Here is a 56,899-nt window from a genome sequence, read left to right as displayed (position 1 = left end):
CAGGATCTCCGGGGCGGCGAGCGCGACGCTGCCGCCGAGCACGATCACCGACGGGTTCAGCAGGCTCACGCAGGTGGCGAGGACCTCGCCGATCTGCAGGCCGGCGAGGCGCGCCGCCTCGATCGCCTCCGGGTCGCGGTCGCGCAGGAGCGCCAGCAGATCGCGGACCGAGTGCACGTCGCGGCCCGCCTCGGCCAGCGCGCGCACCAGGGCCCCGCCGCTCGCGAGCGCCTCGAGGTCGCCGTCGCGGCCGTCCGCCGCCTCCGGAGCGGTGCGCGGCACCTGGACGTGACCGAGATCGCCGGCCGCGCCGAGCGCACCGCGCTGCAGGACGCCGCCGGAGACGATGCCCGAGCCGATGCCGGTGCTGATCTTCACGAAGATCAGGTCCTGCGCGTGCGGGAAGCGCGAGGCGCGCTCGCCGAGGGCCAGAAGGTTCACATCGTTGTCGACGAGCACGGTGGTGTCGACGCGGCGGCGGATGTAGCCCGGGATGTCGAAGCCGTCCCAGCCGGGCATGATCGGCGGGCGCACCGGGCGGCCGCTCGCGTGCTCGACCGGGCCGGGCACGCCGAGGCCGAAGCCGGCCAGCGCCTCGGGCGCCAGGTGCGCATCGGCGAGGATCTCGTCGCAGACGTCGAGCGCGTGGTCGAGCACCCGGATCGGGCCCTGCGCGATGTCGAGCTCCTCGCGCCGCTCGACGACGATGCGGCCGTCGAAGTCGGTCAGCGCGATCGTCGAGTGCGTCGCGCCGAGGTCGATGGCCAGGAACGCGCGGACCGACGGATCGAACACCAGCCGGGCCGATGGGCGGCCGCCGGTCGACGGCGCCCGGTCGAGGTGCGTGATCAGTCCGAGCTCGAAGAACAGGTCGAGCCGCGTCATCACCGCCGTGCGGGCGAGTCCCGTCTCCTCGACCAGCTCCGCGCGGGTACGCGGACGGCCGTCGGCGAAGAGCCGCAGCAGGTCGCCGGTCTGCGAGCCGGCCCGCACGCCCACGCTCAGCGCCCGCCGGTCGTGCACACGTCGTCCGGGCGACGGCAGGCGACTGCTCGGGAGGTCGGGTGGCGGCTCGGCACACCTGAGGAAAGCAGTCGCCGCGAGGTGACGCAATCTCGACGCGCAGTGAGACCCCGAATGACGTCCCCCTCATGAAGTCCACAGACAGGAGAGAACGATGACCTCGTCCACCACCACCGGCACTGCCCCCACCACTGACCGCGCCCCGCAGCAGGAGCGCATCGGCCTCTGGCTGATCGGAGCCCGAGGCAGCGTCGCCACCACGGCCGCCGTCGGCCTGCACGCCATCGCCTCGGGCGCGGCGCCCAGCAACGGCTGCGCCACCGCGACGCCCGCCTTCGAGGACGTGCCGCTCGCCGGCTTCGACGCGATCGTGATCGGCGGGCACGACGTCTCGTCGACCCCGCTGCTCGAGAAGGCGATGGGCCTGGCGGCCGGCGGGATGTTCCCGACCTCGGTCGTCGCCGAGGTCGCCGACCGGCTCGACGCGACCGACGGCGAGATCCGGCGCTCCTTCGGCGTGGAGGGCGGCTCGCAGCAGGACGAGATCGACCGTCAGGCGGCCGACATCGTCGAGTTCCGCGAGCGGCACGCGCTCGCCCGGGTCGTCGTGATCGACGTCGCCTCGACCGAGGTGCTGCCGCAGGACCGCCCCGAGTTCCACGACCTCGCCGCCCTGCGCGCCGCGCTCGCCCGGCCCGGTGAGACCGTGCTGCCGCCGAGCTCGATCAGCGCGCTCGCCGCGGTGACCGCCGGCTCGCCCTACGTCTGCTTCACCCCCTCCACGGCGCTCGCGCTGCCCGCGCTCGAGGAGTGGGCCGCGGAGGCGGGCATCCCGATCGCGGGACAGGACGGCAAGACCGGCGAGACCCTGCTCCGGAGCGTGCTCGCGCCGATGTTCACGGCGCGCGGGATGCGCGTGCTGTCCTGGGCGGGCGCGAACCTGCTCGGCGGCGGCGACGGCCAGACCCTCGCCGACCCGGAGGCGGTGCGCTCGAAGCTGGTCTCGAAGAACCGCGGGCTCCGCAGCCTGCTCGGCGACGAGGTCGTCACTCCGCTGCACATCGACAACGTGCCGGACCTCGGCGACGTGAAGACCGCGTGGGACCACGTGCACGCCGAGGGGTTCCTCGGCTCGCGGATCACGGTGCAGACCATCTGGTCGGCCTATGATTCCGCGCTCGCCGCACCGCTGATCCTGGACCTGGCGCGCCTGATGTCGCTCGCCGACGCGGCCGGCGTCAAGGGCCCGGTCGCGGAGCTGGGCTTCTTCTTCAAGGACCCGTGGGGGAGCGACGTGCACGGCTTCGCGGAGCAGACCGCCGAGCTGGTCGCCTGGTCGGCGCGCACCGGGGCGGCCGTCGTCCAGCGCTCGCTCGTGGCGGGCGGCGCGATCCGCCATGGCTGAGCTGCGCGACTGGCTCGAGCTCGTGCGCGCCAAGGCGGCGCTCTCGGTGCTCGGCGACACGGTAGCCGGAGCGGCGTGGGCCGGCCGGGCGCCCGGTGCGCGCACCGTCGCGCTGCCGCTCGCGTCCGCGCTCCTCTACTCCGCGGGCATGGCGCTGAACGACTACGCGGACGCGGAGCTGGACGCGGAGGAGCGGCCGGAGCGGCCGATCCCGTCGGGGCGGATCCGGCGCGGCGCCGCGCTCGGGCTGGCGGCCGGGCTCACCGGGGCGGGGATCGCGGTCGCGGCGCTGGTCGACGGGCGGCGCTCGCTCCTGCTGAGCGTGCCGCTCGCGGCGAGCATCTGGTCGTACGACCTGCTGGCGAAGCCCACTCCGCTCGGGCCGGTCGTGATGGCGGCCTGCCGCGGGCTCGACGTGCTGCTCGGTGCGGGGGCGGGCGGTGCGCGCGCAGCGGCTCCCGCTTCCGCCGCCGTCGCGGCGCACACGCTCGGAGTGACCGTGCTCTCGCGCGGCGAGGTGCACGGCACCCGCCCGGCGGTCGCGGGAGCGGCGGCGACCGGCACGGCCGCGCTCGCCCTCGCGCTGGGCGTCGGGGCGGTCCGCGCGAAGGGCGGCCCGGCTCTCGGCGCGGTCGTCGCCGTCGCGATCGCGCGCTGGATCGCGCTCGTGCTGGTCCCGCAGCTGCGCGCCGTGCGGACGCCCGACGCGGCCTCGGCCCGGACGGCCACCCGCTCGGGCATCGCGGGGATGGTCCCGCTGCAGGCGGCGCTCGCCGGGCTGCGGCGGCCGGAGCTCGGCGCGGCCCTGCTGGGGCTCGACGCGCTCGGCGCCGTCGTGCTGCGGCGCCCGAGGGTCTCGGCGGACATCACATGAGCGGGCAGGAGCAGAGCATGCGGGACAGCGCCGGCCCCGTCCTCAGCGCCGGCCCCGTCCTGGGCTACGGCACGAACGGCTTCGCCGACCACACCCTCGACGACGCCCTGACCGTGCTGCACGCCGCCGGCTACCGGGCGGTGGCGCTGACCCTCGGGACCCCGCACCTCGACCCGTTCGCCGACGACGTCCGCGAGCGCACCCTCGCCCTGCGTCGACGACTCGACGAGCTGGGCTTCCGCGTGGTGATCGAGACCGGGGCGCGCTACCTCCTCGACCCGTTCGCCAAGCACCGGCCGACCCTGGTCGACGAGGAGGCCGGACCGCGCCTGGCCTTCCTGCACCGCGCGATCGAGATCGCCGCGCTGCTCGGCGCCGACGCGGTCTCGCTCTGGTCGGGCGTGCTGCCCGAGGGGATGGAGCGCGCCCGCGGCTGGCGGCTCCTGGTCGAGCGGATGCGCGGCGTCGTCACCGAGGCGGAGCGCTACGGCGTGCGGCTGGGCTTCGAGCCGGAGCCGGGCATGCTCGTCGAGACCGTCGCGGACGCGCTGCTGCTGCGGCGCGAGCTCGGCGATCCGGAGGCGTTCGGCCTCACCGTCGACCTCGGCCACTGCGTGGTCGTCGAGCCGGACGGCGTCGTCGGCGCCCTCCGCAGCGCGGCCGGCCTGCTGGTGAACGTGCAGGTCGACGACATGCTGCCCGAGCGGCACGAGCACCTCGAGCTCGGCACCGGCGTGCTCGACCTCGCGGCCGCCTTCGCGACGCTCGAGGAGATCGGCTACCGCGGGATCGCCGCCGTGGAGCTGCCGCGGCACTCGCACGACGCGCCGCGCCTCGCGGTCGCGAGTCTCGCGGCGATGCGGGCGGCGATTGGGACCCGGGGGACCGGGGCGGAGTCGCCGCAGCACCCCTGGACCGCGACAGCCTGCGCCGTGCTCCGCGAGCAGCCGCGGCGGATCGACCGCTATTTCCCGGCCGCCGGTCGGGAGGCCGGCCGCGCGCCGCTCCGCCCGGACACGGATCCGCAGGGCCTCGTGCACGGCACCGAGGACGACGCGGCGCGCTCGGCGCTGATCGCGGCCGCCGCCTCGGCCCTCGACGACGAGGACCTGGCCGCCCTGCTCCTCCGGCTCTACCGGGGCGGCGACGACGCCGAGCGCCGCGGCGTGCTGGTCGGCCTGCACGCGCTGACCGCCGGCCGCGCGGGCGAGCCGCTCGCCGCGGCCGGCCGCGAGCTGATCGCGGACGCCCTGCGTGCCAACGACACCCGGCTGGTCGCCGCGGCGATGGGCCGCTTCGCCGAGGAGCACCTCGACGCGCACGCCTGGCGGCACGGCGTGCTCAAGCTCGTCTTCTGCGGCGTCCCGCTCGCAGCCGTCTCCGGTCTCGAGCGGCGGAGCGACCCCGAGCTCGCCGCGATGGCCGGCCGCTTCGCCGACGAGCGCCGCGCCGCCGGCCGCACGGTGCCGGACGACCTGGCGGTGCTCCTGCCGAGCTGAGGGACCCCGGCGCGTCCCTCGACACGACCGCCGGCCCCGCACACCATCACGACCCCTCACGAGAAAGGCGCGACGATGCGCATCTTCGACCCGCACATCCACATGACCTCCCGCACCACCGACGACTATCAGGCGATGCACGACGCGGGGGTCCGCGCCCTGGTCGAGCCGTCGTTCTGGCTCGGCCAGCCGCGCACCAGCGTCGGCTCCTTCACCGACTACTTCGACGCCCTGATCGGCTGGGAGCGCTTCCGCGCCGCGCAGTACGGCATCCGGCACCACTGCACGATCGGCCTGAACCCCAAGGAGGCGAACGATCCGCGCTGCCGCGAGGTGCTGCCCGAGCTCGACCGCTACCTCGCCAAGGACGGCGTCGTCGCGGTCGGCGAGACCGGCTACGACTCGCTGACCGCGGAGGAGGACGCGGTGTTCCGCCACCAGCTCGAGCTGGCGAAGGACCACGGCCTGCCCGTGCTCGTGCACACCCCGCACCGCGACAAGGCGGCGGGCACGCAGCAGACGCTCGACGTCGTCGCCGAGTCGGGGATCGACGCCGGCCTCGTCGTCGTCGACCACCTCAACGAGACGACCGTCGACCTCGTCCTGGGCTCCGGCTGCTGGCTGGGCTTCTCGATCTACCCGGACACCAAGATGGACGAGACCCGCCTGGTGACGCTCGTCGAGCGGATCGGCCTGGACCGCGTGCTGGTCAACTCCGCCGCCGACTGGGGCCGCTCAGATCCGCTGACCACCGCGAAGACCGGGCACCTGCTGCTCGTCGCCGGCTTCAGCGCCGCCGAGGTCGACCGGCTGCTCTGGCAGAACCCGATCGACTTCTACGGGCAGAGCGGACGGCTGAACCTCGACCCGATCCCGGGCTTCGACGCGGTCGACGCCATGGGGCGCAGCTTCGAGGGCAACTCGATCCTCCGGGGCGCGCCGCGCGTGGCGGAGGTCGTCTGATGCACCTCTCCTACTGCACCAACGTCCACCCGGCCGAGGACCTCGAGGGCGTCGTGCGCCAGCTCGACGTCTACGCCGGGCCCGCCCGCGTCGCCGCGGGGCTCGACACCGTCGGCGTGGGGCTGTGGATCCCGCGCGACCTCGCCGCCCGGCTGGTCGCCAGCCGCGAGGACCGCGCCGTGCTGCGCGCCGCGCTCGAGCGCAACGGCCTCGAGGTGCGGACGCTGAACGCCTTCCCCTACGCCGCCTTCCACGCCGAGGTGGTGAAGCTCGACGTCTACCGGCCCGACTGGACCACGCCCGAGCGCCTCGCCTACACGATCGACTGCGCGCGGATCCTCGCGGATCTGCTGCCCGCCGGCGCCGACGGCAGCATCTCGACGCTGCCGCTGGGCTGGCGCGAGGGCTGGGGCGCGGAGCAGGATGCGGCGGCGGTCCGGCAGCTCGCGCGGCTGGTCGACGAGCTGCGCGAGCTGCGGCGCTCGACCGGGCACGCGATCCGCCTGGCGATCGAGCCCGAGCCGGGCTGCATCCTCGACACGGTCGAGGACGTCGTCGCCTGGCTGCACCCGCGGATCGGCCTGGTCGACCCGGCCTACGTCGGCGTCTGCCTCGACACCTGCCACCTCGCGGTGTCGTTCGCCGACCCCACGGCGGCGGTCCGGCGGATCCGGGACGCGGGCCTGCGCGTGGTGAAGGTGCAGGCTTCGGCCGCGCTGCACGTCGCCGACCCGGCGGACCCGGCCGCCCGCGCCGCCGTCGGGGCCTTCGTGGAGAAGCGCTACCTGCACCAGACCCGCGAGAACGGCGCGGGCGGGGTGCTCCGCGTCGACGATCTGCCCGAGGCGCTCGACACGCTCCCCGGCGCCGGGCCGTGGCGCGTGCACTTCCACGTGCCGCTGCACCACCGGCCGGCCGCGCCGCTGTCGGCGACCACCGCGGTGCTCGCGGAGGCGGTCTCCGCGGTCGACGCCGCCTGGCCGTACGACGAGATCCACCTCGACGTCGAGACCTACACCTGGGCGGTGCTCGCGGACGCGCCGAGCGATCTGTCGGTCGGCATCGGCGCCGAGCTGGCCTGGGCGGCGGAGCACCTGCTGACCGCCCCGGCCCGCGCCGCGGTGCTGGCGGCGGGTGCCGCAGTCCCGGTCGCGGTCCTCGTCGCGGAGGAGGTCGCGCTGTGAGGCCCGTGCTGCTGATCGACGTGGTCGGCCTGACCGCGACGGCGCTCGCCGACATGCCGCGGCTGTCCCGGCTCGCCCGGGCCGGCGGGCAGCTGCCGCTCGACACGATCCTCCCAGCCGTCACCTGCAGCGTGCAGTCGTCGATGCTCACCGGCACGATGCCCGCGCAGCACGGGATCGTCGGCAACGGCTGGTACTTCCGCGACCTCGGCGAGGTGCACCTCTGGCGGCAGCACAACCGCCTGGTGACGGGGGAGAAGGTCTGGGAGACGGCCCGCCGGTTGTCCGACGGCGAGCCCTACCGCGCCGCCAACATCGGCTGGTGGTACGCGATGGGAGCGACGACCGACGTCACGGTCACCCCGCGGCCGATCTACCACGCCGACGGCCGCAAGTCGCCGGACGCCTACGTCCGCCCGCCGGCGCTGCACGACGAGCTGGTCGGGAAGCTGGGCGCCTTCCCGTTGTTCCAGTACTGGGGGCCGACCGCGTCGCTGCGCTCCACGCAGTGGATGGTGGACGCGACCCGGCACGTGCTCGCCGGCGACGGCTCCGGCCCGCCGCAGCTGACCACGGCGTACCTGCCGCACCTCGACTACGACCTGCAGCGCTTCGGGCCGGACTCGCCCGAGGCGCGGCGGGCGGCGTCCGAGCTGGACGTGGTGCTCGCCCCGCTGCTCGACGACGCGGAGGCGCTCGGTGCGTCGGTCGTGGTGGTGGCGGAGTACGGGATCGCGGCGGCGGACACCCCCGTGGACGTCAACCGGGCGCTGCGGCGCGAGGGCCTGCTCGAGGTGTACGTGCAGGACGGCCGCGAGCAGCTGGACCCGTGGACCTCGCGCGCCTTCGCGGTCGCGGACCACCAGATCGCGCACGTCTACGTGCCGGACGCGGCGGACCTGCCGCGGGTGCGCTCGCTGCTCGAGGCGCTGGACGGGGTGGACGAGGTGCTCGACCGCGAGGCGCAGGCGCGGTACGGCCTCGACCACGAGCGCTCCGGCGAGCTGGTGCTGGTGGCGCGGCCGGGCGCGTGGTTCACCTACTACTACTGGCTCGACGACGACCGCGCACCCGACTTCGCGCGCGGCGTCGACATCCACCGCAAGCCCGGCTACGACCCGGCGGAGCTGTTCTTCGACCCCGCCGACAAGCTGGTGAAGGCGAAGGCGGCCGGCAACCTCGCGAAGAAGGCCCTGGGCCTGCGCTACGCGATGAATCTCGTGCCGCTGGACGCGTCGCTGGTGCGCGGCACACACGGCCGACTGCCGGTGTCGGCGGCGGATACCCCGCTGGTTCTGACCTCGGACGCGGACCTGCTGCCGGCCGGCGCCGCATCGCTGCCGGTGACGGCGGTGCGCGACCTGGTGCTGGCGGCGCACGGCCCGGCACTGGCGCGCGCGGCGGCGTCGGCGCGGGCCTGACGCGGGGCCGGGCTCGAGGCGTTCCGAGTGGACGCGCAAAGGGCCTTCTCAGAACCGGGTGGGCCGCTGGCCCGCGACGGTGTCGGCGCGCGCGGCGACGATGTCGGGCAGCCGGGAGTGGCTCCGGATCCAGGCGGCGAGGTCGTCGTCGATGCACTGCGCCAGCTCGCACAGGTATCGGTGGTCGACCATCAGGTCCCGAGCATGTACCGGCTCGTGGTGTGCGGCTCGATTGCGGAGCAGTCGCAGCCGCTCCAGGCGCGCGTGCAGGTCGCCTCGGCGGCCGGTGAAGAAGGGGAACGCGCGCGCGAGTGCGGGCTCCCAGAGCGCGCGGTGGTAGCGGTTCACCAGGAGCCCCTCCCAGAACGACGCTCTCAGCTCAGCGACAACATGGCCGGCCGACCACTGTCCCGCGCCGCGACGCCGGTCGAGGAAGCGGATCGCGTCGTGGACCTGATCGCCTTCGTTCGCCCGGAGCGGCGCGACGTCCCACCACGACTCCCGTCCCCAGTGCGCCATAAGTGCTCGGTGCATCGCATTGCGCACACCGACGTCGAGGGCGGAGCTCGCTCCGAGGATCGCGGCGCTCGCCTCGATGTTCCAACTGTAGAGCCGGAGCGCGGCGGCCAGGTCGCCGGTGGAGGCGAGGTACGGGCCCAGGCGATCGCTCCCGATGACCGTTGGAAGGTTCGGCAGAGTCGCCGGGTCGACGGGCGTCATCCGGCGTCCGGGGCCGGAGTGGATCTCCGGATCCTGGTACCGTTCTTCACGTATGCCCCGGACGGGACGCGAGAGCGTCGGCGCGCCGGGGCGATCAACGTTAACGGGGTGCGGACGCTGTGCGTTCGATGACCGAGGAACATCCGTCGATCCTCGAGGGCTGGGTTCCCCGCCTCAAGAAGATGGCGCTCCGGCGGTCTTCCGGCGGGCGGCAGTCAATCTGCTGGGGCGGGATCGGCGCCGTCGAGGTCCGCGAGGTCGAGGACGAAGCGGTAGCGGACGTCGTTCGCCGCGAGACGCTCCAGTGCGGCGCCCACCTGCGCGGAGGGCAGCACCTCGACGTCCGCCGTGATGCCGTGCTCGCCGCAGAAGGCGAGCAGCTCGCGGGTGCTGCGGGTGCCGCCGCTGCCGCCGGAGGTGAGGCTCTTGCGGCCGATCAGCAGGTCGGTGACCTCCACGGGGACCGGCGCGAGCATCCCGAGGACGCTCAGCGTGCCGTCGAGAGCGAGGACGTGCAGGTACGGAGCGAGGTCGTGCGGGGCCGAGACGGTGTCGAGGACGAGATCGAGGCGTCCGCGCTGCGCCGCCATCGCCTCCTCGTCCTGTGAGACGACGACCCGGGTGGCGCCGAGCGCGAGGGCGTCGGCGGTCTTCGCGGCGGAGGTCGTGAAGACCGTCACCTCGGCGCCGAGCGCCCGGGCGAGCTTCACGGCGAGGTGGCCGAGGCCGCCCAGCCCGACCACGCCGACCCGTGAGCCGGGGCCGACGGAGTGCGCGCGCAGCGGCTCCCAGACGGTGACCCCCGCGCAGAGCAGGGGAGCGACGGCCGCCGTGTCGAGGCCGGCCGGCAGCGGGTAGGCGAAGCGGTCGCGGACCACGTACTCGCGCGAGAACGCGCCGAGCGTGGTGCTGCCGTCGTGCCGGTCGGTGCCGCCGTAGGTCAGGGTCGGGAACTCTCGGCAGAAGTTCTCCTGCTCGGCCGTGCACATGTCGCACGCGCCGCAGGAGTCGACGATGTTGCCGACCGCGACGCGGTCGCCCGGGGAGAACGCCGTGACGGCCGCGCCGACGCCGAGCACTGCGCCGACGAACTCGTGACCCGGGACGAGCGGGCCGGGGTCGGCGGCGGGGTCGGCGGAGTGCGCGGAGTGTGCGGCGTGGGTCCGGAGGGCGTGCAGATCGCTGCGGCAGACGCCGCAGTAGTCGACGCGAACGGCGAGGTCGTCGGGGCGGAGGGCGCGCCGCTCGATGACGGCGGGCGCGAGGCCGCCCCCGGCGGTGGCCGCGTAGGCGGTGGTGCTGGTCATCATGTGCTCGTCTCTACTAACCGGTTTGTTTTGTTTGACGCTAGCACTCGCGGGCGCCGGAGAACAGACCGGTCGGTAGTCTCGAGGGATGGGAGCGACACCGGCCACCAACAAGGGCGAGGCGACGCGTGCGCGGATCATGGCGGCGGCCACCGCCGAGTTCGCCCGCTACGGCATCGCCGGCGCGCGGGTGGACCGGATCGCGGCCGACGCCCGCAGCAACAAGGCGCAGCTGTACTCCTACTTCACCAGCAAGGAGCTGCTCTTCGACGCGGTCTTCGAGGCGTCGCTCGACCGGATCGTCGACGTCGTGCCGATCGACCCGACCGACCTCGGCGACTGGGCCGTCCGCCTCTACGACGAGTACCTGCGCCGCCCCGATCTGATTCGGCTCGCCACCTGGGCGCGCCTCGAGCGCCGCCCGGCCGGCCACCTCGTCGCCGACGACGAGGCGCGCGTGCGCGAGGAGGGCAAGCTCGAGGCGATCCGCGCCGCTCAGGCCGACGGCACGGTGGGCGTCGCGGCCGACCCGTTCGACGTGATGGCGCTGGTCATCGCGATGTCGATGGCCTGGTCGCCGGTGAGCAACGTCTACGCCGCCACGGCGGAGGAGGCCGCGTCGGAGCACGAGCGCCGGCGGACGCTGCTGCGCCAGGCGGTCGGCCGCGCGTTCCCGCCCGCCTGAGCGGGGGCGTCAGGCCGCGGCGACGCGCGCGGTGCCGGTACGGCGGGCGGCGGTGACACGGAGCAGGAGCGTCGCCACGAGCACGACGGCCGCAGCGATCAGCGCGGCGATGCCGGCGGGGATCGACACGAGCTCGCCGGAGAAGCGGCCGACCGCGACCCAGGCCAGGCCCCAGCAGAGCGACAGCATCGGAGCGATCCGGCCGCGTCCGGTGATGGCGATCAGCACGCCGATCAGTGCGGCGACGATCAGGACGACGATCGCCCAGGGTGCGGCGCCGGGCCCGTTGGCGCTGCCGATGCCCGCGCCGACGAGGCCGGCCGTGACGTTGGCGACCGTCGCGACGCAGACCCAGCCGAGGTAGAGGCCGAACGTGCCGTCGGTGAGGACCGCGTCGACGACGCCGCCGGTGCGGGTGCTGCGCAGGAGCATGAAGATCCGCGCGAGCACGGCGAGGAGCAGTGCGATCACCACGACGCTGAGCGCGAGCAGTCCGGCCTGCACGACCAGGATCCACGCCGCGTTCAGCAGGAGGCTCGCGGCGGCCCAGTAGCCGAGCCGGCGGTGGCGGGTGCGCGTGGTCTGCGACGGCAGGAACTGCCAAATCGCGTAGCCGAGGAGGCCGGCGTAGATGACGCTCCAGATCGCGAAGGCGGGTCCGTCGGGCGCGACCGGCGTCGAGGACGCGGACAGCGCACCGCCGGCGGCGTCCTGGATCTGCGTGCCGCCTGCTGCTCCCGAGCCGATGAACGAGCCGATCACCGCGAGCACGGCGCTGACGGCGACGGTCGACTGCCGGATCCGGTCCGCGCGGGTGGGGGATGTCGTGGCGGTCATGGCACTCCTCGATTAGTCAGCTGGCTGAGTAATGAGCGTAGCGTGCCGGGCGGTTCCGGCGCACGCGGCTTCCGGGCGCCGTCCGAGCCGCTCGGGGAGCGGGGCGTCGAGTTCCACCGTCTGGCGGGCCGGGTCTCGATACGCGCTGCGCGCTACTCGACCAGCATGTGCGGGCGCGTGCTGACCCGCGCTGCACGGGCTGCACGCGCTGCACGCGCTGCATGCGCTGCGCGCGTCAGCATGCGCTGCACGGGCTGCACGCTGATGCTCCGTGTAAGCGCTGCATGCTGATCGAGTAGCCCGCGGAGCGGGCGTATCGAGATCCCCCACCGTCAGAACGGTGCTGGCACAGTGTCGAAGCGCGGCCCCGGCGGCGGGTCGGGCGGCCGTCCGGGGAGCGGCGGCGGCCGGTTGCTGATCCGCCGGCCGGTCGGGCTCGTCCAGACGATCGTTCCGTCGTCGTGTCTGACGTACGTCCACTGGTCCCCGTGCCGGATGTGGTGGTGGGACGTGCAGAGCGAGACGAGGTTCTCCAGCGACGTCTCGCCGCCGTTGCGCCATTCGAGGGTGTGGTCGGCCTCGCTGGTGGCGGCGGGGCGGGTGCAGCCGGCGAAGCGGCAGGTCTGGTCCCGCAGCTGCAGGTGCAGGCGCATCTGCGGCGGCGGGACCCGGTAGGTGCGGCCGACGGAGACGACGGCGCCGGTCTCCGGATCGGTGAGGACCCGGGTGAAGGAGGCGGCTGTGCGGATCAGCTCTCGGGCGATCGGTGCGGGCACGGGGCCGTAGCCGTCGAGGTCCGCGGGAGCGTCGTCCAGGCCGACGGCCGTCGACGCGGCGAGGGTCAGCCGGACCTCGGCCCGCACTCCGGGGACGAAGGTCGGGTCCGGGCGGTGCTCGGGGTCCGGTGTCGTGCCGGCGATGTCGCCGTCGCAGAGGAGATCGACGGCCGCGTCGGCGCTGAGCTGCTGGAGGGTGCGGGGGTCGCCGTCGTCGCGGAGGGTGTGGGCGATGCGGCGCAGCCGGTCGTACGCGCCCGTCACCGCCGGCGCGGGGGCGTGAAGGCAGAGGGTCGCCATCCCGTCGACGTCCGGGGTGACCCAGACGGCGCGGTCCTCCCGGGCGCGGGCGTGCCGCTCGGTGAGGGGCTGCTCGTGCAGCTCCTCGCGCCAGCGGCTCAGGGCTCGGCGCAGCTGCGTGGTCGTCATCGAGAGGGCGGCGTCGGCAGCACGCTCGTCCAGTGCGGAGCGGGAGCTCTCGGGGAGGCTGCTCGCGGTCCTGCAGACGGCCTCGCCGACCTCCCAGAGGATCCGGCCGTCGCGGAGCAGGGCGCGGGTGAGGGGAAGGCGCTCCATCAGCATCTGCGCGGTCTCGAGGCGGCGGCAGACCTCCCGCTCGGACACGCCGAGCGTCACCGCGAGCTCGGCGCGGATGGAGCGCTCGACCAGGTCCCGGGTCTCGCTCCGGGACGTGCCGCGGGCGAACGCCTCCGGGACGGTGAGGGCGACGCGGTAGCCGCGGTGCATCCGTTCTGCGGCCCTGAGGCGCGTCGGGGAGGCGGCGCGCTCGGTGGCCGCGGCGTCGGTGAAGCAGTCGCGCACCTCCGCGAGTGCTGCCGCATTCTCATCTTCAGACATACGCGTATTGAAGCAGGAGCCACCGACACTGAGGTCGGAACTACGGGCTGATCGGGGACAACATCGTCGGAACCCGAGTGTGGAGGAGGCTCGCTCCCGGATCGGTGGTGGTGGGTCTCGATACGCCGCCGGAGGCGGCTACTCGACCAGCATGAGTGGGCCGCAGGAGGCGGCTACTCGGCCGGCGTGAACGCGGCGTGTCGAGCGCTCGGTCGGAATGACGCGCCGAGCCTCTAGCGTTGGCGTGTGCCCCTCCGTACGCCGCGCCCCCGACCGTGAGCGCGCTCGTCGCGCGGCTCGAGCGGCGGCAGGTCGCCGTGTACCTCGGCGCGATCGCCGCCGGCGCCGTGCTCGGGCTGCTGCTGCCCGCCGCGCGGCACTTGGAGGGCGCGATCGAGCCGGTGCTCGGGCTGCTGCTGTTCGCGACGTTCCTCGGCGTCCCGTTCGCGGCGCTCGGCCGCGCACTGCGGGACGTCCGCTTCCTCGCCGCGGTCGGCGTCCTGAACTTCGTGGTCGTCCCGGTCGTCGCGTTCGGGCTGTCCCGCTTCGTCGCCGAGAGCCCGGCGCTGCTCTTCGGGGTGCTGCTGGTGCTGCTGACGCCCTGCATCGACTACGTGATCGTCTTCGCCGGCCTCGCGGGCGGCGCGTCCGACCGGCTGCTCGCCGCGGCACCGCTGCTGATGCTCGCGCAGCTCCTGCTGCTCCCGCTCTACCTCCTGCTGTTCCTCGGGCCGGAGGGTGTCGCCGTGGTCGAGGTGGCCCCGTTCGCGCGGGCGCTCCTGCTGCTGATCGTGCTGCCGCTCACCGCCGCCGCGCTCGTGCAGGCGCTCGGCCGCCGGTATCGCGCGGGGCGGGTCGTCGAATCGACGATGCTCGGCCTGATGGTGCCGCTGATGGCGGCGACCCTCCTCGTCGTCGTCGCCTCGCAGATCGGCGCCGTCGGTGCCGCCGCCGGGAGGCTGCTCGTCCTCGTCCCCCTCTACGCCGCGTTCCTCGCGGTGATGGTCGCGGTCGGTCTCGGCGTCGCCCGGCTCGTCCGCCTCGACGTCCCCTCGTCCCGCGCGCTGGTGTTCAGCGGCGCCACCCGCAACTCTCTCGTGGTGCTGCCGCTCGCACTCGCGCTCCCCGCGCCGCTGGCACTCGCACCCGTGGTCGTCGTGACGCAGACCCTCGTCGAGCTGATCGGCATGGTCGTGCTCGTGCGGCTGGTCCCGCGCCTCGTCCCTCACCGGCCCACCCCCGAGTAGGGCCCGGCGCCCGGATCCGCTTCCCCGAGGCCGCCGCCCCGACCTACGCTCGGCCCTGCCCCCCGTAAGCCCTGCCGAGAGGACCCCGTCGTGCCCGACCTGCCTGCTCCCGCTGCGCCCCTCGCGCGCCGCACCCTCGTCGGAGCGGCGTGGGCCGCCCCCGTGATCGCCCTCGCCGTCTCCGCGCCGACTGCCGCGGCCAGCGGGACGCTCCCTCCGCTCGGTGCCCGCGCCGAAGGCCCCGCCGAGGACGTCGGGTCGGCCTCGACGGCGTACCGCGTGTACGTGACCAACACCGGCTCCACCCCGCTCGAGGGCGGGTCCGTGATCGTCGTCCTGCAGGACCCGGGGGACGGCTACTCGTTCGCCGGCTACAACGGGCAGCCGTGGAGCTACGCCGACGGGTTCCCGGAGGGGCGGATCGCCCTCCGCTACGACCCCGCGCTCGCGGCGGGCGAGGAGTCCGGCATCCTGCTGCTGCTGATCGCCAGCGACGATCGCACGCAGAGTCCGGTCCCCGTGGCGGACCTGGTCATCACCGCGCCGGGTTTCGACGTCGCGGTGCTGTCGCTCACGGTCCCGTACTGATCGGCCGCCGCACGTCCGACGTGTGAGCGCCCCGGGGCGACGATTGCCATCGATTGCACAAGATGAGGATTTTCTCATTCGGGGCAATCTTCATCAATCTTCGGCGATCGACCCGCTTGCCGTCAGTCGCCCGTGCAGTCAGTTGCCCGTGCAGAACACCCGGTCGGACCTGACCGACGCCGTGCTCTTCGCTCCGGTGCCGACGGAGCCCTCGGGGAGGGTCACCGTCGCGTTCAGGGTGAAGGCGCTGGTGATCGAGAGGGTGGTGCGCAGGCCCAGGGTGGAGCCCGCGGGCAGCGGACCGGTGAGGGTGACGAAGCGGGTGGTGCTGCTCGGGGAAGTGATCGTCGCGATGCTCGGGGTGGCCGTGAACACGCCGATGTTCGCGACGCCGCTGCCGACGATGGTGATCGTGGTCCCGACCGGCAGGTCGGCGGAGCCTGCGGTGAGCGTGAAGCCGGGGCCGAGGATCCCGGGACTGCCGCAGGTGCCGTTCAGGACGAAGGCTCCCACGTCGAGGCCGGACGCGGCGGCCGCGGGGGTGCCGACGGCGACGGCCACGACGGGCACGGTCCAGGCGGCGGCGGTGGTGACCGCCCGGCGGGAGACGCCACGGGGGGCGGGGCGGCCGGCGGGGCGGCTGGCGGGGGTGCGGACGTCGTTCATGGCGGCCTCTCGTGCGGCGGGGGAGGGGCTCCCGGGGGAAGAGGGCCCACGAGGGATCCTGGCAGGCGGCGCGCCCCGCCGCGCAGTGCCGGCGCGCCCCCCGAGTGGGGCGGCGACGACTCCGGCCCGGACTAGCGCGGCTCGGTCGTCGCGGACTCCGCGCCGAGGAGGACGCGGAACATCCGGTCCAGCGGCTCGCGGAGATCCTCGTCGGCGGCGGAGGCGATCGGCTCCACGGCGGCGGAGGTGCGCATCACGGTGACGCCCATCATCGTGGCGATGGCGAGCTGGGCTCGGACCAGTACCGGGGCGGTCCGCGGGTCGTCCGAGCGCCAGCCCGCCGCGACGGCGAGCCGGCGGGTGAACTCCTCGAGGGTCTCCCGGCGGATCCGGTCCGCGGTCGCGTCGCCCGAGGAGCGCAGCAGGAGGAGGAGCTGCAGCGGGTCGTCGTTGTTCGGCGCGCGGAGGACGTGGCCGATCAGCCGCTGGACGATCGCGTCGAGATCCGCGGGGCCGTCAGGGGTCTCGGACTCCAGCTCGTCCGAGGTGCGGCGCATGCACGCCTCGAAGAGGCCGTCCTTGGAGACGAAGTAGCGGTTGATCAGGGCCACGTTCACTCCGGCGTCGGCGGCGATGTGCCGCACCGTGGTCGCGCGGTAGCCGTCGGTCGCGAACCGGCGCCGCGCGGCCCGGATCAGCGCGCGCTTCGTCGCCTCCGCGTCCCGGCCCGGGCGGACGAGCTCGTCGTCGGCGTCGCAGCCGGAGACCGCTGCGCCGATGTCCTCGCTGTCAGTGCTCATGTCCCACTCCCGTCGACCAACCTAGCCGAGGACAAGTAAACACGTGTTGACAGGCGTGCCGCGCTGGTTACACTCGACAAGTCAGCATCTGTTTACAAGCCGCTCACCAGCCGAGGAGACGCATGTCCACCACCAGCCAGCCCGCCGCGACGGGCTCGGTGCCGACCGGAGTCCCGCCCGAGAGCGCTGCGCCGCAGCGGAAGCCGCGCGGCACCGCGATCGTGCTCTACCTCTCGCTCGGCGGTCTCTCGTTCGCCGTCCTGCAGTCGCTGGTCGCCCCCGCCCTGGGCACGATCGGGCAGGACCTCGGCGTGGCCACGAGCGACGCGAGCTGGGTGCTGACGGCCTACCTGCTCTCCGCCTCGGTGCTCACGCCGATCCTCGGTCGCCTCGGCGACATGGTCGGCAAGCGCAAGGTGCTGATCGTGGTGCTGTCGCTGCTGCTGGTCGGCACGGTCGTCGCCGCGATCGCGCCGAACCTCGGCGTCCTCATCGTCGGACGCGTCCTGCAGGGCGCGGCCGGCGCGGTGATGCCGCTGTCGATCGGCATCGTCCGCGACGAGCTGCCCCGGGAGCGCGTCAGCGTCACCATCGGGCTGCTGTCCGCCATCTTCGGCATCGGCGCCGGAGTTGGCATCGTGGCCGCGGGCCCGATCGTCGAGGCGCTCTCCTGGCACTGGCTGTTCTGGCTGCCCGCCGTGCTGGTCGCCGTCGCCCTCCTCGGAGCGGTCTTCGGGATGCCGGAATCGCCCGTGCGCACGCCGGGCAAGCTCGACCTCGTCGGCACGACGATCCTCTCGATCGGCCTCGTCGCGCTCCTCCTCGCCATCAGCGAGGGCCAGAACTGGGGCTGGGACGACGCGAAGACGATCGGCCTGCTCGTGCTCGGCGCGGTCGCCCTCGTCGCCTTCGTGCTGGTCGAGCTGCGCGTCTCTGAGCCGCTGATCGACGTCCGCCTCTTCCGGCACCGCGGGGTGTGGACCGCGCACATCGTCGCGCTCGCCTTCGGCTTCGCGATGTTCGGAACCTTCATCCTCGTGCCGACCCTGCTCCAGCTGCCCACGGTGCTGGGCTACGGCTTCGGCAAGTCGGTCAGCGAAGCGGGCCTGTTCCTGCTGCCGACGGTCGTCGCCATGGTCGTCTCCGGCGTCGTCGCGGGGGCGATGATCCGCCGCGTCGGGCCGAAGATCCCGATGATCACCGGAGGCGTCGCCGTCGCGATCGCGTTCGTCCTCCCCGCGCTCGGCCACGGCGAGGAGTGGCAGATCCTCGTGTCCGGCGTGCTCACCGGCATCGGCATCGGCATGGCCCTCGCGGCCACCTCCAACGCGATCGTCGAGAGCGTCCCCGCCGCCCAGACCGGCGAGGCCATCAGCGCGAACACCGTCCTGCGCACCATCGGCAGCAGCATCGGCACCGCGGTCATCGCCGCGCTGATCTCCTCCAGCGTCACTCCGCAGGGCGCCCCGACGGACGAGGCGTTCACCGTCGGCTTCTGGGCCTCGGCCGGAGTCGGAGCGCTCGCGATCGTCGCCGCGCTGCTCGCGCCGTCCCTGCGCGCGCGACGCCGCGAGGCCGCGGCCGCCGGTGTGGACGACATCGAGGAGCTCGGAACCGCTTCCTGATCGGACCGCGGCCGCTCGGCGCGTCCGCCGGTGCTCGCTCGGGACGCCGGCGGCTGTCGCTGCCGTCCGGGATCTGCGAGGCTGCCCGGATGGCATCGGAGCAGAGCGGCCCGCCGGTCTTCGCGGACCCGCGCCGGCTGGGTGCGGTCGTCGGCCTGGCCGGCGCGGTCGTCTTCGCGTTCTCGTACTCGCCCGCCGAGCCGGTCGCGCTCGTCGCCCGCGTCCTCGTCGCCGCTACCGTCGCCGCCGCGCTCTGGTTCCTCTTCGTCCGGCCGCGCCCGCTCGGGTCCTTCGCGCCGCCGAAGCCCGCCCGGCTCGCCGTCTACGGCGCCTGCGTCGTCGCTGAGTTCGCGCTCATCGCCGTCGGCAGCCGAGCCCTCGAGGCGGCGGGTCGCGGCGAGCTGCGCCCGGCGCTCATCGCGCTCGTGGTCGGGCTGCACTTCCTCCCGTTCGCGTGGGCGTTCTCCGAGCGGATGTTCGCGCTGCTCGGCGGCGCGCTGGTCGTGCTCGGCGGGATCGGGCTGCTCGTCGGCAGCGGCGACGCGGCCGTGCTGGCGGCGGTCGCGTCGGGAGTCGCGATGGCGCTGCTCCTACTCGTGTACGCCCTCGGCGCGTTCGCTCCGCGGAGCCGGGCGCCGCGGGGCCGGGCGCCGCGGAGCTGAGCCCGCCGGAGCTGACCGCGCCCGTTCCCCGCTGTCTGAGATCCTTCTCATAGACTCGACCGCAGTGCGGGATGAACGTCTCGCTCCTCCGCTCCGTACCCCCTGTGACGGGCCGCCCGGCCGGTCGGGACAGGAGGCGCCGATGGCACTCGCGGCGCTGACGATGCCGACGACGATCGGGCTGCAGACGACCGGGCCGACGACGAGGCGACGAGGGGACCGCACCGCGATGACGCAGCCCGACCCGCGCCCGGCGCCCGTGCCCGCCGCCGGACCCGCCGCCCCGTCTCTCGATCCCCCGCCGCTCGATCCCCCGCCCGGCGACTCCTCGCCCCTCGATCTCACCGCGGCGTTCGACGAGCACGGATCCGCCCTGCTCGGCTTCGCCGTCAACGCCCTGCGCGACCGCGGTCTCGCCGAGGACTGCGTGCAGGAGACCTTCCTGCGCGCCTGGCGCTCGCGCGAGCGCTACGCCGCGGAGCGTGCGAGCCCGCGCACGTGGCTGTTCGCGATCGCCCGCAACGTGGTCGTCGACGCGCACCGCTCCCTGCAGCGGCTGCCGCGGATCGTGCCGGCCGAGGTGCTCGACGACGTCCCCGGCGACGACGTCGATCCCCTCGTGTCGCTGATGATGGTCGAGGCTCTCGCCCGGCTCTCGCCCGAGCACCGGCAGGTCGTCGTCGCGATCCACCTCCGCGGCGAGAGCTACGCCGAGGTCTCCGCGGCCACCGGGGTCGCGGTCGCGACGCTCCGGACCCGCACGTTCTACGCTCTCAAGGCGCTCCGCACGCATCTCGCGGGGCCCGACCCGACTCCGGAGGACCGATCGTGACCAGCAGTGGCGGACCCGGCGACGGTGGACCCGGCAGCGGCGGACCCGGCACCGGCGGACCCGGCAGCGGTGGCCCGGACGAGGGCGGCCGTCGCGAGGAGCTGATCGCCGCGGCCCTCGCCGGCGAGCTGTCGCCCGGGGAGGCCGCCGAGCTCGACCGCCTGCGGGCCGAGGACCAGAGCGTGGACGAGGAGCTGGCCTCCTTCGGCGCCGTGCTCTCCGGGCTGGGCGGGGTCGGCCGCTGGGAGGAGCCGGAGCCCTCGGCGGACCTGCGCGCGCGGGTCGCGGCGCTCGCCGGCCCGGCGCCGGTGGCCCTCCCCGATGCCCGCGATGCGGAGGAGCGGGGTGCACCGAAGCGCCCTGCGCGCGGTCGCCGGATCGCGCTCGGCGTGACCGCCGCGGCCGCCTGCGTCGCGCTCGGCGCCGTCGGCGGTCTCGCCCTGCAATCGCTCGGCGACCGACCGCCAGAGGGCGGACCGGGCACGCTCGGCGCCGTCGAGCCGATCGCGTTCGCCGAGGACCCGGCCCTCGACATCGACGCCGAGCTCGTCGCGCACACCTGGGGCACTGAGACGATCCTGCGCGGCAGCGGCTTCGCCGTCGGCGAGAGCTACGAGGTCGTCCTCGTCACGGCGACGGGCGTGCGGCTGCCCTCCGGTTCCTTCCTCGGCAGCACCGCCGAGCTCGACTGCGCGATGAACGCGGCCGTGCTGCGCGCCTCCGTCGCCTCGATCGAGATCACCGACGAGAGCGGCGGCGCCGTCGCGGTCGCCGAGCTGCCGGTCGTCGAGAGCTGACGAGCCCGCTCAAGTGCCCTGGCGCTGATGGGACTCGATCGGGCGGAGCGTTGCGACTCCCCGGTCAGTCGATGGAAGAGTTGACGCATCCAGAAGACGACGCCTCGAGCGCGCCGACTGTGCAGAGCGAGTGGAGACGACATGGTCGATGGGACAGAGCCGATCACGGACCCGTACGAGCCCTTCCCGAGCTTCCCGGAGTGGGAGGGACGCCGCGCCGACGTCCACCTGGTGAACGACTTCAGCGAGATGCTGACGGCCGATCGTGCGGAGAGCTCACCTGAGCTCTGGAGCCGGATGCTCGACATCACCAACAAGTGGGCGGCGGTGGACACCGGCGCGATCGAGAACCTGTACGAGGTGGATCGCGGATTCACGTACACCGTCGCCGCGACGACCGTCGCGTGGGCGCGGATCCCGCAGGAGAAGGGCGAGGCGGTCGCGCGGGTCATCGCGGACCAGCTCGCCGGCTACGAGCACGTCCTCGATGCCGCCACGGCGAACGTCCCGATCAGCGAGTACTGGATCCGAGGGCTGCACGAGGTGCTCTGCCGTTCGCAGGACACCTACCGGGTCCTCACCTCGGTCGGCTGGCGGGAGCGCCCGCTCCAGACCGGCGCGTACAAGAAGGATCCGAACAACCCGCTGAACCTCGCGTCGAACCACATTCACAACTACGCCTCGCCGGCGGACGTCGTCCCGGAGATGGAGCGATTCGTCGCAGAGTTGCGATCGGCGGAGTTCCTCGAGGCGCCGGCCGTGATCCAAGCGGCCTATGCGCACTACGCCTTCGTCTGCATCCATCCCTTTCCGGACGGGAACGGGCGGGTATCGCGCGCTCTCGCCTCCGTCTTCCTCTACCGGGCGTACGGGGTACCGATCGTGATCTTCGCCGACCAGAAGGCGCGCTACCTCGATGCTCTCGAGGCGGCGGACGCGAAGCGCGGAGAGCAGTTCACGGTCTTCTTCCGCGACTGCGTGATCGACACGATCAACCTGATCCGAGCCGAGCTGGAGACGGCGCGCACGCCCGAGCTCGCGGATCAGCTCTCCGCCTTCGAGGTCCTCCTCACGGGCCGCGGCGGGCTGGAGCACGAGGTCCTCGACGAGGTGGCGGACCGGCTCACAGGGCTGGTGTCCGACGAGGTGCAGTCCGCGCGGGACTCGACTCCCCTACGGTCGTCGCTCACCCTCTCTGCAGTCAATGGGGCTGTGTCTGGGCGCCTGAGGGACGGCTATCGACACAGCCGTTCGACGTCTACCCGATCGCTACGGCTGCAGAGCGCCAGGCCTGCGTCGGCGCAATCAGAGCGCGGCTTCTCCGTGCAGATCGCACGCCCTGACACCGATGGCGCCGACTTCATCGTCGTCGACGAGCAGGGTGGCCTTCTGATGCACGTGTTCCTCCGCGAGGTCTACCCGGTGATCGCGGAAGGGTTGAGGATCCGGGTGCGGGCGATGGTCGAGGCCGCGCTCAGAAGACTGCTGGCGGAGGTCGCGACCGCAGCGGAGCAGGCACTCCGGGACGCGGGATACGGCCGCTGAGAGAGGTGGGAGTGACGCGGCTCGGGATGACGCCGGTGGCTCAGCGCCGCGGCACCGGCACGAGCCGGGTCAGCCGGCCGATCAGCCACTCCAGCGGCCCGATGCCGACGAAGCGCCACCACAGCACCGCGACCGCCCACACTCCCAGCACCAGGAGGAGGGCCGCGCCGGGAGTGTCGGCGACATAGCCGAGGCCCTGGGTCGCGAAGGCGGCGACCACCGCCACCTGCAGCACGTACACCGAGAGCGCGAGCGAGCCGACGGCGCGGAACGGCGTGAGCACCGCCGCGATCACCGAGCTCGCCGGCCGCCGCCGGACCGTCGCGAGCAGCACCACGACGACGTAGGCGGCGAGCACCAGGCCGAGGTCGTGCAGCGTGTCCGGGTGGCTGCCCGAGACGGATTCGAGGCCGATCAGCCGGTCGAGCGCCGGCCGCACCGGGTACGCCAGCACCGCGACGACGGCGAGCACGGCGAGCAGGCGGTCGCGCCGGAAGCCGTGCCGCAGCAGCAGCGCGCCGAGCAGGAGGAACGGGAGCAGGTTCGTCAGCCGGTAGTGCGGATCGACGAAGCTCCACTGCAGCAGGAATCCGACGGGTGTCCGCGCGTAGAGGACCGCCGGGTCCACCGACGCCGCGACCAGCGCGTTCAGCGGAGCACCCGCCACGAGCACGACGGCGGCGACGATCGCGACGAGGCGGCTGCGCAGGAGCAGGATCGGCGTCCCGAGCGCGAGCGTGAGCCCGAGGTGCGGCAGCACGATCGCGATCCAGCTGCCCCAGCCGCCCAGCCAGACGCCGAGCGCGACCAGCACGGCTCCGCGGATCAGGTTCTGCACGACGACCCGTCCGCCGGAGGCGCCGGGACGCGCGAGGACCAGCGCCGCCGACATCCCCATCACCAGGGCGAACAGCGGCGACGCGAGGTCGTTGATGTTCCCCGCCGCGAAGCCGGCCGCTCCGTCGCGCAGACTCGGCAGGAGCGGCATCGCGTGCGCGATCAGCATCGCCACGATGGCGACCCCGCGCAGGACGTCGGGCACGAGGACCCGGTCCGGCTGCAGCCGGGGCGCGAGGGTCGCGGCGCGCGGAACGGTCGTGGTCGCATCCATGGGGGAGAGGCTACGGCGTGGCCGCCCGCGCCCGCGCGCCGTCGCGCGCCGGGGCGCCCCCACCTCGCGCCACACGACGCTCGCGGTGCGTCCCTGGCTCCGCCCGCGGCACCTCGGGCTCGTGAAACGCGGTCCGGCTCGTCGAATTCGGCGGGTTCCGCGTGCCGAGGATGTTCTCGCGTGCCGGAGATGCCCGGCGGGCGCCGACTTCCGCGTCGGTCGCACCTTGGGCTCGCGAAACGAGGTCCGGCTCGTCGGATTCGGCGGTTTCCGCGTGCCGGAGGCGTTCTCGCGTGCCGGAGCTGTCTGTCGGCCGTGCGCGCCGCTCCCCTCACGCCTCCGGCACGCGAATCGCGGCTCGGCTCGTCGGATCCGACGGTTCTCGCGTGCCGGAGACGGTTCCGCGTGCCGGAGGTGCCCCGGCCGGCCGGCACTTCGGACGGGTCATGAGGTTCCTGCGAGCCCGAGCCGATCGAGCGCGCCGGGCAGGCGCGGGCGGCATGCTGGAGGGATGACCGACGCCACCACGCCCGCCGCGCCGTCCGAGCGCCGCGCCCGCCCGTCCCGCCCGCAGCTCGTGCTGACCGTGCTGCGCACCGAGCGGCTCACCGAGCACTTCGTGCGCGTGCACCTCGGTGGCGAGGGCTTCGACGCCTTCGTCGAGGCCGCGGATCCCGACCGGCTCGCCGCGACCGACCGCTACGTCAAGCTGCTGCTCGCCCCGCCCGGAGTCGCGCTCGAGCCGCCGCACGACCTCGACGCCCTGCGCGCCCGCCTCGCCCCCGAGGAGCTCCCGGTGCGCCGGACCTACACGATCCGCTCCGTCGACCTCGAGGCGCGCAGCCTCGCGATCGACTTCGTCCTGCACGGCGACGAGGGAGTGGCCGGACCCTGGGCCGCCTCCGCGCGCCCCGGCGACCGCCTCGAGATGTCGGCCCCGGGCGGCGCCTGGGCGCCGCGCGCCGACGCCGTGAACCTCCTGCTCGGCGACGAGTCGGCGCTGCCGGCGATCGCGGCGGCCCTGGAGGCGATGCCCGCCGAGGCCCGCGGCACCGCGCTCATCGAGGTGCACGGCGCCGAGGACGAGCTGCCGCTGACCGTCCCCGCGGGCGTCGAGGTGCGCTGGCTGCACCGCGGCGACGAGGAGGCGGGGCAGGCGCTGACCGCCGCCGTCGCGGAGCTGACCCGCCCGGACGGCGCCGTCGAGGTCTTCGCCCACGGTGAGCGGACGGCGATGAAGCGGCTGCGCGCGATCCTCCAGGACGACTGGGGCGTGGAGCGCGCGGCGCTCTCGCTGTCCGCCTACTGGGCGCTCGGCCGGGCCGAGGACCGCTTCCAGGCCGAGAAGCGCGAGCCGGTGGGCGCGATCTTCGCCGACTGACGGCGATTCCGACTGACGGCGACTCCGACTGACGGCGACTCCGTCACCCGCGGACGTCGAAGGGCCCCTGCACTGCGCAGGGGCCCTTCGACGTTCAGGCGGTGATCACTCCGGGCGTCAGACCCGCTTCAGGAGGATCGGAGCGCTCGTCGTGGCGTTGCCCGCCGCGTCGACGGCCTTCGCCGTCACCGAGTAGGTGCCCTTGGGGAACACCGCGGTGTTGACCGTGAGGTACCAGTTGCCGTCCGACGCCTTCACGGCGTCGCCCAGCTTGGTGGTGCCGACCCAGTACGTGACTCCGGTCACGGCGGTGTCGTCCGCGGCGGTCGCCATCAGGCTGACGACTCCGGTGACCGACGAGCCGGAGCCCGGCGAGACGATCGCGACGGTCGGTGCCGTGCGGTCGACCGGCGCCGGCGTGGCCGTCGGGGTCGGAGTCGGGGTCGGAGTCGCGGTCGGAGTCGCGGTCGGCGTCGGCGTGGCGGTCGGCGTCGGGGTGGCGGTGGCCGTCGGGGTGGCCGTCGGAGTCGCGGTCGGCGTCGCCGTCGGGGTCGCGGTCGCGGTCGCGGTCGCGGTCGGCGTGGCCGTCGGCGTGGCGGTCGGCGACGGAGCGGTCACTCCGCCGAACTGGTCGGCGCCGGCGGTGCGGGAGCCCATGACCTGGCCGTCGATGTCGGTGCGGGCCGACGTGGTCGATCCCCAGCCGGCGATCTGGGTCCCGGTCGCGGACAGCACGTGCAGGTCGCCGGTGGCCACCGAGGCGAGCGCCGGAGCGCCCTGGATGTTGCCCTGCTGGTTGAGCAGCGACGGCGTCTTGCAGAGCTTCGTGTTCCAGTTCTCGACGATGGTGTTCGTCATCGGGCTGGTGCAGGAGGAGAGGTAGCTGACGATGTTGCGGTCGAAGACCGTGTTCTTCGCCCCGCCGACCCGCAGCGCGCCGGACTCGAAGGTGTTGTTGCGGATGTAGATGCCGTCGGCGGAGGCCTCGCGGAAGTCCGCGGACGAGCCGCCGCGGCAGTCGCTGGTGATCACGATGCAGCCGGAGACGAAGTTCGACTCCACGGTGATGTCGGTCATGCCGTCGCCGCCGCCGGGGGAGAAGATGATGCCCGCGTTGTAGCAGTTCATCAGCGTGTTGCCGCGGAGGGTGACGTCGTTGCTCTCGAACACCTGGATGCAGTCGGCGTGCAGGCCGTTGTCGATGTTCTGGTCGAAGTTCCGGACCAGGTTGTTCTCGATCAGCCCGTTGTCCGTGCCGCCGACCTGGATGCCGTCCATCGACGAGCCGTTCTCGAAGAGCGAGTCGCGGACGACGACGTTCGCGCTGCGCACGAAGATGCCGGCGCCGTCGATGTGCATCCGGTTCACCGTGATGCCCGAGCCGTAGGTGTAGAAGGTGCTCTTGGAGAAGATGTCGTTCCACACGGTGTTGGGCGTGTAGACCTTCGTCGAGCCGAGCACGGGCGAGGCGCCCGGGGCCGGCTGGACGACGACGGGAGCGGCGACGGTCGCCTTCCCGCCCTTGAGGGTGGTCGTCGGGTAGGTGCCGGCGGTGAGCAGCACGGTGTCGCCGGCGGCGGCGTTCTGGACGGCGGTGGTCAGGGCGCAGGGAGCGGCTGCGGAGCAGGCCGTTCCCGTGCCGTTGGGCGAGGCGTAGCGGTTCGCCGCCGCGAAGCTGGGCGCGGCCGCGAAGAACGCGGCGATCACGACCAGCAGGGCGGCGAGAGTCGCGCTGAGCGTTCGAGTCATGGGCGTGGTGTCCAATCGGGGAAGGTGTGAGCGGGGACTCGGGGCTGGGAGAGGAGAAGGGAGAAGACGAGGGGAGGCCGCACCGGGCCTCGGCGGTGCGCGCCGGGCGAACGGGGGACGACTCCGTACACTGGGCGCGGCGGGAGCGTCCCCGGCGGCCGAGCACCACCGATGCACGTGCCGCCCAGCTCGCGCCCTGACGGACGGATGCGGCGACGGGCCGCCTCCGCCATCGATGAGCACGGCTCCGCGACGGGGCCGGGAACGGGATCGCTGTGAGCGGAGTAGGTTCGCGAGTCCGGACGGTGCTGGGCGGGCTGCGCAAGCGCACCGCCCCGCTGCTGAAGAGCCCGGCGGTGCTCTCGCTCGGCGCGCGCGGCGTCTTCCTCGACGCTCCGCGCCTGCGCAGCGCCCGCCGCTCCGGCGGGGCCCGCGGGGCCAGTGGTGCTCAGGGTCGCGCGATCCTGATCGCGCCCCCCGGCGCCGGCAACATCGGCGACGCCGCGCTGGTCGGCGCGTTCCTGGAGAACGTGGCCGGGCCGATCACCGTGATCACCCGCTACAAGGGCGACTTCCGCATCCCCGCCGAGCAGGCCGACCGCGTCGAGATCGTCTCGCTGGGCACCCTGCTCTACGGCGGACTGCCGAGCTTCGTCCGCGACCTGCGCCGCTTCCGGGCCATGCTGCCCGGCGCCGCGTCGGTCTCGATCGTCGGCGCCGACATCATGGACGGCGCCTACAACTTCCGCGCCTCGACCAGCCGGGCGCTCGTCGCCCGCAGCGCCGCGTCGGCCGGCGTGGACACCCGCGTCCTCGGCTTCAGCTGGAACGGCAAGGCGCACCCCGGTGCCCTCGCGCAGCTCCGCGACGCGGACCGTGCCGGCACGACCCTCTTCCTCCGCGATCCGCTCTCGGTCGAGCGCGCCCGCCGCGACGGCCTGGACGCGAAGGCCTCGGCGGACATCGTCTTCTCGGCGCGCTCCGTCGACCAGGGCCGCGCGAGCACCGAGCTCGCCGCGCTGGACACGACCGGCGGCATCGCGATCGTCAACGTCTCCGGGCTGATCGACACCGACCAGACCGGCGCCTACGTGGAGATCATCGGCGGCCTGCGCGCCCGCGGCCTCGCGGTCGTGCTGCTCCCGCACGTCATCAAGCACGGACCGGACGACCTCGCGGCCTGCCGGAAGGTCTACGCGGCTCTGCCGGACACGACCGGCGTCGCCTTCGTCGAGGACGTCCTCACCCCGGCGGAGGTGCGCGGCTTCACCGAGCGCGCGACCGTCACCGTCACCGGCCGGATGCATCTGGCGATCATGTCCCTGATGAAGGGCGTCCCCGCGATCACGCTCGCCACCCAGGGCAAGGTCGAGGGCCTGATGGCGATGTTCGAGCTGCCCTACCTCTGCGTCGAGCCGGGTGCCGGTCTCGCCGGCCGCGTGGGCGACGCCCTCGAGCGCGTCCTCTCCGACCGCGAGAGCGTCTCGGCCGCCATCCTCGCGAAGCTGCCCGCCGTGCAGGAGCTCAGCGCCGCGAACTTCGCCGGCCTGCCGCGCGCCTGAGCGGCGCGGGCGGGCTGTCGCGGGGGTCGTCGGCACGGGCGTCCTTCCGGGCGTCGAGGGCGGAGGAGCGGCTCGCGCCCTGACCGCGGCACTGCGGTGGGGGAGTCGCTCGAGAGGTCGGCCGGAGGAGTCCGGCGCGTCTGCTGTGACCCTAGGCGGGGCGTTCGAACGCCTGTTCGCAATGAACCTTCCTCCGGACGGGGGTTCCCGTTCAGGGGGCGCACTCCGGCTCGACGCGCCGCCGGTCCGTCCGATCCCGCCCCGGACGGGTGACGCGGGCCTCGGGTGCTGCCCCGAGCGCGAAGACGCGTTCGGCTCGCGGAACCGCGTCGGGCTCACGGGACTGTCCGGATCCGGCGTGCCGAGGCGGGTTCTGCGTGCCGGAGGTGACTGCGGGCGGCAGCGCGGGCGAGTCCGGCTCGCGGAAGTGCGTCCGGCTCGCGGAACCGCGCACGTTCTGCGTGCCGGAGGGGGTTCCACGAGCCGAGGATGCGCGCTGTCGGACCCGGCGCCGTCAGACCAGGCGCCTCCCGCTGAAGCGGTCGATCGGGGCGTCGCGGCGCATCGCCCGCTCGTACATGCGGTGGAACGGCTCGGTCAGCACGCCGTTGGAGCGGTCGAGGGCATCCTGCCAGGCGACGATGTCGCCGAGCTGCGCCGCCAGGTCGGCCCGCAGCGCCGCCTCGTCCACGGTCGTCGACTCGCCGCCCGCGACGACGACCCGCCCGGCGACGATCACAGTGTCGATCGACGAGCCGTTCTCGGAGTAGACCAGCTGGTTCTCCAGGCGCTGGCGCGGGGTGAACGCGAGCGTCTCGAGGTCGAAGAGCACGAGGTCGGCCTGCTTGCCCACCTCGATGCTGCCGGTGACGTCGCCGAGCACGGCGCTGCGCGCGCCGCCGATCGTGCCCGCGGTGAGCACCTCCGCCACCGTCGGCCAGGACGAGAGGTCCGGATCGGTCACCTTGTGCAGCAGCGCCGCCGCCTTGATCACGTCGAGCATCCGCGGGGAGTCGCTGCTCGAGCAGCCGTCGGTGCCGAGTCCGAGGTTCACCCCCGCGTCGTGCAGCGCGCGCCACGGTGCGATGCCCGAGCCGAGCTTGAGGTTCGAGATCGGGTTGTGCGAGACGGAGGTGCCCGCCGCCGCGATCGACGCCATGTCGGAGTCGGTCAGCCAGATCCCGTGCGCGAAGGTCGTGTTCGCGGAGAGAGCGCCGATCCCGGCCATGTACTCGACCAGCGTCGAGCCGTGGAACTCCTCGCCGGTGACCAGCTGCGTCTTGGTCTCGAGGACGTGGATGTGGCACTCCGCGTCGTGCTCGAGCGCCAGCTCCGTCGCCCCGACCAGCAGGTCGGCGCCCACGCGCTGCGGGGCCGAGGGCGCGACCATGTAGCGCAGCCGTCCGCCGCCCCGCCCGTGCTGGGTGGCGAAGGCGGTGCGACTGAAGTCGAGGTAGCCCTCGGTGGTCGGCCGGGCCGCCCCGCGGACCGAGTCGAGCAGCTCGGCCGGCAGGTACTCCTCGAGGAACGGCATGGTCTCGAAGAACGGCTTGCTGATCACGTGGCCGGAGATGTTCGCCCGGATCCCGATCTCGTCGTAGGCGTCGAACACCGCCGCCAGCTGCGCCGCGTCCTGGTCCGGGTTCTCCAGCACGTCGTCGACGAGCGTCGTGACGCCCGCCTTCAGCGACTCGAGCGCGAACAGCGACGAGCGCAGCCGGATCAGGTCCGGAGCGACGCGGCTGTCGCCGAGGATCGGATACGACAGCAGCATCCACAGCTCGAGCGGCAGGTTGTCGTAGCGCCCCTTGTAGAGGTACTCCCACGAGTGGGTGTGCGCGTTGACGAAGCCCGGCGTCACGAGGCGGTCGCGCCCGTCGAGGATCTCGTCGCCCGGCTCGGGCTCGAGCCCCGGGCCGATCGCCGTGATCACGTCGTCGACGATCCGGATGCTCGCCGTGATCGGGACGGCGCCCGAGACGGGGTCCATGGTGATGACGGCGGCGTCGGTGATGAGGAGGGGCATGGCGGTTCCGTTCGTGATGCGGTGGTGCGGGAACAGGGTGGAGCGGGAGCAGGGTGGGGCAGGAACGGGGGAGCGGGGGAGTGGGAGGAGAGGAGCGAGCGGAGTGACGCGGCCGGCTACCCGAGGACGGGCTCGGACTCGCGCGCGGCCGGCTCCAGGGCCTCGCGCTTCCGCACCCAGGACGCGGCGTCGCCGCGGCCGAGCAGCAGGTAGGCGAGCCCCGCCGAGACGCCGCCGGCGAGCCAGGAGACGTCGACGCCGCCGAGCGCGGTCGCGGCCGGCCCCTGCAGCGCCGGCACCGAGCCGTTCATGAACAGCCAGGTCAGCGTCGCGCCGATCGCGAAGGAGAGCAGCGCTCGCCAGCGGACGTCCGGCAGCAGCGGCGAGCCGACCGGCGCGAAGAGGTGCCCGAACGAGCGCACCCGCGGCTCGAACACCGTGTAGTGCACCAGCACGATCGCGCCCCACGGAGCGACCCAGCCGACCAGGCCGACGAGCCAGGCGTCCAGCGTCGTCGCCAGGTCGTCCTGGAAGACGAAGAAGACGGAGGCCGCGAAGGCGAGCACGCCGACGATCAGGCTGAGCGCGCGGCGGCCGAGGCGGATGTCGAGCGCCTGGGTGGCCATCCCGAAGGAGTAGATGTTGAGCACGTTGGTCGCGATCGGCCCGTGCACCACGAGCAGCAGCACCGGGATCGCGAGGGCGCCGAAGTTCTCCACGATCAGCTGGCCGGGGTCGACCGAGCCGTTCTTCGTGGCGAGCGTCGCGCCGAGCACGCCGAGCCAGACGACGGGGACGAACTGCCCGAGCACGCTGGCGAAGTAGAGCTTTCGGCGCGAGGCGCGGGGGCTGACGAAGCGGGAGTAGTCGCCCGCGTAGGCGAGCCAGGTCAGGCCCCAGCCGATCCCGATCGCGGTCATCACGATCGACATCGCCGCGATCCGGTCGCCGCCGGTGAGGGCGCCCTCGGCCGGGCCGGCGTAGGACCAGTCGATGTCGAGGAAGAACCAGGCGACGATCGACATCACGGCCAGCACCAGCAGCGTCGGCGGCACGGTCCAGCGCTCGAACGCGGCGATGGCTTTATAGCCGAGGAACGAGATCGCGACCTGGATCGCCATGATCACCGCAGCGACCGCGACCTTCCAGCCGATGTTGGCCGCCTCCGGATCGACGAGGCCGACGGAGCCGAGCAGCGCGATCACCAGGTCGAGCACGATCCAGGTGTTGATCGCGCACCAGCCGATCACCACCACGGCCTGGATCACGGCAGGTGCGTAGTTGCCGCGCCGCCCGAAGACGGCCCGGCCGACGAGCATCCCGGTCGCGCCGGTGCGCTGGCCGAGCAGCACGAAGAAGCCGAAGACGGCCATGCCGACGACGTTGCCGAGCACGAGGACGGTGATCGTGTCCCAGAGGCCGAGGCCCATGTTCACGCCCAGCGCGCCGAGGACCCAGTTGATCGGGGCGATGTTGGCGCCTGCCCAGATCCAGAACTGGCCGTCGAGGCGCGCGTTGCGGCGGCTCTCGGGGAGCGGGGTCAGCGCGTCCTCGGTGTCGGTCGTGCCGTGCAGGGTGTCGGAGCTCATGGGTGGATCCTCTCGAAGCGTGAGGTGGAGCGGGGAGGCGGAGCGGGGAACGGTGGACGGCGCTGCGGATGAGCGGCTGTGGAGGAGTGCGGCGGGTCGGGGTCCACCCTCCCGGCGGGCGGTTTCCGCGGCCGCCTCGCCGTGTAAATTCGCCGTGACGCGAGAGGACGTTCTGCATGGTGATCCCGCTGTCCGAGGCGCTCCTCGACCCGCTGCTCGCGGCCGCCGGACCGGTCGTGGTCGCCGGCGGGGAGGCCGCCGCGCGGGTGCCGATCCGCTGGGCGCACGCCAGCGAGCAGCTCGACGTCGCGCCGCTGCTCCTGGGCGGCGAGCTGCTGCTGATGGAGGGCGTGAACCTCTCCTCGGACCAGGATCCCGAGGAGTGCCGTCGCTACGTGGAATCCCTGGTCACGGCGGGGATCGGCGCCCTGGCCGTCGAGCTGTCCGAGCGGCTGCCGAGTGTCCCGGCTCCGCTCGTCGCCGCGGCCGACGACCTCGGGCTCGCCGTGCTCGCGCTGCCCCGGCGGGTGCCGTTCGTGCAGGTCTGCGAGAGCGTCAACACCCGGCTCACCGAGCAGAAGTTCCGGAGCCTGCGGGTGGCGGACAGAGTGTCCGGACTTCTCGGCGAGGCGGCGGCCGCGGACGCCGGGATCGACGAGCTGCTGAAGGTCGTCGCGAGCGCCACGGGCGCCAGTGCCGCGCTCGTCTCGCCGGCGGGCGAGGAGATCGTGCGCGCCCATCCCGGCCGCGGCGTCGACACCGCGCGCACCGCGGGCGCCTCGTCCGGGGTGCTGCGGGCCGGCGACTCCCTGCTGGGCACGCTCTACCTCCGCGCCCACGACGAGGCCGACCTGCACGGCGTGGCCGTGGCGCTCGACCGAGCGCCGGACGTGCTGGCGATCGCCCTGCTCCGGCGGCGGCCGCCGACCGCGCGCGAGCGGCTCACCGCCCAGCTCTTCGCGGTCGCGACGGCGCCGGCGCCGCGCCCCGACCCGAGCGCGGAGCTGCAGATCGACGCGCTGCTCGGCCGGCTCGGCGTCGGCGGGCGGGAGTGCTTCCTCGGTGTCTGGGCGCACGTCGGCGACGACGAGCGCACCCTCCGCGCGGTCCGCGCCGCGCTCGACCGCTCGGTGCGCGGTTCAGCGGATCCCGCAAGCGTGGTCTGCGTCGCGGGCGGCGAGCTGCTCGCGCTGCTGGCATTCCCGGACGCCGCCGCGCGGGAGCGGGCGAGGGCGCTGCTGCTCGGCGAGTGGCCGCCCGCTGCCGGGGCGGCCGCGCTGGTCTGCGTGGGCAGCGGCGCCGACGCGGTGGCGCGGGTGCCGCGCGAGCTCGCGGAGGTGCGCGGCGTGCGGGAGTGGACCCGCGCCGAGAGCGGCGTCGTCGATGCGCGGCTGCACCGGCTCGAGCGCTTCGCCAGCACGCTCCGCGACGACGCCGAGGCGGATGCTCTGGTGGAGGAGGTGCTCGGCCCGCTGCGCCGCGGCCGCCCGGAGCTGCTCGCGACCCTCGAGTCGTTCGCGTCGCACTGGGGGAGCAAGACCGCCACCGCCGCAGCCCTCGGGATCGGCCGGCAGACCCTCTACGACCGCCTCGCCCGCATCGAGTCCCTGATCGGCCCGCTCGACGCCTCCCCGGCCCGCACCCGCGTGCTGCTGACGGCCGTCTCCCTGCACCGCGCCCGCGCGGCCCTGCCCCCGGCCGCCCCGCGCTCGACCCGCCCGTTCCCGCCCCCGCCGGACCGCTGACGCGTTGCGAACGCTCGTCGCGGCGCCCTCTGAGACGCTGAACGGAACGAGAATGAGAGGTGCGGGACGATGCACACCAGCTCCGTGGATCCGCGTGACGTCGACGCCGAGGTGACGACTCCCGTCTACCGCGTCTACTTCGCCGAGACGGAGACGATGGTCGACGAGATCCGGATCACCGGCGCGCGGGACGTCCTCGAGGTCGTCGACTGGGCGGAGAGCGACGCCCGCGGAGTCCCGTTCACGGTCTACTGCGAGCACCCCAGCTCCTTCAACCCGGGCAGGGTGACGCTGCAGCTCCTCCTGTCGCGCTGAGCGAGGTCCTGTCGACCGAGGTCTCAGCGCGGCGGCAGCGCGGCGCCCGCGACGGCAGAGCTGCCGAGGTCGCTCTGAGGGAGGGGCTCGCCGGAGGTGAGGGCGTCGGTCCAGGTCTCGGTGTCGGCGACGGCCGCGAAGTTCGAGTTCAGCAGGGCGAGCAGCGTGGTGTGCACGGTCTCGGCGTCGACGGAGCCCGCCGCGTTCGAGATCGCGATGGCGCCGGTGGCGTCGGAGAGCACCTCGGCCTTCACGCCGTGCGTCTCGGCCTCGGCCGCCGAGGCGAGGATGCAGTTGTTGGTCATGTAGCCGACCAGGGTGATCGTGTCGACGTCGCGCTCGCGCAGCCAGGCGAGCAGGTCGGTGCCGGCGAAGACGGTGCCGAACCGCTTGGTGATCGACTTCCACTCATCACTGCGGCGGCCTTCGATCTCGGGGTGCAGCTCGAAGCCGGGGGTGCCCGGTGCGAAGACGGGTGCTCCCTCGCCGCTGCTGTGCTGGACGGCGGCGATCGGCAGACCGGCGGCCGTGGCGGCGTCGAGCGCGGCGGTGATGGCGGGCAGCGAGGTCGCGTGCGGCGGGTAGCGGATCTCGAGCGGCCCGGCGAAGTACTCCAGCTGGACGTCGACGAGGATCAGGGCGCGGCGAGGTGCGGTCATGGTGTCTCTCCTGGATCGGGGTGGTGCTCACCAGCCTGCCGTCTTCGGGGAGTCGAGGGGCTCGCGGATCGGCGGAAGCGGCGGTCAGGTCGTCGCGAGGGCGATCCCGAGCAGGAGGAGCGAACCACCCGAGGCGAGCACGCGCGCGGTGTTGGCGCGGACCCAGGCGCGCTCGAAGCCGCGCCGGGCGTCGGAGAGCGGACCGCCGGCGGCGCGGTCCAAGCGCAGGTTGAGCGGGATGCTGCGCCCGAAGGTGATGACGTACTGGAGGAGGGCGAGGGCGAGGGCCCCCGCGATCGCGCTGGTCGTCACGGCACCGGCGCTGCCGACGAGCGCGGTGACCAGCGCGGCGGCGGAGGAGAGACCGCTGCCGGCGAACGACAGGGCGAACAGCGGGTTCTGCACGGCGGCGTTGATCGCGGTCATCGCGCTGACGAAGGCGCGGGCGTCGGTCCGGCTCAGGCCCGGCATCACCGCGCAGGCGAAGGCGTAGAAGAAGCCCGCCGCCAGGCCGTTGGTGACGAGCGCGGCGAGCAGGAGCGGCACGAGGAGAGCGTCGGGCACGGCTGCCTCTCGGAGGGGATGGGCGGGTGGACGGTGCGCGACCAGCATGCGAGGGCCGTCGGAGGTGGCTGCTCGACCAGCGGAGGGGCGGGCGACCTCATGCTGATCGAGTAGCCCGCGGAGCGGGCGTATCGAGATCCACCAGCGTCTGCACCTGAGTCTGCAGACCCGCCCTGCTGGTGACGGCGGGTCTCGATACGCCCCTGGCGGGGCTACTCGACCAGCATGCACGCCCTGTGGGCTGCTCGACCAGCATGCTCGCGCGCCGGTGGCATCGCTGCCGGCGCCGCCGTCACTCCGTCTCGGTGCGGGTCTCCGTCTCGTCGGAGGAGGTGATCTCGGTGTCGGTCTCGTCGGCGCGGTCGCGGAGCGCGTCGGCCATGGCGCCCGCGCCCTCGTCGCCGTGGTCGTGGTCGACCTGCTCGATCAGACCGTTCAGCTTGTCGTCGTTGCTCGCGTCCTCGGCGCCGTCCATGACGGGGCCGTTCTGGGTGTCGCTCATGACTGCCTCTCCGCGCGGACGGAGGTCGACCGCGCGCCTCCGACGCTACGGACCGCGCCGCCGGAGCGCCCGCCCTTGACGCCGCGACCGCCCCGTGGAACGGCCTCCATCCCCTTCAGCGAGCTCCGGCTCGTGGAAAGCGGTCCGGCTCGTGGAATCGGACGATTCCGGCGAGCCCGGTCCGATTCTGCGAGCCGGAAGTGCGGCGGGAATGCGAACGGCCCGGCTCCCCCCGAGGAGGGAGCCGGGCCGGTCAGGCGGAGCGGGTCAGTTCTTGATCACCAGGGTGATCGAGGCGCTGGAGCCCACGTTGCCCGCGGCGTCCGTGGCCCGGGCGACCACGGCGTAGGTCGCGTTCGGCCAGTTCTTGCTGTTCGCGGTGAGCGACCAGCTGCCGTCGGCCTGCTTGACGCCGTCACCGAGCTTGGTCGAGCCGGACCAGAAGGCGAGGCTCGTGACCGCGACGTTGTCGCTCGCGTTGGCGACGAGGGTCACGGTGCCGGTCACGGTCGTCTGGCTGGCGGGCGAGACGATCTTGGCCTGCGGCTTCACCGTGTCGGCGCCGGAGGTCGGCGTCGGGGTCGGAGTCGCCGTCGCGGTGGGCGTGGCGGTCGGCGTCGGCGTGGCGGTCGGGGTGGGCGTGGCCGTCGGCGTCGCGGTCGGCTTCGGCGTCGCGGTCGCCGTGGGCGTCGCGGTCGGCGTCGGCGTGGCGGTCGGCGTCGCGGTCGCGGTCGGCGTCGCGGTCGGCGTGGGCGTCGCGGTCGGCGTCGGGGTGACGACCGTGCCCACCGGGATCGTGCTCACGCCGTAGCCGTAGTAGCGGCCGGAGACGGGGCGCGTCGGGTCGCCGGCGAAGGTGCGGCCGCGGTCGACGGTGGCCGACTTGGCCTGGGCGATCACCTGGGCGATGACCTGCGCGGGGCTCTTGCCCACGCAGGATCCGCCGGCCGCGAGGCAGTCGAGGACGACACCGGAGGCGGCGGCCGTCGACATGCTGGTGCCGGTCTGGATGTACGCGTAGGTGTTGCCCTTCTTCGTCGTGTAGGGGCAGGTGCCGGGCGCGGCGATCGTGTGACCGGCGTCGGCGGTGCTCGCGAAGTTGCTGTTCAGCGTGTAGTTGTCGTCCTTGGTGGTCACGTTCGTGCACGGGACGGCGGCGAGCGAACCCGGCTTGCCGTCGTAGTTCGCGAAGTTCGTGACGGCGAGGACCTCGTCGTAGGCGGCGGGGATGTAGGCCGACAGGTCGGCGGCGGAGTTGCCGGCGGCCGAGACCACGGTCACGCCCTTCGCGACGAGGTCGCAGACCGCCTGGTGGATGGTGTCGCCGTTGGTGCGGCCGCAGTTGCCGTCGTCGACGCCGTTGGTGGCGAGCGACATGTTGACGACCTTGATGTTGTAGGTCGCGGCGTTCTGCGAGACCCAGTCGAGCGCGCACATCAGGGTCGAGATGCTGCCCTTGTTGTTCGCGTCGAGTGCGCGGACCGAGTAGACCGGCGCGCCGGGGGCGATGCCGACGGTGCCGGAGCCGTTGTCGAGCGCGGTCATGTAGCCGGAGACGCCGGTGCCGTGGCCGTTGGCGTCCTCGGCGGTGCCGGAGCCGAAGCAGTTGACCTGCTTGGCCAGGTTGTAGTCGGGGTGCGCGCTCACGCCGGAGTCGATGACCGCGACGGCGGGACCGGTCCAGTTGGTGACGCCGTCGCCGGCGCTGACCGGGGCCTTGTCGGCCTCGGCGGTCAGGACGTGCGAGGGCATGGTCTGCGCCTGGCCCTCGACCACCTGGTCGGCGGGCGAGAGGCCGAGGACGCGGCTGTCGGCGGCGAGGATCGCGTGCTGACGGGCGGTCAGGGTCGCGGTGAAGCCGGAGACGCCTCCGCCGTAGGACGCGTCGAGCGAGAGGCCGAGGGCGCTCGCGAGCGTCGTCGAGACGGCCTTCGAGTCGACGGTGACGACGTAGCGGCCGGCGCCGGTCTGCGCCGACTCAGCGGCCTGCGCGGGGAGCGCGGAGGCACCGACGAGACCGGCGGTGACGACGGCGGCGGCGGCGGTGGCCGCGAGGAAGCGGCTCAGTCGGCCGGCGGGGCGGCGCGACGAGGTGGAGCGAGGGATCACGAAGGTCCTGTGTTTCTGTGCGGCGGGCGGGGCGGAGTGACCGTGCGGGCTCGGCGGGCAGGAGTGACCGACGACCGTCGGACGCGGGGGAGCATCCGGCGGAGGAGTGCAGAGGGGATCAGGAGCCAAAGCTAGCCGCCCTGGGTTTCCGGCGCACTACTCTTCGAGATTTTTCAGCGGGCGGATTCTGCGGGTGGGGGTGCCGACGACGGTGGATCTCGATACGCCCGCTCCGCGGGCTACTCGATCAGCATGAACGAGGCCGCTGCGCGAGCCACGCAGTCAGCATGAACGAGGCCGCTGCGCGAGCCACGCAGTCAGCATGAGCGGGGCCGTTGCGCGAGCCACTCGATCAGCATGAGCGCAGCATGCTGGTCGATTAGCCCCGGAGGGGCGTATCGAGACCCGCCCCGCCCCGCTCAGCGGGGGCGCGGAGCGCGCAGCACGCGGCGGTAGACGTCGATGGTCGCGCGCGCGATCGCGTCCCACTCCAGCGCCGACAGGTCCGCGGAGGCGTCGGCGGCCACCGCGCGCTCGTCGAGCCAGGCCAGCGCGCCGTCGAGGGCGGCGGTGTCGAAGGCGCCGTCGTAGAGCCGCACCCAGTCCGGGCCGACCAGCGCGGCCAGCTCGTGCATCGCGCCGAGATCGGGCACCAGCACCGGGCGATCGGCCGAGACCGCGAGGATCGCCGAGCCGGAGTTCTGGATCGCCGAGTAGGGCAGCACGACCAGGTCGCTCGCCCGCAGCCAGAGCGCCATCCGCTCGTCGCTGAGGAAGGACAGCTCGAGCCGGATGCGCGCATCGCCCGCCGCCGCCTCCTCGATCACGCCGCGCAGCGGTCCGCGGGCCGGGTTGCCGGCGACCGCGAGCAGCGTGCCGTCGTCCTCGCGCTCGCGGAAGCGCTCGATCAGGGTCGGCACGTTCTTGTACGGCCGGATCTGACCGACCGACACGACCAGCCGCGCGTCCGGGTCCAGACCGAGCTCGGCGCGCGCCTCGGCTCGACTCGCGGAGAAGTCGTAGTCGTGGCGGTAGTGCCCGTGCGGGGTGACGAAGGCGGGCACCGCCGCCAGCTCGGGGTAGGAGCGCCGCATCGCGGTCACGCCCTCCTCCGAGAGGCAGACGATCGCGTCGAGGTTCCCGGTCAGCAGCCGGCGGTACCAGTTGCGCAGGAACGGGGTGCCGCGCTCCTCGTGCGAGGTGACGTTGTGCGCGGTCCAGATCAGCCGGGTGCCGCGCAGGCGCGCGACGCGCAGGAAGGCGAAGAAGAAGAGCAGCCGCGCGACGATCCGGTAGCGGCGGACGCCGCTGAGGAAGGTCAGGTCCGGCCAGTGCAGGTGCACGACGTCGACCTTCGCGACGAGCAGGCGCAGCCAGGAGAGGTCGCGCACCAGCACGCCCTCGGCGGTCATCGCCGTGTAGAGCCGCGCGTTGTAGGGGTTCGCGTAGCGGGTGCGGAAGGCCGGCTCGGCCTCGACCCGCAGCCGGCGGCTCCGGGCGTCCTCGCCCGAGAGCAGTCCGCGCACGCGCGTGCGCAGGCGGCCGCGCAGGGTGCGGGTCCCGCCGGCGATCATCGGGCGACCTCCGCCGCGCCGGTGCCGGGCACCCGGCCGAACAGCGTGCGCTCGGCCTCCGGGTAGCCCACGCGCCAGTCGGCCCGGCGCTGCCAGACCTCGGTCCAGGCGCGGCGCTTGCGGCGGGTCGCGGTCTCGAGCACCGTGCGCACGAGCGCCCCGGCCTGGAGCAGCGCGATGCCGACCCGCGCGGGCAGCGGCTTCCACGAAAGGCGGATCATCGTGGCCTTGCCGGCCATCACCATGCACATCTTGCGGCCGGAGTTGCCGGCGGTCGCCGCGTCGCGGGTGGAGGCGCCGACGTCGTGCACGATCACGGCGGTCGGCACGATCACCGGGCGCAGTCCCGCGCGGCGGGCGCGGATCGAGAACTCGGCGTCCTCGCCGTAGAGGAAGAAGCGCTCGTCGAGCCGGCCGACCCGCTCGTACTCCTCGCGCGGCATCAGGAGCAGGCAGCCGGTGATGATCGGCACCTCGCGCACGCTGTCGCGCTGCCAGCCGCCGAGCGACTCCGGGTCGAGCAGCGGGTTGCCGCGGAAGGCGGTGGAGAGCATGGTCGCGTAGGTCAGCAGCGACCACAGGCTCGGCGCGCCCCAGCAGGACGAGGGGTCGACCGAGCCGTCGGGCCGGAGGGTGCGCCCGCCGTAGACGCCGTAGCGCGGGTTCGCGACGGCGAACTCGAGCAGCGCGCGGAAGGAGCCCTCGAGCACCAGGGTGTCGGGGTTCAGCAGCAGCACGAAGCGCTCGGTCGCCGCGGCGACGCCGCGGTTCACGCCGCGGGCGAAGCCGAGGTTGTCGCCCGCCTCGATGACGGTCGCCTCGGGGTGCGCGGCGCGGATCGCCTCCGCGCTGCCGTCCTCGGAGCCGTTGTCGACCACGATCACGTGCGGGGGAGTCGGCGCATCGCCGAGCGGGATCGACGCGAGGCAGGCCAGCGTCTTCTCGCGGGTGTTGTAGCTGACGACGACGATCGCCAGGCTGGTGTCCACGGCCTCAGGCACGGTCGGCCTCCGGTCGCTGCCCGATCACCTTGGCGGGCACGCCGCCGGCGATGCAGTTCGCGGGCAGGTCCTTGGTGACCACGGCCCCCGCACCGACGATCGCGCCGTCGCCGATGGTGACGCCGGCGACGACGACCACGTTCGCGCCGAGCCAGACGTCCCGGCCGATCACGATGTCCTTCTCGATCTTCGGCTGGTCCATCACCGGCGTGCCCTGGACGATGCCGTAGTTGGAGGCGGTGATCGTGACGTTCGGCGCCAGCAGGCACTTCGCGCCGAGGGTGATCCGTCCGGTGCTGTTGCCGGCCCAGAGCAGCGAGTTCTCGCCGATGTGGGTGCCGGCGCCGAGGGTGATCCGCTCGGCGTTCCGGAACGACACGTTCGGCGCGAACGAGACGTCGGCCCCGCGGGTGAGCCGCGGCACCTGGTCGGCGTGACTGTACGCGTGGAAGTGCAGCAGGCGCACGGCCTGCAGGTAGGTGCGCACCTTCGTGAGGGTGCGCAGCGGTCCGCCCCCCTGGCTCATCGGCCGGCTCCGTTCGGTTCGTGGTCGTCCGGCGATCCGGCGGGGGTCTGCTCGGCGAGCGGGTCGATCACCGGCGCGCCGATCTCGGTCAGCGAGGCGGCGATGGAGCCGATGAAGCGGTCGGCGTCGAGGTCCGAGCGCACCGAGATCGCGATGTCGAGCCGCTTGGTGAAGGAGCTCGCGAAGACCGCGGCCTCGTCGTCCGGCTCGGTCACCGGCCAGAGGGTCATCGAGGCCAGCTCGGCGCCGCCGAACCAGCGCGGGCGCAGGAAGACGGGGAGGTAGGACGCGTAGCCCTGCCAGTCCTTCCGGCCGCGGGTGATGCCGCTCTCGCCGGTCTCGACGGCGAGCTGCACCTGCTCGCGCACGCTCGCCACCGTCTCCGCGAGACCGAGCGACACCGGGACGGCGACGCGCACCATCGACACGTGGTTGCGCTTGACCTCGTTCTTGTCCCGGCGCGGCGACACGGGCACGAGCGTCGCGATCTCGGCGCGCTCGGGGTGCAGCGCGGCGAAGGCGTGCAGCGCGAGCGCGACGGTGAGGTCGGCGACCGAGCCGCCGGCCGCGCGGGCCGCCGCCTTCGCGGTCTTGAGGTCCACGGTGAGGATCGCGGCGTCGCGCGGCTTGATGCTGCGCTCGAGCAGCCCCGAGCGGCGGATCCACCAGTCGCGGGCGGAGCGGATGTTGCGGCCGCCGACGCGGGTGATCCGCTTCTTCAGCGGCTTGCGCTTCCACTCGGTCCACTCGTCCGCGAGCGACGCGTGCGTCGACGCGATGTGGCGGCGGGCGGCGAGGGTCAGCGAGAGCGGACCGCGGGGCGGCCGCGGGTCGTCCGGGAAGCGCATCGGCGCGCGGCTGTACGCCGGGAACTCGACCGGCTCGCCCGAGGTGAACGCCTGGATCAGCACCAGCCCGAACATCCCGTCGCCGAGGGCGTGGTGGATGCGCACCGCGAAGCCGAGCTGCCCGGTCGAGAGCTCGGTCACGAGGATGTCCCAGAGCGGGCCCTTCGGATCCATCGGCCCGTTGAAGGCACCGGTGAGCAGCTCGACGTGGCGGGGATCCCACTCGACGACGCCCGGGTGGAAGCGCACGTGGTCGCGGACGTCGATCGTGTCGACCGACACCCAGGACGGCGTGAACAGCCCGAGCGGCGCGCGGGCGAGCCGCTGCCGCACCGAGGGGGAGGTGCGGATGAACGCCTCCCAGGCCGAGTAGACGAGGTCGCGGTCGAGCGAGCCGTCCGCGCGGCGGAACGGGGCGCCGTCGACGATCATCGAGCCGGTCGGCCGGGCGACCTCGTAGACGACGGCGTTCGAGACGAACTTCTCGTCGAGCGTGCGCAGCGGCTCGGCGTGCGGTCGCCCGGGGCGGCGAGGGGGTCGGGTCATGGCGGTGCTCCCTGGTCGGAGGCGGAGGAGGGGAGCGGTCAGCTCGGGGTGCCGGCGGGGGCCGGGTCCGCCTGCGCCGTGCCGGACGGCGCGGAGGTCGCTGGCAGGCGGATCGGCGTCGGCGGGTACTCGTCGACGAAGGTCGAGCCGGAGAGGCGGAGGTGGCGCGAGCGCAGGTAGCCGCGGAGGATCCCCTCGACCATCGCGAGCTCGTCCTTCGCGCCGCGGCCGCGCCGCTGGGCCGAGCGCACCAGGCGCCGGCCGCTGCGGACGGCGAGGGTCGCGGTGAGCCGCGCGCCGACCTTGGGCGACAGGCGCCACCATTTGCCGACGAGCGCGCCGAGCCCGAGCCCGTAGCCGCGCATGAGGCGGCGGTAGGCGACAGGGTTGCGGGTGTTGACGTGCAGCACGACGCTGTCGGGCACGAAGACGGCGGTGCCGCCCGCGGCGAGGGCGCGGCAGAAGATGTCGAGGTCCTCGGCGCCGGCGAGGTAGCGGCCCGCCCCGAGGGTGTCGTCGAAGGCGCCGAGCGTCTGCAGCACGTCGCGGCGGAAGGCCATCACGGCGCCGTGGCCCGCGTCGAGGCCGCGGACGGCGGAGCGGTAGACGATGCGGTCGGTCGGCGGCACGTCGGTGTCGACCAGGGTGTGGTCGAGCATCCGCCCGGTCGCCACGGTGACCCGCTCCTCCTCGAACGCGCGCAGCAGCGCCTCGATCCAGCCGGGCGTCGGCGAGCAGTCGTCGTCCGTGTAGACCACGATCGGCCGGTCGCTCGAGTCGAGCCCGAGGTTCCGCGCGATCGAGAGGCCCTTGGTGTCGGTGCGGACGTAGCGCACGCCCGCGGCGAGGGCGACCTCGCGGGTGCGGGAGTCGGTCGACGCGGAGTCGACGACGATCACCTCGACCTCGGGGTCGGTGCCGGCGGCGATCGCCGCGAGCGCCTCCCGGAGCATGTCGGGCCGCTCGCGGGTGCACAGGATGATCGAGACGTCACCGGGGGTGAGGACGGAGGGGTTCACGGCGTGTCTGTCCTCGGCTGGTCGGAGCGATCGTCGGAGTCGGCGGCTGAGCCCGTGCCCGCCAGGTCCTCGCGGACGAGCACGATCGCGGCGCGGTAGGCGGCGACGAGGTCGATGCTCGCGCGCTCCCAGGTCAGGTTGCCGCGGTTGTCGAGTGCGGCCCGGCGCATCCGCGCGAGCAGGGCGCGGTCGGAGGAGAGCAGGTCGATCTGCGCGGTGAGCGTCTCGACGTCGCGCGGCTCGTGCACGAGCCCCTGCACGCCGTCCTCGAGGTTGGCGCCGGCGGCGGAGGAGACCAGCGGCACGCAGCCGGCGGCCTGCGCCTCCGAGGTGACCAGGGCGCTGCCCTCCTCGATGGTCGGCAGGATCAGCACGTCGGCGCTCGCGAAGACCCCGGCGACGTCGCCCGTGAAGCCGCGCAGCTCGACGCTCGGCTGCTCGAGCAGTCCGGCGAGGCGCTCCTGGTAGCCCGGGGTGAAGTCGCCGTAGATCAGGAAGCGGCCGGTGCTGCTCGCCTTGGACTGCTGCCAGGCCTGCAGCGCGTAGAGCAGGCCCTTGCGCGGCTCGATCCGGCCGACGAAGACCGCGGTGAACACGTGGTCCGGCTCGTCGCGCGGGTCGGGATCGAAGCTGCGGGTCGTGTCGACCAGGGCGCCGTAGCGGTGGCGGAGGAGCTTGCGCGGCGAGAAGCCCTTCTCGAGGAAGGTCTGCTCCACCGAGGCGGACGGCACGAGGATCGCGGTCGCGGACGCCCACTCGCGCTCCTCGCGGCGCAGGCGCACCGCGTTGTAGGTGTGCGGCGAGCCGACCGGGGGCGTGATGCCCAGGCGCTCGTACTCCTCGGCGACGACCTCGAAGGCGTGCGCGGTGTGCGTGTTCGGGGCCTCGCGGACCGCGGGCACGCCCTGGCGGGCGGCCTCGTCGAAGGTGCGGGCCGAGCCCCACGGCCAGCCGTGCACGACGTCGTAGTCGCCCTCGGCGAGGATCCGCGCGGTGACGCGGTCGTGGTGGGCGATCGAGCGGCTGCGGCCGAAGAGACGGTGCGGCAGGCGGACGCCGCCGACCGTGAGGGTCGTCACGGCGCGGGCGACCGGGCCGAGCGACTCGGTGATCGAGGCGGCGACGACGGTGACGCGGTGCCCCGCGGCGACGAGCGAGCGGACCTGCTGCAGCGCGGTCCAGCCGATCCCCGGCGAGCCGATGCCGTGCGGGAACGAGTACAGGATCGACAGCGGAGCCCCGGCGGGCGCGCCGGAGGCGACGCTCGTCAGCGGACGGGCGTCGCGGTCGGTGCGGTCGTGCTCGGGGTCGTCTCGGTGGTCGGGTGGGCCTGCGGCAGTGGTGGAGCACTGGTGCTCATCATCCATGCGTCTCCTGTCGTGAGGGCGGCGCGCTCAGGAATGAACGATAGCCACCATCCTCGACCACCTGAGAGGAACGCAAGTCCACTCCCGGCTCGGCGAGTCGTCGCTCCCGCAGACTTAACACAGCCGCAATACTTCCGGCATCCGCATGCCGTGGGTTATGGTCACAATGAGTGTGTCGGGGCACCGCACTCGTGGGGTCCCGGTTCTGTGCTCGTTCCGGCCCCATCGAGGCATGCCCGAAGGCCGGTGCGAAAGCAGCACCGCACCGCTCCGAAACCGCCCTTCGCACCAGGCTCCGTCGTCACCTCGACAGCCGCAAAACCCGTTCCGCCATCACCGCCGTGATGGACGGAGGCGTTGCTCCAACGATTGCAGCAGCAATGCGACCTCCGAGCACGCGGCGCGTCGCCCCGAGGTCCCACACCTCGCCGTCTGGAAGTCGAGACCGAGATGTCCGTCCCCCTTTACCTTCGAGTGCTCTGGAGCTACAAATGGCTCCTCGCGGTCGGCCTCGTGGTCGCCGTCCTGGCCGCCATGGTCGCCGGTTACACCGTGAAGGACGGTGAGATCGTCTCGCGCGCCGAGTCGGCCTACCGCTCCGACACCACGATCCTGCTCGGCGGTGGCTCGCGGAACCCGCTCCAGGCCGTCGAGCCCGGTCAGGCGCTGCAGGAGGGCACCTCCGAGGCCCAGCAGAACGACCTGACGAACACCGCGGTCATCTACGCGTACATCGTCAGCGGCTCCGAGATCCGCACCCAGGTCGAGCAGGCCATCGGCGGCTTCGCGCCGACCGAGGCCCTCAGCGCCGTGCGCCGCACCACGCAGCCGGCCGGCTCCGAGCAGAACCCGGGCCGCTTCAGCCTCCCGATCCTCTCGATCGTCGGCGAGTCGACGGACCCGGCCCGCGCCGTCCTCATCTCGCAGACCGCGACCCAGATCTTCCAGAACTACATCACCGCGCAGCAGGACGCCCAGGGCGTCGCCCCCGAGCTCCGCGTCACGCTCCAGACCACCGACCAGGGTGCGGCCGTCGAGCAGGAGGGGTCGAACCCGATCATCCCGATCGCGATCACCGGTCTCGGCGTCTTCCTCGCGTTCATCGCGCTCGCCTTCATCCTCTACAACATCCGCATCTCGCGGGAGCGGGTCACCGCCAACCGCGGAAACCAGCGCCGCGGCGAGTCCTTCCGGCGCGGCCCGGCCCTGACCGGCACCGCGTCCGAGAACGGCCAGCGCCCCGCCGCACTCGGCACCGCCCCCGAGAACACCGCCGGGCCGGGTGAGCTGGCCTCCTCCGGGAAGCGCAGCGCCACCTGAGGCGGTCGCAGCAGATGAGCACGCCGACGCTGAAGGGGACCCCGCTCGGGGTCCCCGGGAACGACGACCCCTATGCGGGTGAGATCCTCGTCCGCAGGACCTTCACGGTCCGCGCCGTCCTGTCGACCGTCCTGCTGGCGGCCGTGGCCGTCGCAGCGGTCTACTACCTCAATCCGCTGTACGCGGGGGCGATCCTCTTCGGGATCTCGTTCCTGTACCTGACGCGCAAGCTGGTCTTCAACTGGACCGGCGCGTTCATCGTCCTGCTCGGCGTGATCATGTTCATCCCGGTGCGCTACTACGCGCTGCCGATCCCGCTCGGCTTCGCTCTGGAGCCCTACCGGCTCGTCATAGTGCTGATGGTCGTCGCGGCGATCGTCGCGCTGATGATCGACCCGACCTTCGTCTGGCGCCCGGCCGCGTTCGGCTGGCCGCTGGGCATCTGGGTGGCCTCGAGCCTGCTCTCGATCGCCGCGAACGTGCAGTTCATCTCCGAGGGCGCCCTCGGCTCCGGTGTCGCCGGCGCGATCGTCAACGACCTGCTGATGCTCTCGGTCTACTTCGTCGCGCGGCTCGTGATGCGCAACGAGAAGCTCGTCGAGGCCTTCCTGACCTTCCTGGTCTGGTCGGCCGTCGTCGTCGCCTTCTTCGCGGTCATCGAGCGCGCGACGCAGCAGAACGTCTTCACCATGCTCGACAAGTTCCTGCCGCTCGAGCGCCTCGGCGCCGAGCAGGAGGCCTACCGGGCCGGCGGCTACCGCTCGTTCGGCTCGTCGCAGCACCCGATCGCGCTGGCCGTCATGTTCACCATGATGATCCCGATCGCGATCTACCTCTCGAAGTACGCCCGCTGGCCCTTCAACGAGATCAACCGCCGGATCATCTACTACGGCACGATCCTCGCCCTGCTGCTCGGCGTCGTCACCGCGGTCTCGCGTACGGCGATCGTCACGCTCGGCGTGATGTTCCTGCTCACGGTCATCCTGCGGCCGAAGGTCGGCGGCTACCTGCTCCTGGGCACGGTGCCGGTGCTCGGCCTCGGCTTCGTGCTGATCCCGAAGATCCTCACGGACATGATCGGGTCCTTCCTCGACCCGGACGCGCTCATCGCCTCGCAGTACACCTCCGCGGGCATGGCGGGCGCGGGCCGCCTGGCCGACCTCGAGCCGGCCATGGCGATCGTGCGGGAGCACCCCTTCTTCGGAACGGGAGTCGGCAGCCGCATCGTGGTGGGCGAGGACAAGAACGCGTTCATCCTCGACAACCAGTGGCTGGGCACGCTGCTCGACGGCGGCGCCGTGGGCGTCATCGGCCTGGCCGTGCTGTTCCTCGTCCCGATCGTGATGCTGCTGCGCTACTCGTTCAAGAGCACCACGACGCCGCAGTACGCGAGCCTCGCGTTCGCGATCGCGGTCCTGCTGCTCGGCTACACGATCGCCGCGTACTTCTACGACGCCTTCGGTTTCTTCCAGTCCTTCATGCTCTTCTGGATCCTCCTGGCCGTCGGGGCCTGGGTGCTGACGGAGGCACCACGGAAGTCGACCCGCCGGCGCCTGTCGCCGGAGGAGGCGGGGCACGTCTCCGCCTTCACCCGCGGGGGCCCCCACATCCCGGTCGGGCAGCCCGCCCTCGGCTCGCACGTCGGCGCTCACGTCGTCCGCAAGCCGACGCAGATCGAGTCGTGAGCGCACGCGTCAGCGTCGTCATCCCCGCGCACGACGAGGGGGCGGTGATCGCCCGGCTCCTCGGCGCCCTGGTGGCCGGGGACCCGGAGGGCCGGCTCGAGATCGTGGTCGGCGCGAACGGCTGCACCGACGACACCGCCGCGGTGGCGCGGGCCGTCGATCCCCGGATCCTGGTGGCGGAGACGCCCCGGGCCTCGAAGATCGCCGGCCTCAACGCGGCCGACGAGCTCGCCACGGTCCTCCCGAGGATCTACGTGGACGCGGACGTCTCGGTCTCGGCCGAGACGCTCCTGGCGCTCGGCGACGAGCTGGCCCGCCCCGGCGGACCGCTCGCCGCGGCACCGGAGTTCCGCGTCGACACTCGCGGGGCCTCCTGGCCGGTGCGGGCGCACTACTCGATCTGGGAGCTGTCCGACTACCGGGCTCCCGGCCTGGTCGGCTCCGGGATCTACGGCCTCTCGGCCGAGGGACGCAGCCGCTTCGGCGCGTTCCCCGAGATCATCGCGGACGATCGCTTCGTCCAGCAGCTCTTCACCCCCGAGGAGCGGCTGACGCTCCCCGGCCGGTCCTTCACCGTGAAGGCGCCGCGCCGGATGCGCAATCAGATCAAGCGCACCGTCCGCATCGCGATCGGCAACGCCCAGCTCGCGGCCTCCGGGCTCGTGCCCGAGCAGACCGGCGCCGGCGGCGGCGGCCCGGTCGCGCTGCTGAAGCGCGTCCTGCGCCGGCCCGCCCTGTGGCCGGCCTTCCCGATCTACTGCTACGGCTATCTGCGACCCCGCCTCGAGGCGCGGTCGATCATCGCTCGAGGAGGCGTACCCGAATGGAACCGCGACGAGACGACGCGCGCGTGACGGGGTCGACCCCCGCGGGCGGCTCCTCCGCCCGCCACGGCACCACGGCGAGCGACGCCCAGATCGAGGCGGCGATCGACGACACCGCGCACACCACCGAGACGCTGGCGACCGACGCGATCGCGCAGTCGCCGACCGTGGGCGACGGGCCGAACCTGCCGCCCGCCTCGCCCAAGTCCGACCTCGGGCACAAGGCGAGCCGCGGAGTCATCCAGACCCTCGGCGGCCTGTGGGGCAAGACCGCGATCCAGCTGATCTCCACGATCGTGCTGGCGCGCCTGCTCTCGCCGAGCGACTTCGGTCTGCTCGCCGCCGTCACGGCCATCGTCGGTGTCGCCGACCTGGTCCGCGACTTCGGCCTGACCGGCGCGATCATCCAGGCCAAGAAGATGAGCGAGACCGTCTGGCGGTCGGTGCTCTGGCTGTCGGTCGCGCTCGGCGTGGTCGGCACGATCGTGATCGGCGCCTCCGCCTGGCTCATCGCCGGAATCTACAACGAGCAGGCGCTGGTCGTCCTGACGCTCGCCGTCGCGCCGACGCTCTTCATCAACAGTCTCTGCATGCCGCTCCAGGCGCGCGTGCAGAAGGAGATGAAGTTCGGCCTGATGGCGCAGATCGACGTGGTCTCGATGCTCGTCGGCGTGATCGGCTCGATCATCGCCGCGTTCCTCGGCTGGGGCGTCTGGTCGCTCGTCGTGCTGCAGGGCGGCGCGCTGATCTACCGGTTCATCGCGCTCTGGGTCGCGGCACGGCCCACCTTCGGCCGCCCGCAGATCTCGCGCGAGGTCATCCCGCTGGTCACCACCGGCGGCAGCATCTTCGGCGTCCAGCTGCTCAACTACTTCGCCCGCAACGTCGACAACGTGCTGATCGGCGCGCAGCTCGGCACCGGTGTGCTCGGCCAGTACACCCGCGCGTACTCCCTCTTCCTGCTGCCGCTGCAGCAGCTCAACGGACCGCTCGGCCGCGTCGCTCTGCCGGTGCTCTCCTCGCTGCAGGACGACGGCGAGCGCTACCGCCGCTACGTCCGCGGCGCGCTGCTCGTCATCGGCTACCTCACGCTGCCGACGTTCGGCGTCCTCGCGGCGCTGGCCGGTCCGCTCGTCGAGCTGCTGCTCGGCCCGCAGTGGTCGTCCTCCGCGACCATCCTGTCGCTGCTGTCCATCGCGGGCATCGCGCAGGGCATCGGGAACGTGCAGGGCTGGATCTACATCTCGCTCGGCCGCGTGCACCGCCAGCTGATCTACTACGTCGTCACCCGCCCGCTCGTCATCGGCTCGTTCTTCGTGGGCCTGTGGTGGAACGGCGTCGAGGGCCTCGCGCTGCTCTACGGCCTCACCACCCTGGCGCTGCTGGTGCCCGGCTTCTGGCTGGCGATCCGCGGCACCTTCGTGCGCGGCTCCGACGTGATCGTGCCCGTCCTGCGCCCGGCGCTCGTCGTGCCGTTCATGTTCGGCGCGGCCTGGGCCGTCGGCGCGTACACCGACCTGCCCGCGATCGTCCACCTGCTCGTCGGCGGACTCGCCTCGCTGGTGCCGCTGGCGCTCGCGATGGCGATCCCGGCCTACCGCCGCGACATGAACCAGATCCTCGCGTTCGTGAAGCAGGTCCGGAAGCCCAAGCCCAAGGGCCCGGCGACTCCTGCCGCGCCTGCCGCGCAGACCACCCCGGCCGATGGAGGCACTGCATGACCCGCTCCACCCGCTCCCGTCGCGCCGGTGTCCTCGCCGTCGTGGCCGTCGCCGCCGCGCTGCTGGCCGGCTGCACCTCCGCCCCGGCTCCCGCCGAGACGACCGAGCCCGCCGCCTCGGGCGAGCTGCCCTTCGCGGCCGGCTCGATCGCCGCGCTGGGCGACTCGATCTCGGTCGGCGTGGCCGCCTGCGGGCAGAACAAGCCCTGCCCCAGCGCGTCCTGGACCACCGGCGAGGACGAGACGGTCGACTCGGTCGCCCGCCGCGCCGGCGAGTCGGTCGGCGCCGTGCCGGAGATCGAGAACGTCGCCTCCAAGGGCGCGACCTCGGCCGAGCTGCCCGGCCAGGCCGAGAAGGCGGTGGCCGCCGCTCCCGACCTGGTCACCGTCCTGATCGGCGCGAACGACGTCTGCCGCAAGAACAGCGCCGACATCACCACGCCGGACGCCTTCCGCGCCAACGTGACGTCCGCGCTGACGACGCTCTCCACCGGTGCTCCCGAGGCGACGATCTTCGTCTCCTCGGTGCCGAACCTGCTCGACTTCTTCGAGACCGAGCGGACCGACGCCGAGGCCGTCTCGCGCTGGGCCGGCAGCTCCAACTGCAACTCGCTGCTCTACCAGCCCACGTCGGACGACGCGGACGCGCAGGCCCGTCGCGACAACGTCTCCACGACGATCGACGCCTACAACGACGTCCTCGCCGACGTCTGCGGCGCGACCGCGAACTGCGTCTACGACCAGGGCGCCCTGCACGACTTCGACGTCACCTCCGACGACATCTCCGACGTCGACCACTTCCACCCGTCACTGGCGGGCCAGGCGAAGCTCGCGGACATCGCCTGGACGGCGCTGCTCGCGAACGCCTCCTGAGGCGCTGAGAGCGCCGCCTGCGCCCGCTGAGGGGGCAGGACGAGGGCGGGGGAGCTGCGGCTCCTCCGCCCTTCTGCGTGAGCGGGCGGCTTCTCGCGTGCGCCGGTGGTGATAGTGGTGGTGGTGACGGCGCGCTCGTCCGGCTCGCGATTCGTCCTCCGGCTCGCTGGAACCCCTGGATCGGGCGTGCCGGGCCGGTTCCCGCGTGCCGGAGATCTCGACGGAGCCGGTCCGGCTCGCGATCCGTCCTCCGGCTCGCTGGAACCCGTGGATCCGGCGTGCCGGGCCGCTTCCCGCCTGCCGGAGATCTCGACGGAGCCGGTTCGGTTCGCGATCCGGTGCCCGGCTCGCTGGATCGGGTGCTTCCGGCGTGCCGGAGGTCTTTCCGCGTGCCGGAGGTGCCGGGGGTGAGGTCCGGCACGTGATTCCGGCTCGGGCTCGCGGGGTCCTGCGGTTCCGGCGTGCCGGACCGGCTTCCGCGTGCCGGAGGTCCCGGCGGCACCGGTTCGGCTCGCGATCTCGCGTCCGGCTCGCGCGAGCCGGTGCTTCTGACGTGCCGGTGGTCGTTCCGCGTGCCGGAGGTCGCCGAGGCGGCGTTCGGCTCGTGGAGACGACTCCGGCTCGCGGAATCGTGGGGATTCGGCGAGCCGGAGGTGGTGCGGCGTGCCGGAGGTCTCTGCGGCGGCGTTCGGCTCGTGGAGACGGCTCCGACTCGCGGAATCCCGGGGATCCGGCGTGTCGGGGGTCGTTCCGCGTGCCGGAGGTCTCTGCGGCGGCGTTCGGCTCGTGGAGACGACTCCGGCTCGCGGAATCGTGTTGATTCGGCGAGCCGGAGGTGGTTCGGCGTGCCGGAGACGATCCGGCGCGAGGTGGGCGCAGCGGCCCCCGTGTCAGGCGGTCTCGAAGCGGGTGTCGCCGCGCTCGGGGCGCCAGGAGGGGACGCTCGCGGAGGCGCGGCGCCGCGAGCGCGCGCGGGACGGGCTGAAGCGGAACGGCGGCACGGTGGGGGCCAGCGCGGCGGTGCGGCTCGCGGCGCGCAGCAGCAGCTCCTCGGTCAGCTCCTCCGGCGCGGCCGCGATGGCCAGGCCGCGCTGGTCGAGCTCGCGGGCGATCTGGATCTGGTGGTCGTCGATGTGCTCGCCGCGCGCGACGAGGCGGGGGACGAGGATCGGGACCTTGCCGTTCTCGATGGCCGTGATGGCGGCGCCGGTGCCCGCGTGGGCGATGACGACGTCCGCCTCCTTCACGGCCTCCTGGAGCTCGTGGTGCGGGACGCTCGCGCGCCCCTCGATGCCGTAGGGGGAGACGTCGGCGAGGCCGGTCTGCCAGAGCACCTCGGCGTCCTTCAGCAGCGGCACGGACGCGGCGATCAGCCGGTCGAAGGGGTAGAGGTCCTGGGTGCCGACGGAGATCACCGCGCGGCGGATGGCGGAGACGGGCCGGTCGGGTCCCGTCGTGTACGCGTCGAAGATCGAGCCGCCGAAGAGCCAGCGCTCGTCCGCCCAGACCGGGTACTGCGTGTAGGTGTTCACGCCCGGGAGCCGGGCCATGATCTTGCCGGTGATCGAGGGGCCGTCGGCGCGCGCGGCGCTCTCGATGTAGTGGCACTCGATGCCGCGCAGCGAGGCCTCGGGCATGAACGACACGGCGGGGCTCGAGCCGGTGCTGAAGACGGCGGAGTAGTCGCCCTTGGCCAGGATCCGGTGCGCGATCAGCGCGTTCTCGGCGATCGGGCGGGCGTCGCGCGGAGCGGCGAAGCGGCTGTAGGTCACGCGGCGGCCCTCGAGGAGGGAGCGGCTGAGGCCGTTGTCGAAGGTCACCCAGTGCTGGTCGGCGGGGTCGATCCCGAAGCGGGAGGACAGGGTGAAGAGCTGTTTGAGATGCCCTCCACCGGAGCAGACGAACAGGAACTGTGACATGGCGACCCTTCTTGCGTCCGGGGGAGCTCTCGGGCTCTCCTCCGGCGGAAGCTGACTGAGGCGGTAGTGCAGGGCTGGGTGTTGTGGGGGTGGGTGGTGCTGGTGGTGCTGGTGGTGCTGGGGCGGCGTGGAGCCGGGCGGGAGCCCCGCTCTGCACGGGAGCGGCCCGGTGAGAGGGAGATCCGGCGGTGTCGTGACCGCGCTCTCCCCGGAGTGCGTCAGGACGTGGGGGCGTCCCGGGCATCGGCGGGTCGACGACCAGGGGGATGCGCGCGGGGTGGGGCGGGGAGCCTGCGCTGCATCGTGGTCCTGGTCGGTCGGGTGGTTCTCGGGCGGGTGAGGATCGTGACGTCGGGTGCGACGCGGTGCCGGCACGGCGGGATCCGCTCCTGCGCCTGGGCGAGTGCTCGCCGTCCGAGGACGAGGGCACAGCGGAACGGGCCGCGGTGCCACCCCCACGATAGTGAGGCGCCCGTTCCCTGGCTACTTCGGAGTCGGACCCCTGGGTGGATTGACCTAGCCCGCCTGCAGTGCCGACGGGGTGGCTCCGCCCGCGCGGGCGCGGCCGTCGTTCCGGTCGAGCAGGATGTCGAGCACCGTCTCGTGCCGGGCGGCCCAGGAGTTCGCGTGGATCCAGCCGAGGCGCTCGTCCTCGGTGGCCGGGCCGTCGGCGAGCGCGTCGTCGACGACCGCGGCGAACTCCGCCATGGTCGGGACGATGCGGATCCGGTCGCTGATGCCGTGGATCGGCGGCAGATCGACGGAGATCACCGGGCAGCCGCTCGCCACGTACTCGTAGAGCTTGAGCGGGCTCATCGCCTCGGTCAGCGGGGTGCGGCGGTGCGCGAGGAGGCAGAGCTCGACGTTGCGCATCGTCGCCACCAGCTCGCGGCGGCCGACGGAGTGGTGCAGGTGCACGTTCGCGAACGGGGCGAGCGGCGCCAGGTAGCCGGGGTCGGGCTGCGGGCCCATCAGCACGATCTGCAGCTCGGGGTGCGCCGTCGCGACCGCGACGATCCCCTCGACGTCGAGCCGGTCGTCCAGCGTGCCGACGTGCAGGGCGCGCGGGCCGGGGATGCGGCTGAGCCACTCGGGGGCGTCGGGCACGGGGCCGGTCCACTCCTCCGGGCTGACGCCGTTCGGGACGACGGCGTGCGGGCCGGTCGGCGCGATGCGGTCGATGATCTCCTGCGAGACGGCGGTGACGGAGCGGCCGCTGGCCGCGACGCGGCGGTAGGCCTCCTGGAAGGCGGGCCAGTGGCCCTTCCAGCGGGTCGAGGTCGTCCAGTCGTCGCGGGCGAAGAACATCACGTGCTCGGCCCACTCGAACGGCGAGAAGCCGGCCACGACGGGGCTGGTCGTGACGACGACGGGGCGCACGAGCTCCATCTCGTCGGCGAGCTTCGCGATCCCCTGGTCGTAGGCGCGGTACTCCTTCTCCAGGCCGGCGATGTCGGTCGGGTCGGAGCGGCGCAGGCGCAGCGGGGTGTGCAGGATCCGCTGCGGCGTCGACGGGAACTCGACCTCGCGGCCCAGAGCCCCGCGCACGAGCGTCGTCGGCAGGAAGCGGAAGGGGTTCGCCACGATCAGGCGACCGACCTGCGGGCTCTCCATCAGCGAGTGCAGGATCCGGTCCGGCGGGCGCATCATCCCGCGGCGGGCCGCGTCCGTGTAGGTCTCGTAGGAGAAGGTGAAGACGACGTCGCGGACGATGCCGTCCGCGGTCGGCTCGGGCGCCGTCCGGTCGGGCGCTGGCTGCTGGGGCACGGCGTTCCTCACGCGAAGGTCCGGATGACGCGCGCGGGCACGCCGACGGCGACGGAGTAGTCGGGGACGTCCTCGCGGACGACGGCGTTCGCGCCGATCACGGCGCCGCGGCCGACCGTCACACCGGGCATGATGACGGCGTTCTCGCCGAGCCACGCTCCGCGGCCGATGCGGACCGGGGCGATCCGGTCGACGCCCTGGTCGCGGATGAAGCGCGTCGGGTCCTTGAAGCCGTGCGAGTGGTCCGAGATGTAGACGCCGCGGGCAATGCCGACGCCCTCCTCGATGATCACGCTCTGCACGGCGCTGATCGCGGTCATGTTCATCCGCACGCGGTCGCCGATGATCAGGGCGGGCGTGGGCGCGTCGTCGGTCGGGACCATCAGCATGCAGTTCGCGCTGATCAGCACGTTCTCGCCGATGGAGATCCGCTTGCCCTGCCCGGGTCCGATCCGGAAGGGCAGGCAGATGCGGGAACCCTTGCCGAAGCGGTGGAAACCGCCGGCGACCAGCTTGCTGAAGGCCAGATCGCGTGCTCGCTGCGCGAGGATCGCGAGATCCAGTCCGTTCAAGGCATCAACTCCAGGGGATAGCGGCGGGCCGGACGGCGGGGGTGGACGTCCTGGGCCTGGTGGGGGTGGTGATCGCGCCCGGGGGTGAGGCGCGCGGGTGGGACCCACGATAGCGAGCGCCTCCTGTGCGCCACGAGTCCGTGCGGATCGGCACCGCGGTGTTTACGCCGCGGAAACACGCTGTGCTCTCCGCGGCGGGCTCGGTGCGTGCTCAGAACGGGGGTGCTCACCTGCACGGTGGCCGAGCATCCCGGCGCTCGGGAGGCTCCCGGCGCCGGGAGCGCCCCGGGGAGCGTAAAATCGCAGGGTCCGCGGAGGCGGCCGCCCGCTCCGGGCCGGCGCGTCCTCCGGATCGTGCGGGACACCGCACCGACGGACCCGGCGACGCCGCTCGGTCCCCGCCCTCGCGCGACCCCGACCCGCCCGCACCACCAGAGAGGCCTGACCGTGGCCGAAGCCGACACCGCCAGCCGACTGTGGACCCTCCACCTCGCGCGAGCCGCCGTCGCGGCCGTCGCCGGTGTGGTGATCACCTTCTCGCCCGACCACGGCCCCGCCTTCGGCCTCGCCGTCTTCGCCGGTTTCGCGATCCTCAGCGGCGCCGTCGCCCTCGTGATCGGCCTGCGCACCCTCGCCGGGCGCGGCCGCACGCTCGCCCTCGCCTCCGCCGGGATCACCCTCGCCGCCGGCGTGCTCGCGCTCGTCGCGTTGCCGGTCGCCGCGCTGCTGCCCTTCATCGCGCTGATCGCCGGCTGGGCGCTCGTCTCCGGCTCCCTCGAGTTCTCCAGCGGCCGCCGCGGCACCGGCCTCGCCGCCCGCGACGCGGTGATCGTCGGCCTCGGCACGGCCCTGCTCGGAGCGGTCTTCGCCCTCCTCCCGCCGCACCCCGTCGTCTCGGTCGGACTCCTCGGCGCGTACGCCGTGATGCTCGCCGTGTTCCTCGCGATCGCCGCGTTCTCGCTCAAGTGGGCCGCCGGCGCCGATGCCGCCGCACCCTCCACCCCCACCACCGGAGGAGACCGATGACCGCCCCCGACCCCGCCTCCGAGCCGTCGCCCTCCGACGACGACTTCGCGCCGCGCACCTTCCGCCCCACCCGCAAGGACCGCCTGCGTCCGCTCGAGCTCGTCGGCCTCTCCGCCGTGATGGCGGCCTTCGTCGGCCTCGTCGTGCTGATGTCTACCCGCGAGTTCGTCGTCGCCCTGATCGGCTTCGGCGTCGCCTTCATCGTCGTCCTCGTCGCCATCGCCATGTTCTCGCTGACCTTCAAGCCCGACGAGGCCGAGATCGCCGACCTCGACGAGCAGGACGGTGCTCACTAGGTCGGAGTGACGCGCGCGCCGGTGCGTGGGCGACGGAGTCGCCCGCACCGACGCGCGCGTCACTCCTCCCCGCGGTCGGCCTCCTGAGGGGGCCGGGTTCCGGGGAGCGGGACGCGTCCGCTGCGCGGAATCGCTTGGCACGCGATTCCGCGGTGCGCTCGCACCTGCGGTGGAGCACTGCTGCCGAGTCCGCGCCCATGCTGGTCGAGTAGCCCCGGAGGGGCGTATCGAGACCCGCGGTTGTCAGTGTGTGGAGCCTGCAGACGCCACCGCTGGCGTCGCGGGTGCCTCTTGCATGCTGGTCGAGTAGCCCCGGAGGGGCGTATCGAGACCCGCGGTTGTCGGTGTGTGGAGCCTGCAGACGCCACCGCTGGTGTCGCGGGTGCCGCT

Annotated in this window: 49 protein-coding genes (1 of these 49 running past the window's edge); 25 read left to right on the top strand and 24 right to left on the bottom strand. The window is 73.2% G+C overall.

The features are described 5' to 3' along the window. Positions 1-1,023, bottom strand: partial view of an ROK family protein gene (locus EDF22_RS15045; protein WP_260303486.1) — the 5' portion only. It extends 195 nt beyond the left edge of the window; only the first 1,023 of its 1,218 coding nucleotides appear in the window; it begins with the start codon at positions 1,021-1,023; its stop codon lies beyond the left edge, outside the window. A gap of 154 nt (positions 1,024-1,177) precedes the next feature. Between EDF22_RS15045 and EDF22_RS15040 the strand changes: the two genes are divergently transcribed. The 6 genes from EDF22_RS15040 to EDF22_RS15015 all read left to right on the top strand — a co-directional run bounded on the left by EDF22_RS15040 (position 1,178) and on the right by EDF22_RS15015 (position 8,369). Next, on the top strand, positions 1,178-2,428 hold the full coding sequence (locus tag EDF22_RS15040; protein WP_123705701.1) for an inositol-3-phosphate synthase: 1,251 nt from the start codon (positions 1,178-1,180) through the stop codon (positions 2,426-2,428). Further along, entirely contained in the window at positions 2,421-3,302 is an 882-nt protein-coding gene (locus EDF22_RS15035) for an SCO3242 family prenyltransferase (RefSeq protein ID WP_185038967.1), read from the top strand. The genes EDF22_RS15040 and EDF22_RS15035 overlap by 8 nt, the downstream gene beginning before the upstream one ends. A 17-nt stretch (positions 3,303-3,319) precedes the next feature. Next, complete coding sequence (locus EDF22_RS21340; protein ID WP_123705700.1) at positions 3,320-4,801, top strand: EboA domain-containing protein; 1,482 nt, start codon at positions 3,320-3,322, stop codon at positions 4,799-4,801. A 75-nt stretch (positions 4,802-4,876) separates the two neighbouring features. Continuing rightward, a complete protein-coding gene (locus EDF22_RS15025) occupies positions 4,877-5,764 on the top strand; it encodes a TatD family hydrolase (RefSeq protein ID WP_123705699.1) in 888 nt (295 codons plus the stop codon). Next, positions 5,764-6,948: a metabolite traffic protein EboE gene (gene eboE / locus EDF22_RS15020; RefSeq protein ID WP_123705698.1), complete on the top strand. Its 1,185-nt coding sequence runs from the start codon at positions 5,764-5,766 to the stop codon at positions 6,946-6,948. Before EDF22_RS15025 ends, eboE begins: the two co-directional genes overlap by 1 nt. After that, positions 6,945-8,369, top strand: a complete 1,425-nt coding sequence (locus EDF22_RS15015; RefSeq protein ID WP_123705697.1) for an alkaline phosphatase family protein — start codon at positions 6,945-6,947, stop codon at positions 8,367-8,369. Before eboE ends, EDF22_RS15015 begins: the two co-directional genes overlap by 4 nt. 48 nt (positions 8,370-8,417) lie before the next feature. Here EDF22_RS15015 and EDF22_RS15010 read toward each other — a convergent pair whose 3' ends face one another. Both EDF22_RS15010 and EDF22_RS15005 read right to left on the bottom strand, forming a co-directional pair. Then, positions 8,418-9,089: a hypothetical protein gene (locus tag EDF22_RS15010; protein ID WP_123705696.1), complete on the bottom strand. Its 672-nt coding sequence runs from the start codon at positions 9,087-9,089 to the stop codon at positions 8,418-8,420. Positions 9,090-9,304: 215 nt separating this feature from the next. Further along, positions 9,305-10,396 carry an NAD(P)-dependent alcohol dehydrogenase gene (locus EDF22_RS15005; RefSeq protein ID WP_123705939.1) on the bottom strand — a complete coding sequence of 364 codons (1,092 nt, stop codon included), beginning with the start codon at positions 10,394-10,396 and terminating at the stop codon, positions 9,305-9,307. Between the two features lie 88 nt (positions 10,397-10,484). Between EDF22_RS15005 and EDF22_RS15000 the strand changes: the two genes are divergently transcribed. After that, the gene (locus tag EDF22_RS15000; protein WP_123705695.1) at positions 10,485-11,081 is read left to right on the top strand and encodes a TetR family transcriptional regulator; all 597 of its coding nucleotides are present in this window, start codon (positions 10,485-10,487) and stop codon (positions 11,079-11,081) included. A 9-nt stretch (positions 11,082-11,090) separates the two neighbouring features. Here the strand turns inward: EDF22_RS15000 and EDF22_RS14995 are convergent, their stop codons facing one another. Next, positions 11,091-11,918: a tryptophan-rich sensory protein gene (locus EDF22_RS14995; protein ID WP_123705694.1), complete on the bottom strand. Its 828-nt coding sequence runs from the start codon at positions 11,916-11,918 to the stop codon at positions 11,091-11,093. 332 nt (positions 11,919-12,250) lie between these two features. Further along, the gene (locus EDF22_RS14990; RefSeq protein ID WP_123705693.1) at positions 12,251-13,552 is read right to left on the bottom strand and encodes an HNH endonuclease signature motif containing protein; all 1,302 of its coding nucleotides are present in this window, start codon (positions 13,550-13,552) and stop codon (positions 12,251-12,253) included. 275 nt (positions 13,553-13,827) lie between these two features. Between EDF22_RS14990 and EDF22_RS14985 the strand changes: the two genes are divergently transcribed. Both EDF22_RS14985 and EDF22_RS14980 read left to right on the top strand, forming a co-directional pair. Further along, a complete protein-coding gene (locus EDF22_RS14985; protein WP_123705692.1) occupies positions 13,828-14,799 on the top strand; it encodes a bile acid:sodium symporter in 972 nt (323 codons plus the stop codon). A gap of 90 nt (positions 14,800-14,889) precedes the next feature. After that, complete coding sequence (locus EDF22_RS14980) at positions 14,890-15,387, top strand: hypothetical protein (protein WP_123705691.1); 498 nt, start codon at positions 14,890-14,892, stop codon at positions 15,385-15,387. A gap of 138 nt (positions 15,388-15,525) precedes the next feature. Here the strand turns inward: EDF22_RS14980 and EDF22_RS14975 are convergent, their stop codons facing one another. Next, complete coding sequence (locus EDF22_RS14975; protein WP_123705690.1) at positions 15,526-16,053, bottom strand: hypothetical protein; 528 nt, start codon at positions 16,051-16,053, stop codon at positions 15,526-15,528. A 131-nt stretch (positions 16,054-16,184) separates the two neighbouring features. Continuing rightward, a complete protein-coding gene (locus EDF22_RS14970) occupies positions 16,185-16,853 on the bottom strand; it encodes a TetR/AcrR family transcriptional regulator (RefSeq protein ID WP_123705689.1) in 669 nt (222 codons plus the stop codon). Between the two features lie 122 nt (positions 16,854-16,975). Between EDF22_RS14970 and EDF22_RS14965 the strand changes: the two genes are divergently transcribed. The 5 genes from EDF22_RS14965 to EDF22_RS14945 all read left to right on the top strand — a co-directional run bounded on the left by EDF22_RS14965 (position 16,976) and on the right by EDF22_RS14945 (position 22,314). Beyond that, positions 16,976-18,478, top strand: coding sequence for an MFS transporter (locus tag EDF22_RS14965; protein WP_123705688.1), 1,503 nt, complete (start codon positions 16,976-16,978; stop codon positions 18,476-18,478). Between the two features lie 89 nt (positions 18,479-18,567). Continuing rightward, positions 18,568-19,140 carry a DUF7010 family protein gene (locus EDF22_RS14960; protein ID WP_123705687.1) on the top strand — a complete coding sequence of 191 codons (573 nt, stop codon included), beginning with the start codon at positions 18,568-18,570 and terminating at the stop codon, positions 19,138-19,140. Between the two features lie 142 nt (positions 19,141-19,282). Further along, entirely contained in the window at positions 19,283-19,972 is a 690-nt protein-coding gene (locus EDF22_RS14955; protein ID WP_260303485.1) for a sigma-70 family RNA polymerase sigma factor, read from the top strand. Continuing rightward, complete coding sequence (locus EDF22_RS14950; RefSeq protein WP_123705686.1) at positions 19,969-20,769, top strand: hypothetical protein; 801 nt, start codon at positions 19,969-19,971, stop codon at positions 20,767-20,769. Before EDF22_RS14955 ends, EDF22_RS14950 begins: the two co-directional genes overlap by 4 nt. 141 nt (positions 20,770-20,910) lie before the next feature. Further along, positions 20,911-22,314 carry a Fic family protein gene (locus EDF22_RS14945; RefSeq protein WP_123705685.1) on the top strand — a complete coding sequence of 468 codons (1,404 nt, stop codon included), beginning with the start codon at positions 20,911-20,913 and terminating at the stop codon, positions 22,312-22,314. Between the two features lie 40 nt (positions 22,315-22,354). On the opposite strand, the gene EDF22_RS14940 is transcribed toward EDF22_RS14945, so the two are convergent. Further along, entirely contained in the window at positions 22,355-23,425 is a 1,071-nt protein-coding gene (locus EDF22_RS14940; RefSeq protein WP_123705684.1) for a DUF418 domain-containing protein, read from the bottom strand. 511 nt (positions 23,426-23,936) lie between these two features. Between EDF22_RS14940 and EDF22_RS14935 the strand changes: the two genes are divergently transcribed. Next, positions 23,937-24,806 (top strand): siderophore-interacting protein, encoded by an 870-nt coding sequence (locus EDF22_RS14935; RefSeq protein WP_123705683.1) that lies wholly within the window; start codon positions 23,937-23,939, stop codon positions 24,804-24,806. Positions 24,807-24,923: 117 nt separating this feature from the next. Here EDF22_RS14935 and EDF22_RS14930 read toward each other — a convergent pair whose 3' ends face one another. Further along, positions 24,924-26,555 (bottom strand): Ig-like domain-containing protein, encoded by a 1,632-nt coding sequence (locus EDF22_RS14930; protein ID WP_123705682.1) that lies wholly within the window; start codon positions 26,553-26,555, stop codon positions 24,924-24,926. A 305-nt stretch (positions 26,556-26,860) separates the two neighbouring features. On the opposite strand from EDF22_RS14930, the gene EDF22_RS14925 reads away from it, so the two are divergent. Beyond that, the gene (locus EDF22_RS14925; RefSeq protein ID WP_123705681.1) at positions 26,861-28,117 is read left to right on the top strand and encodes a polysaccharide pyruvyl transferase family protein; all 1,257 of its coding nucleotides are present in this window, start codon (positions 26,861-26,863) and stop codon (positions 28,115-28,117) included. 514 nt (positions 28,118-28,631) lie between these two features. Here the strand turns inward: EDF22_RS14925 and EDF22_RS14920 are convergent. Continuing rightward, the gene (locus EDF22_RS14920; protein WP_123705680.1) at positions 28,632-30,143 is read right to left on the bottom strand and encodes an amidohydrolase family protein; all 1,512 of its coding nucleotides are present in this window, start codon (positions 30,141-30,143) and stop codon (positions 28,632-28,634) included. Positions 30,144-30,259: 116 nt separating this feature from the next. Then, a complete protein-coding gene (locus tag EDF22_RS14915) occupies positions 30,260-31,732 on the bottom strand; it encodes a cytosine permease (RefSeq protein WP_123705679.1) in 1,473 nt (490 codons plus the stop codon). 176 nt (positions 31,733-31,908) lie between these two features. Here EDF22_RS14915 and EDF22_RS14910 point away from each other — a divergent pair, with 176 nt between their 5' ends. Further along, on the top strand, positions 31,909-33,477 hold the full coding sequence (locus EDF22_RS14910; RefSeq protein WP_123705678.1) for a PucR family transcriptional regulator: 1,569 nt from the start codon (positions 31,909-31,911) through the stop codon (positions 33,475-33,477). A 69-nt stretch (positions 33,478-33,546) separates the two neighbouring features. Beyond that, entirely contained in the window at positions 33,547-33,792 is a 246-nt protein-coding gene (locus EDF22_RS14905) for a hypothetical protein (RefSeq protein ID WP_123705677.1), read from the top strand. A gap of 23 nt (positions 33,793-33,815) precedes the next feature. Here the strand turns inward: EDF22_RS14905 and EDF22_RS14900 are convergent, their stop codons facing one another. From EDF22_RS14900 to EDF22_RS14855, 10 genes are all read right to left on the bottom strand, one after another. Next, entirely contained in the window at positions 33,816-34,451 is a 636-nt protein-coding gene (locus EDF22_RS14900) for an isochorismatase family protein (RefSeq protein ID WP_123705676.1), read from the bottom strand. Positions 34,452-34,535: 84 nt separating this feature from the next. Beyond that, entirely contained in the window at positions 34,536-35,015 is a 480-nt protein-coding gene (locus EDF22_RS14895) for a DUF1772 domain-containing protein (RefSeq protein ID WP_221180949.1), read from the bottom strand. Between the two features lie 292 nt (positions 35,016-35,307). Next, positions 35,308-35,517: a hypothetical protein gene (locus EDF22_RS14890; protein WP_123705674.1), complete on the bottom strand. Its 210-nt coding sequence runs from the start codon at positions 35,515-35,517 to the stop codon at positions 35,308-35,310. Between the two features lie 267 nt (positions 35,518-35,784). Continuing rightward, positions 35,785-37,626 carry an Ig-like domain-containing protein gene (locus tag EDF22_RS20910; protein ID WP_185038965.1) on the bottom strand — a complete coding sequence of 614 codons (1,842 nt, stop codon included), beginning with the start codon at positions 37,624-37,626 and terminating at the stop codon, positions 35,785-35,787. Positions 37,627-38,045: 419 nt separating this feature from the next. Continuing rightward, the gene (locus EDF22_RS14880) at positions 38,046-39,200 is read right to left on the bottom strand and encodes a glycosyltransferase (RefSeq protein WP_123705673.1); all 1,155 of its coding nucleotides are present in this window, start codon (positions 39,198-39,200) and stop codon (positions 38,046-38,048) included. Further along, positions 39,197-40,189 carry a glycosyltransferase family 2 protein gene (locus EDF22_RS14875; RefSeq protein WP_185038963.1) on the bottom strand — a complete coding sequence of 331 codons (993 nt, stop codon included), beginning with the start codon at positions 40,187-40,189 and terminating at the stop codon, positions 39,197-39,199. Before EDF22_RS14875 ends, EDF22_RS14880 begins: the two co-directional genes overlap by 4 nt. 4 nt (positions 40,190-40,193) lie before the next feature. Further along, on the bottom strand, positions 40,194-40,727 hold the full coding sequence (locus EDF22_RS14870; RefSeq protein ID WP_123705671.1) for a DapH/DapD/GlmU-related protein: 534 nt from the start codon (positions 40,725-40,727) through the stop codon (positions 40,194-40,196). Further along, complete coding sequence (locus tag EDF22_RS14865) at positions 40,724-42,121, bottom strand: wax ester/triacylglycerol synthase domain-containing protein (RefSeq protein ID WP_185038961.1); 1,398 nt, start codon at positions 42,119-42,121, stop codon at positions 40,724-40,726. Before EDF22_RS14865 ends, EDF22_RS14870 begins: the two co-directional genes overlap by 4 nt. 38 nt (positions 42,122-42,159) lie before the next feature. Then, a complete protein-coding gene (locus EDF22_RS14860) occupies positions 42,160-43,140 on the bottom strand; it encodes a glycosyltransferase family 2 protein (RefSeq protein ID WP_123705669.1) in 981 nt (326 codons plus the stop codon). Beyond that, the gene (locus EDF22_RS14855; protein ID WP_123705668.1) at positions 43,137-44,507 is read right to left on the bottom strand and encodes a glycosyltransferase family 4 protein; all 1,371 of its coding nucleotides are present in this window, start codon (positions 44,505-44,507) and stop codon (positions 43,137-43,139) included. Before EDF22_RS14855 ends, EDF22_RS14860 begins: the two co-directional genes overlap by 4 nt. 450 nt (positions 44,508-44,957) lie before the next feature. On the opposite strand from EDF22_RS14855, the gene EDF22_RS14850 reads away from it, so the two are divergent. Genes EDF22_RS14850 through EDF22_RS14835 form a run of 5 tightly spaced genes read left to right on the top strand, consistent with a single transcriptional unit; the run spans position 44,958 to position 50,929 of the window. Then, positions 44,958-45,827 (top strand): hypothetical protein, encoded by an 870-nt coding sequence (locus EDF22_RS14850; RefSeq protein WP_133960848.1) that lies wholly within the window; start codon positions 44,958-44,960, stop codon positions 45,825-45,827. A gap of 14 nt (positions 45,828-45,841) precedes the next feature. After that, positions 45,842-47,512, top strand: a complete 1,671-nt coding sequence (locus tag EDF22_RS20520) for an O-antigen ligase (RefSeq protein ID WP_148059206.1) — start codon at positions 45,842-45,844, stop codon at positions 47,510-47,512. Continuing rightward, entirely contained in the window at positions 47,509-48,366 is an 858-nt protein-coding gene (locus EDF22_RS14845) for a glycosyltransferase family 2 protein (RefSeq protein ID WP_148059205.1), read from the top strand. The genes EDF22_RS20520 and EDF22_RS14845 overlap by 4 nt, the downstream gene beginning before the upstream one ends. Then, the gene (locus EDF22_RS14840; RefSeq protein ID WP_123705665.1) at positions 48,336-50,057 is read left to right on the top strand and encodes a lipopolysaccharide biosynthesis protein; all 1,722 of its coding nucleotides are present in this window, start codon (positions 48,336-48,338) and stop codon (positions 50,055-50,057) included. Before EDF22_RS14845 ends, EDF22_RS14840 begins: the two co-directional genes overlap by 31 nt. Further along, positions 50,054-50,929: a GDSL-type esterase/lipase family protein gene (locus EDF22_RS14835; protein ID WP_123705664.1), complete on the top strand. Its 876-nt coding sequence runs from the start codon at positions 50,054-50,056 to the stop codon at positions 50,927-50,929. The genes EDF22_RS14840 and EDF22_RS14835 overlap by 4 nt, the downstream gene beginning before the upstream one ends. An 890-nt stretch (positions 50,930-51,819) precedes the next feature. Here EDF22_RS14835 and EDF22_RS14830 read toward each other — a convergent pair. The 3 genes from EDF22_RS14830 to EDF22_RS21445 form a co-directional block, all read right to left on the bottom strand. Then, positions 51,820-52,848 (bottom strand): glycosyltransferase, encoded by a 1,029-nt coding sequence (locus EDF22_RS14830; RefSeq protein WP_123705663.1) that lies wholly within the window; start codon positions 52,846-52,848, stop codon positions 51,820-51,822. 516 nt (positions 52,849-53,364) lie between these two features. Further along, entirely contained in the window at positions 53,365-54,615 is a 1,251-nt protein-coding gene (locus tag EDF22_RS14825; protein WP_123705662.1) for a hypothetical protein, read from the bottom strand. Positions 54,616-54,623: 8 nt separating this feature from the next. After that, positions 54,624-55,187, bottom strand: a complete 564-nt coding sequence (locus tag EDF22_RS21445; RefSeq protein WP_123444661.1) for a DapH/DapD/GlmU-related protein — start codon at positions 55,185-55,187, stop codon at positions 54,624-54,626. Between the two features lie 447 nt (positions 55,188-55,634). Here EDF22_RS21445 and EDF22_RS14815 point away from each other — a divergent pair, with 447 nt between their 5' ends. Together EDF22_RS14815 and EDF22_RS14810 are read left to right on the top strand one after the other, a co-directional pair. Next, positions 55,635-56,213, top strand: a complete 579-nt coding sequence (locus tag EDF22_RS14815; protein WP_148059204.1) for a hypothetical protein — start codon at positions 55,635-55,637, stop codon at positions 56,211-56,213. Continuing rightward, entirely contained in the window at positions 56,210-56,509 is a 300-nt protein-coding gene (locus EDF22_RS14810; protein WP_243586020.1) for a hypothetical protein, read from the top strand. Before EDF22_RS14815 ends, EDF22_RS14810 begins: the two co-directional genes overlap by 4 nt. Positions 56,510-56,899 lie beyond the last annotated feature (390 nt).

Source organism: Rathayibacter sp. PhB127 (assembly GCF_003751665.1).
GTDB lineage: Bacteria > Actinomycetota > Actinomycetes > Actinomycetales > Microbacteriaceae > Rathayibacter > Rathayibacter festucae.
This window is presented reverse-complemented; position numbering and strand designations above follow the sequence as displayed.

Bases quoted from the DNA above. Each gene is read 5' to 3' on its own strand.
- EDF22_RS15040 (WP_123705701.1), top strand. From the start codon at position 1,178: ATGACCTCGTCCACCACCACCGGCACTGCCCCCACCACTGACCGCGCC.
- EDF22_RS15035 (WP_185038967.1), top strand. From the start codon at position 2,421: ATGGCTGAGCTGCGCGACTGGCTCGAGCTCGTGCGCGCCAAGGCGGCG.
- EDF22_RS21340 (WP_123705700.1), top strand. From the start codon at position 3,320: ATGCGGGACAGCGCCGGCCCCGTCCTCAGCGCCGGCCCCGTCCTGGGC.
- EDF22_RS15025 (WP_123705699.1), top strand. From the start codon at position 4,877: ATGCGCATCTTCGACCCGCACATCCACATGACCTCCCGCACCACCGAC.
- eboE (WP_123705698.1), top strand. From the start codon at position 5,764: ATGCACCTCTCCTACTGCACCAACGTCCACCCGGCCGAGGACCTCGAG.
- EDF22_RS15010 (WP_123705696.1), bottom strand. From the start codon at position 9,089: ATGACGCCCGTCGACCCGGCGACTCTGCCGAACCTTCCAACGGTCATC.
- EDF22_RS15005 (WP_123705939.1), bottom strand. From the start codon at position 10,396: ATGACCAGCACCACCGCCTACGCGGCCACCGCCGGGGGCGGCCTCGCG.
- EDF22_RS15000 (WP_123705695.1), top strand. From the start codon at position 10,485: ATGGGAGCGACACCGGCCACCAACAAGGGCGAGGCGACGCGTGCGCGG.
- EDF22_RS14995 (WP_123705694.1), bottom strand. From the start codon at position 11,918: ATGACCGCCACGACATCCCCCACCCGCGCGGACCGGATCCGGCAGTCG.
- EDF22_RS14990 (WP_123705693.1), bottom strand. From the start codon at position 13,552: ATGTCTGAAGATGAGAATGCGGCAGCACTCGCGGAGGTGCGCGACTGC.
- EDF22_RS14975 (WP_123705690.1), bottom strand. From the start codon at position 16,053: ATGAACGACGTCCGCACCCCCGCCAGCCGCCCCGCCGGCCGCCCCGCC.
- EDF22_RS14970 (WP_123705689.1), bottom strand. From the start codon at position 16,853: ATGAGCACTGACAGCGAGGACATCGGCGCAGCGGTCTCCGGCTGCGAC.
- EDF22_RS14965 (WP_123705688.1), top strand. From the start codon at position 16,976: ATGTCCACCACCAGCCAGCCCGCCGCGACGGGCTCGGTGCCGACCGGA.
- EDF22_RS14960 (WP_123705687.1), top strand. From the start codon at position 18,568: ATGGCATCGGAGCAGAGCGGCCCGCCGGTCTTCGCGGACCCGCGCCGG.
- EDF22_RS14955 (WP_260303485.1), top strand. From the start codon at position 19,283: ATGGCACTCGCGGCGCTGACGATGCCGACGACGATCGGGCTGCAGACG.
- EDF22_RS14945 (WP_123705685.1), top strand. From the start codon at position 20,911: ATGGTCGATGGGACAGAGCCGATCACGGACCCGTACGAGCCCTTCCCG.
- EDF22_RS14940 (WP_123705684.1), bottom strand. From the start codon at position 23,425: ATGGATGCGACCACGACCGTTCCGCGCGCCGCGACCCTCGCGCCCCGG.
- EDF22_RS14935 (WP_123705683.1), top strand. From the start codon at position 23,937: ATGACCGACGCCACCACGCCCGCCGCGCCGTCCGAGCGCCGCGCCCGC.
- EDF22_RS14930 (WP_123705682.1), bottom strand. From the start codon at position 26,555: ATGACTCGAACGCTCAGCGCGACTCTCGCCGCCCTGCTGGTCGTGATC.
- EDF22_RS14920 (WP_123705680.1), bottom strand. From the start codon at position 30,143: ATGCCCCTCCTCATCACCGACGCCGCCGTCATCACCATGGACCCCGTC.
- EDF22_RS14915 (WP_123705679.1), bottom strand. From the start codon at position 31,732: ATGAGCTCCGACACCCTGCACGGCACGACCGACACCGAGGACGCGCTG.
- EDF22_RS14910 (WP_123705678.1), top strand. From the start codon at position 31,909: ATGGTGATCCCGCTGTCCGAGGCGCTCCTCGACCCGCTGCTCGCGGCC.
- EDF22_RS14905 (WP_123705677.1), top strand. From the start codon at position 33,547: ATGCACACCAGCTCCGTGGATCCGCGTGACGTCGACGCCGAGGTGACG.
- EDF22_RS14900 (WP_123705676.1), bottom strand. From the start codon at position 34,451: ATGACCGCACCTCGCCGCGCCCTGATCCTCGTCGACGTCCAGCTGGAG.
- EDF22_RS14890 (WP_123705674.1), bottom strand. From the start codon at position 35,517: ATGAGCGACACCCAGAACGGCCCCGTCATGGACGGCGCCGAGGACGCG.
- EDF22_RS14880 (WP_123705673.1), bottom strand. From the start codon at position 39,200: ATGATCGCCGGCGGGACCCGCACCCTGCGCGGCCGCCTGCGCACGCGC.
- EDF22_RS14870 (WP_123705671.1), bottom strand. From the start codon at position 40,727: ATGAGCCAGGGGGGCGGACCGCTGCGCACCCTCACGAAGGTGCGCACC.
- EDF22_RS14865 (WP_185038961.1), bottom strand. From the start codon at position 42,121: ATGACCCGACCCCCTCGCCGCCCCGGGCGACCGCACGCCGAGCCGCTG.
- EDF22_RS14855 (WP_123705668.1), bottom strand. From the start codon at position 44,507: ATGGATGATGAGCACCAGTGCTCCACCACTGCCGCAGGCCCACCCGAC.
- EDF22_RS14850 (WP_133960848.1), top strand. From the start codon at position 44,958: ATGTCCGTCCCCCTTTACCTTCGAGTGCTCTGGAGCTACAAATGGCTC.
- EDF22_RS20520 (WP_148059206.1), top strand. From the start codon at position 45,842: ATGAGCACGCCGACGCTGAAGGGGACCCCGCTCGGGGTCCCCGGGAAC.
- EDF22_RS14840 (WP_123705665.1), top strand. From the start codon at position 48,336: ATGGAACCGCGACGAGACGACGCGCGCGTGACGGGGTCGACCCCCGCG.
- EDF22_RS14835 (WP_123705664.1), top strand. From the start codon at position 50,054: ATGACCCGCTCCACCCGCTCCCGTCGCGCCGGTGTCCTCGCCGTCGTG.
- EDF22_RS14830 (WP_123705663.1), bottom strand. From the start codon at position 52,848: ATGTCACAGTTCCTGTTCGTCTGCTCCGGTGGAGGGCATCTCAAACAG.
- EDF22_RS14810 (WP_243586020.1), top strand. From the start codon at position 56,210: ATGACCGCCCCCGACCCCGCCTCCGAGCCGTCGCCCTCCGACGACGAC.